The 55,519-nt window shown below is 65.6% G+C and carries 57 protein-coding genes and 1 pseudogene (1 of these 58 running past the window's edge); 48 read left to right on the top strand and 10 right to left on the bottom strand.

Features of this window, described 5'->3' with window-relative positions:
* The 3 genes from ccsB to BLQ28_RS25735 all read left to right on the top strand — a co-directional run.
* A protein-coding gene (gene ccsB / locus BLQ28_RS25745; protein WP_093246118.1) for a c-type cytochrome biogenesis protein CcsB crosses the window boundary here: on the top strand, positions 1-662 show its 3' portion. 655 nt of this gene lie to the left of the window's left edge; the window shows 662 of its 1,317 coding nt (coding positions 656-1,317); its start codon lies beyond the left edge, outside the window; the stop codon is at positions 660-662.
* Positions 663-785: 123 nt separating this feature from the next.
* Positions 786-1,802, top strand: a complete 1,017-nt coding sequence (gene msrP / locus BLQ28_RS25740) for a protein-methionine-sulfoxide reductase catalytic subunit MsrP (RefSeq protein WP_093246116.1) — start codon at positions 786-788, stop codon at positions 1,800-1,802.
* A 31-nt stretch (positions 1,803-1,833) separates the two neighbouring features.
* Positions 1,834-2,499 carry a protein-methionine-sulfoxide reductase heme-binding subunit MsrQ gene (locus BLQ28_RS25735; RefSeq protein WP_093246115.1) on the top strand — a complete coding sequence of 222 codons (666 nt, stop codon included), beginning with the start codon at positions 1,834-1,836 and terminating at the stop codon, positions 2,497-2,499.
* 19 nt (positions 2,500-2,518) lie between these two features.
* Here the strand turns inward: BLQ28_RS25735 and lysA are convergent, their stop codons facing one another.
* Together lysA and BLQ28_RS25725 are read right to left on the bottom strand one after the other, a co-directional pair.
* Complete coding sequence (gene lysA, locus BLQ28_RS25730; RefSeq protein ID WP_093246113.1) at positions 2,519-3,808, bottom strand: diaminopimelate decarboxylase; 1,290 nt, start codon at positions 3,806-3,808, stop codon at positions 2,519-2,521.
* On the bottom strand, positions 3,808-4,086 hold the full coding sequence (locus BLQ28_RS25725; RefSeq protein ID WP_093246112.1) for an LPS translocon maturation chaperone LptM: 279 nt from the start codon (positions 4,084-4,086) through the stop codon (positions 3,808-3,810). The genes lysA and BLQ28_RS25725 overlap by 1 nt, the downstream gene beginning before the upstream one ends.
* A gap of 12 nt (positions 4,087-4,098) precedes the next feature.
* On the opposite strand from BLQ28_RS25725, the gene cyaY reads away from it, so the two are divergent.
* On the top strand, positions 4,099-4,431 hold the full coding sequence (gene cyaY / locus BLQ28_RS25720; RefSeq protein WP_093246110.1) for an iron donor protein CyaY: 333 nt from the start codon (positions 4,099-4,101) through the stop codon (positions 4,429-4,431).
* Between the two features lie 9 nt (positions 4,432-4,440).
* On the opposite strand, the gene BLQ28_RS25715 is transcribed toward cyaY, so the two are convergent.
* Entirely contained in the window at positions 4,441-6,849 is a 2,409-nt protein-coding gene (locus tag BLQ28_RS25715; RefSeq protein WP_093246109.1) for a penicillin-binding protein 1A, read from the bottom strand.
* A gap of 239 nt (positions 6,850-7,088) precedes the next feature.
* On the opposite strand from BLQ28_RS25715, the gene BLQ28_RS25710 reads away from it, so the two are divergent.
* The 11 genes from BLQ28_RS25710 to BLQ28_RS25660 all read left to right on the top strand — a co-directional run bounded on the left by BLQ28_RS25710 (position 7,089) and on the right by BLQ28_RS25660 (position 17,801).
* On the top strand, positions 7,089-8,168 hold the full coding sequence (locus tag BLQ28_RS25710) for a pilus assembly protein PilM (RefSeq protein WP_093246107.1): 1,080 nt from the start codon (positions 7,089-7,091) through the stop codon (positions 8,166-8,168).
* Positions 8,165-8,785, top strand: coding sequence for a PilN domain-containing protein (locus tag BLQ28_RS25705; RefSeq protein WP_093246106.1), 621 nt, complete (start codon positions 8,165-8,167; stop codon positions 8,783-8,785). The genes BLQ28_RS25710 and BLQ28_RS25705 overlap by 4 nt, the downstream gene beginning before the upstream one ends.
* A 6-nt stretch (positions 8,786-8,791) precedes the next feature.
* Positions 8,792-9,469: a type IV pilus inner membrane component PilO gene (locus tag BLQ28_RS25700; protein ID WP_093246104.1), complete on the top strand. Its 678-nt coding sequence runs from the start codon at positions 8,792-8,794 to the stop codon at positions 9,467-9,469.
* Positions 9,466-10,005, top strand: coding sequence for a pilus assembly protein PilP (locus BLQ28_RS25695; RefSeq protein ID WP_093246103.1), 540 nt, complete (start codon positions 9,466-9,468; stop codon positions 10,003-10,005). The genes BLQ28_RS25700 and BLQ28_RS25695 overlap by 4 nt, the downstream gene beginning before the upstream one ends.
* Entirely contained in the window at positions 10,002-12,173 is a 2,172-nt protein-coding gene (gene pilQ, locus BLQ28_RS25690; protein ID WP_093246101.1) for a type IV pilus secretin PilQ, read from the top strand. Before BLQ28_RS25695 ends, pilQ begins: the two co-directional genes overlap by 4 nt.
* Before the next feature lie 23 nt (positions 12,174-12,196).
* A complete protein-coding gene (locus BLQ28_RS33385; RefSeq protein ID WP_093246100.1) occupies positions 12,197-12,745 on the top strand; it encodes a shikimate kinase in 549 nt (182 codons plus the stop codon).
* A 33-nt stretch (positions 12,746-12,778) separates the two neighbouring features.
* Positions 12,779-13,888, top strand: a complete 1,110-nt coding sequence (aroB, locus tag BLQ28_RS25680; RefSeq protein ID WP_176801226.1) for a 3-dehydroquinate synthase — start codon at positions 12,779-12,781, stop codon at positions 13,886-13,888.
* Between the two features lie 73 nt (positions 13,889-13,961).
* Positions 13,962-15,092 carry a deoxyguanosinetriphosphate triphosphohydrolase gene (locus BLQ28_RS25675; protein WP_093246098.1) on the top strand — a complete coding sequence of 377 codons (1,131 nt, stop codon included), beginning with the start codon at positions 13,962-13,964 and terminating at the stop codon, positions 15,090-15,092.
* Positions 15,089-16,345, top strand: a complete 1,257-nt coding sequence (locus BLQ28_RS25670; RefSeq protein WP_093246097.1) for an MFS transporter — start codon at positions 15,089-15,091, stop codon at positions 16,343-16,345. Before BLQ28_RS25675 ends, BLQ28_RS25670 begins: the two co-directional genes overlap by 4 nt.
* Positions 16,342-16,917: a DUF1415 domain-containing protein gene (locus BLQ28_RS25665; RefSeq protein ID WP_093246095.1), complete on the top strand. Its 576-nt coding sequence runs from the start codon at positions 16,342-16,344 to the stop codon at positions 16,915-16,917. The genes BLQ28_RS25670 and BLQ28_RS25665 overlap by 4 nt, the downstream gene beginning before the upstream one ends.
* A complete protein-coding gene (locus BLQ28_RS25660; protein ID WP_093246093.1) occupies positions 16,914-17,801 on the top strand; it encodes a class I SAM-dependent methyltransferase in 888 nt (295 codons plus the stop codon). Before BLQ28_RS25665 ends, BLQ28_RS25660 begins: the two co-directional genes overlap by 4 nt.
* A gap of 17 nt (positions 17,802-17,818) precedes the next feature.
* Here the strand turns inward: BLQ28_RS25660 and BLQ28_RS25655 are convergent, their stop codons facing one another.
* Positions 17,819-18,610 (bottom strand): DUF1266 domain-containing protein, encoded by a 792-nt coding sequence (locus BLQ28_RS25655; protein WP_176801225.1) that lies wholly within the window; start codon positions 18,608-18,610, stop codon positions 17,819-17,821.
* Here BLQ28_RS25655 and BLQ28_RS25650 point away from each other — a divergent pair.
* From BLQ28_RS25650 to BLQ28_RS25545, 22 genes are all read left to right on the top strand, one after another.
* Positions 18,609-19,307: a transposase gene (locus BLQ28_RS25650; RefSeq protein WP_093246090.1), complete on the top strand. Its 699-nt coding sequence runs from the start codon at positions 18,609-18,611 to the stop codon at positions 19,305-19,307. The two genes, BLQ28_RS25655 and BLQ28_RS25650, sit on opposite strands and share 2 nt — an antisense overlap.
* 181 nt (positions 19,308-19,488) lie before the next feature.
* Positions 19,489-24,237: a glutamate synthase-related protein gene (locus BLQ28_RS25645; RefSeq protein WP_093246089.1), complete on the top strand. Its 4,749-nt coding sequence runs from the start codon at positions 19,489-19,491 to the stop codon at positions 24,235-24,237.
* A gap of 35 nt (positions 24,238-24,272) precedes the next feature.
* Positions 24,273-25,751 (top strand): glutamate synthase subunit beta, encoded by a 1,479-nt coding sequence (locus tag BLQ28_RS25640; protein ID WP_093246087.1) that lies wholly within the window; start codon positions 24,273-24,275, stop codon positions 25,749-25,751.
* A 67-nt stretch (positions 25,752-25,818) separates the two neighbouring features.
* Complete coding sequence (locus tag BLQ28_RS25635; RefSeq protein WP_093246086.1) at positions 25,819-26,679, top strand: ABC transporter ATP-binding protein; 861 nt, start codon at positions 25,819-25,821, stop codon at positions 26,677-26,679.
* Positions 26,676-27,458, top strand: coding sequence for a lipid asymmetry maintenance ABC transporter permease subunit MlaE (mlaE, locus tag BLQ28_RS25630; protein ID WP_093246084.1), 783 nt, complete (start codon positions 26,676-26,678; stop codon positions 27,456-27,458). The genes BLQ28_RS25635 and mlaE overlap by 4 nt, the downstream gene beginning before the upstream one ends.
* A 37-nt stretch (positions 27,459-27,495) precedes the next feature.
* Entirely contained in the window at positions 27,496-27,984 is a 489-nt protein-coding gene (mlaD, locus tag BLQ28_RS25625) for an outer membrane lipid asymmetry maintenance protein MlaD (RefSeq protein WP_093246083.1), read from the top strand.
* 26 nt (positions 27,985-28,010) lie between these two features.
* Positions 28,011-28,727 carry an MlaA family lipoprotein gene (locus BLQ28_RS25620; protein ID WP_176801224.1) on the top strand — a complete coding sequence of 239 codons (717 nt, stop codon included), beginning with the start codon at positions 28,011-28,013 and terminating at the stop codon, positions 28,725-28,727.
* A 169-nt stretch (positions 28,728-28,896) separates the two neighbouring features.
* Complete coding sequence (locus BLQ28_RS25615) at positions 28,897-29,553, top strand: MlaC/ttg2D family ABC transporter substrate-binding protein (protein WP_093246080.1); 657 nt, start codon at positions 28,897-28,899, stop codon at positions 29,551-29,553.
* 13 nt (positions 29,554-29,566) lie between these two features.
* Positions 29,567-29,842 carry an STAS domain-containing protein gene (locus BLQ28_RS25610; protein ID WP_093246078.1) on the top strand — a complete coding sequence of 92 codons (276 nt, stop codon included), beginning with the start codon at positions 29,567-29,569 and terminating at the stop codon, positions 29,840-29,842.
* Positions 29,843-29,875: 33 nt separating this feature from the next.
* The gene (locus tag BLQ28_RS25605) at positions 29,876-30,823 is read left to right on the top strand and encodes an ABC transporter ATP-binding protein (RefSeq protein ID WP_093246077.1); all 948 of its coding nucleotides are present in this window, start codon (positions 29,876-29,878) and stop codon (positions 30,821-30,823) included.
* Positions 30,820-31,584, top strand: coding sequence for an ABC transporter permease (locus tag BLQ28_RS25600; protein ID WP_093246075.1), 765 nt, complete (start codon positions 30,820-30,822; stop codon positions 31,582-31,584). Before BLQ28_RS25605 ends, BLQ28_RS25600 begins: the two co-directional genes overlap by 4 nt.
* Positions 31,585-31,704: 120 nt before the next feature.
* Positions 31,705-31,947 carry a BolA family protein gene (locus tag BLQ28_RS25595; protein ID WP_007835251.1) on the top strand — a complete coding sequence of 81 codons (243 nt, stop codon included), beginning with the start codon at positions 31,705-31,707 and terminating at the stop codon, positions 31,945-31,947.
* A gap of 42 nt (positions 31,948-31,989) precedes the next feature.
* A complete protein-coding gene (gene murA, locus BLQ28_RS25590) occupies positions 31,990-33,279 on the top strand; it encodes a UDP-N-acetylglucosamine 1-carboxyvinyltransferase (RefSeq protein ID WP_093246073.1) in 1,290 nt (429 codons plus the stop codon).
* Positions 33,276-33,917 (top strand): ATP phosphoribosyltransferase, encoded by a 642-nt coding sequence (gene hisG, locus BLQ28_RS25585; protein ID WP_093246071.1) that lies wholly within the window; start codon positions 33,276-33,278, stop codon positions 33,915-33,917. The genes murA and hisG overlap by 4 nt, the downstream gene beginning before the upstream one ends.
* A 25-nt stretch (positions 33,918-33,942) precedes the next feature.
* Positions 33,943-35,265, top strand: coding sequence for a histidinol dehydrogenase (hisD, locus tag BLQ28_RS25580; protein WP_093246070.1), 1,323 nt, complete (start codon positions 33,943-33,945; stop codon positions 35,263-35,265).
* Between the two features lie 31 nt (positions 35,266-35,296).
* Complete coding sequence (locus BLQ28_RS25575) at positions 35,297-36,109, top strand: hypothetical protein (RefSeq protein WP_093246068.1); 813 nt, start codon at positions 35,297-35,299, stop codon at positions 36,107-36,109.
* Positions 36,110-36,121: 12 nt separating this feature from the next.
* Positions 36,122-36,493 (top strand): hypothetical protein, encoded by a 372-nt coding sequence (locus BLQ28_RS25570; protein WP_093246066.1) that lies wholly within the window; start codon positions 36,122-36,124, stop codon positions 36,491-36,493.
* Complete coding sequence (hisC, locus tag BLQ28_RS25565; protein ID WP_093246064.1) at positions 36,490-37,578, top strand: histidinol-phosphate transaminase; 1,089 nt, start codon at positions 36,490-36,492, stop codon at positions 37,576-37,578. Before BLQ28_RS25570 ends, hisC begins: the two co-directional genes overlap by 4 nt.
* Positions 37,575-38,192: an imidazoleglycerol-phosphate dehydratase HisB gene (gene hisB / locus BLQ28_RS25560; protein WP_093246062.1), complete on the top strand. Its 618-nt coding sequence runs from the start codon at positions 37,575-37,577 to the stop codon at positions 38,190-38,192. The genes hisC and hisB overlap by 4 nt, the downstream gene beginning before the upstream one ends.
* Before the next feature lie 19 nt (positions 38,193-38,211).
* Positions 38,212-38,868 (top strand): imidazole glycerol phosphate synthase subunit HisH, encoded by a 657-nt coding sequence (gene hisH, locus BLQ28_RS25555; protein ID WP_093246061.1) that lies wholly within the window; start codon positions 38,212-38,214, stop codon positions 38,866-38,868.
* A gap of 63 nt (positions 38,869-38,931) precedes the next feature.
* Entirely contained in the window at positions 38,932-39,675 is a 744-nt protein-coding gene (gene hisA / locus BLQ28_RS25550; protein WP_093246059.1) for a 1-(5-phosphoribosyl)-5-[(5-phosphoribosylamino)methylideneamino]imidazole-4-carboxamide isomerase, read from the top strand.
* Positions 39,676-39,707: 32 nt separating this feature from the next.
* Positions 39,708-40,889, top strand: a complete 1,182-nt coding sequence (locus BLQ28_RS25545; protein WP_093246057.1) for an AAA family ATPase — start codon at positions 39,708-39,710, stop codon at positions 40,887-40,889.
* A gap of 32 nt (positions 40,890-40,921) precedes the next feature.
* Here BLQ28_RS25545 and BLQ28_RS25540 read toward each other — a convergent pair whose 3' ends face one another.
* The gene (locus BLQ28_RS25540) at positions 40,922-41,851 is read right to left on the bottom strand and encodes an amino acid ABC transporter substrate-binding protein (protein ID WP_093246056.1); all 930 of its coding nucleotides are present in this window, start codon (positions 41,849-41,851) and stop codon (positions 40,922-40,924) included.
* Between the two features lie 8 nt (positions 41,852-41,859).
* On the bottom strand, positions 41,860-43,167 hold the full coding sequence (locus BLQ28_RS25535) for a dicarboxylate/amino acid:cation symporter (protein ID WP_093246054.1): 1,308 nt from the start codon (positions 43,165-43,167) through the stop codon (positions 41,860-41,862).
* 168 nt (positions 43,168-43,335) lie between these two features.
* Between BLQ28_RS25535 and BLQ28_RS25530 the strand changes: the two are divergent.
* The 9 genes and pseudogenes from BLQ28_RS25530 to tatC all read left to right on the top strand — a co-directional run bounded on the left by BLQ28_RS25530 (position 43,336) and on the right by tatC (position 48,188).
* Positions 43,336-44,169 (top strand): annotated as a pseudogene (locus tag BLQ28_RS25530) (D-hexose-6-phosphate mutarotase).
* 20 nt (positions 44,170-44,189) lie between these two features.
* Positions 44,190-44,969 carry an imidazole glycerol phosphate synthase subunit HisF gene (gene hisF / locus BLQ28_RS25525; protein WP_093246053.1) on the top strand — a complete coding sequence of 260 codons (780 nt, stop codon included), beginning with the start codon at positions 44,190-44,192 and terminating at the stop codon, positions 44,967-44,969.
* 37 nt (positions 44,970-45,006) lie between these two features.
* A complete protein-coding gene (hisI, locus tag BLQ28_RS25520) occupies positions 45,007-45,396 on the top strand; it encodes a phosphoribosyl-AMP cyclohydrolase (protein ID WP_013539725.1) in 390 nt (129 codons plus the stop codon).
* Positions 45,393-45,773, top strand: a complete 381-nt coding sequence (locus BLQ28_RS25515; protein ID WP_093246052.1) for a phosphoribosyl-ATP diphosphatase — start codon at positions 45,393-45,395, stop codon at positions 45,771-45,773. The genes hisI and BLQ28_RS25515 overlap by 4 nt, the downstream gene beginning before the upstream one ends.
* Positions 45,774-45,787: 14 nt before the next feature.
* Positions 45,788-46,177, top strand: a complete 390-nt coding sequence (locus BLQ28_RS25510; protein ID WP_093246051.1) for a DUF4870 family protein — start codon at positions 45,788-45,790, stop codon at positions 46,175-46,177.
* Complete coding sequence (locus BLQ28_RS25505) at positions 46,167-46,526, top strand: histidine triad nucleotide-binding protein (RefSeq protein ID WP_093246050.1); 360 nt, start codon at positions 46,167-46,169, stop codon at positions 46,524-46,526. The genes BLQ28_RS25510 and BLQ28_RS25505 overlap by 11 nt, the downstream gene beginning before the upstream one ends.
* A gap of 65 nt (positions 46,527-46,591) precedes the next feature.
* Positions 46,592-46,840, top strand: a complete 249-nt coding sequence (tatA, locus tag BLQ28_RS25500; RefSeq protein ID WP_093246048.1) for a Sec-independent protein translocase subunit TatA — start codon at positions 46,592-46,594, stop codon at positions 46,838-46,840.
* A 13-nt stretch (positions 46,841-46,853) separates the two neighbouring features.
* Entirely contained in the window at positions 46,854-47,312 is a 459-nt protein-coding gene (gene tatB / locus BLQ28_RS25495) for a Sec-independent protein translocase protein TatB (protein ID WP_093246047.1), read from the top strand.
* Between the two features lie 66 nt (positions 47,313-47,378).
* Positions 47,379-48,188: a twin-arginine translocase subunit TatC gene (gene tatC / locus BLQ28_RS25490; RefSeq protein WP_093246187.1), complete on the top strand. Its 810-nt coding sequence runs from the start codon at positions 47,379-47,381 to the stop codon at positions 48,186-48,188.
* A 207-nt stretch (positions 48,189-48,395) separates the two neighbouring features.
* On the opposite strand, the gene BLQ28_RS25485 is transcribed toward tatC, so the two are convergent.
* Entirely contained in the window at positions 48,396-49,556 is a 1,161-nt protein-coding gene (locus BLQ28_RS25485) for a trypsin-like peptidase domain-containing protein (protein ID WP_093246046.1), read from the bottom strand.
* Positions 49,557-49,682: 126 nt separating this feature from the next.
* On the opposite strand from BLQ28_RS25485, the gene BLQ28_RS25480 reads away from it, so the two are divergent.
* The gene (locus BLQ28_RS25480) at positions 49,683-50,456 is read left to right on the top strand and encodes a Nif3-like dinuclear metal center hexameric protein (protein WP_093246186.1); all 774 of its coding nucleotides are present in this window, start codon (positions 49,683-49,685) and stop codon (positions 50,454-50,456) included.
* A 62-nt stretch (positions 50,457-50,518) separates the two neighbouring features.
* Positions 50,519-51,565 (top strand): 4-hydroxythreonine-4-phosphate dehydrogenase PdxA, encoded by a 1,047-nt coding sequence (gene pdxA, locus BLQ28_RS25475; protein WP_093246184.1) that lies wholly within the window; start codon positions 50,519-50,521, stop codon positions 51,563-51,565.
* A gap of 118 nt (positions 51,566-51,683) precedes the next feature.
* Here the strand turns inward: pdxA and mscL are convergent, their stop codons facing one another.
* From mscL to BLQ28_RS25460, 3 genes are all read right to left on the bottom strand, one after another.
* Complete coding sequence (mscL, locus tag BLQ28_RS25470; protein ID WP_093246044.1) at positions 51,684-52,112, bottom strand: large conductance mechanosensitive channel protein MscL; 429 nt, start codon at positions 52,110-52,112, stop codon at positions 51,684-51,686.
* A gap of 59 nt (positions 52,113-52,171) precedes the next feature.
* Positions 52,172-54,661, bottom strand: a complete 2,490-nt coding sequence (locus tag BLQ28_RS25465; RefSeq protein ID WP_093246043.1) for a tetratricopeptide repeat protein — start codon at positions 54,659-54,661, stop codon at positions 52,172-52,174.
* A 157-nt stretch (positions 54,662-54,818) separates the two neighbouring features.
* A partial coding sequence (locus BLQ28_RS25460; protein ID WP_176801223.1) for a YadA-like family protein occupies positions 54,819-55,519 on the bottom strand: 701 nt, incomplete at its 5' end.

Raw genomic sequence — 55,519 nt, 5'->3', positions numbered from 1 at the left:
TCTGGTACACGATCGTGCGCGAGGCGCACGAGATCCAGCCGCTGGTGCCGGCGCTGCAGAGCTGGTGGATGAAGCTGCATGTGCCGGCCAACTTCATCGGCTATGGCACCTTCTCGCTCGCGGCGATGGTGGCCTTTGCCTACCTCATCAAGGAGCAGGCCAACGAAACGCGCTGGTACAAGCTCACGCCGATCTGGTTGCTGGGTGTGGCGCTGTGCTTCGTGCCGGTGGCCTTCCGCCAGCGCGTGCAAGAGGCTGGTGGCAGCTACTGGGTTGTCTATGCGGGCATTTCCGCGCTCATCGCGGCGGGCATTCTGCTCGGGCGCAAGCGCATCGCGGCTCGCCTGCCGGCCAACGAGGTGCTCGACGACGTGATGTACAAGTCGATCACGGTCGGCTTCGCCTTCTTCACGATCGCCACCGTGCTCGGCGCCCTGTGGGCCGCCGATGCCTGGGGCGGCTACTGGAGCTGGGACCCGAAGGAAACCTGGGCGCTGATCGTCTGGCTCAACTACGCGGCATGGCTGCACATGCGGCTCGTGAAGGGGCTGCGGGGCACCGTGGCGGCCTGGTGGGCACTGGGTGGGTTGGCGGTGACGACCTTCGCCTTCCTCGGCGTCAACATGTTCCTGAGCGGCCTGCACAGCTACGGTACCTTGTAGGCGCGGGCTCCGGGCTTTCGGCTTTTTGCGAAGAATTGAAACCGCGCGCTGCGATGGCGCGTAACCAAATCGGGGTGTGTCACGAACTACCCTGAGCACAACGATTCACGCGAAAGGCCTGTCATGTCGTTCCATTCCCGTCCGCAACGTCGTTCCCCGGACAGCGGCTTCATCCATCCGCTGTCGAGCGAGATCACATCGCGCGCCGTGTACGAGAGTCGCCGCGACCTGCTCAAGCTGATGGCCGGTGGCGCGGCGGGCGCTGCACTGGCGGGTTTTGCATCGCGCGAGGCGCACGCCCAGACGGCGCGGCCCAACAAGCTCGCGCCGTTGCCGGGCGCCAAGTCGGCCGTGCCGGGCGCGATGTCGATGGACAAGCTCAGCGACTACAAGGACGCGACGAGCTACAACAATTTCTACGAGTTCGGCACCGACAAGGCCGACCCGGCCAAGAACGCCGGTACGCTGAAGACGCGGCCATGGACCGTGGAAGTCGAAGGGCTGGTGAAGAAGCCGGGCAAGTACGGCATCGAAGACCTGCTCAAGCTCAGCGCGCAAGAAGAACGCATCTACCGCCTGCGCTGCGTCGAAGGCTGGTCGATGGTCATTCCGTGGGTGGGCTATTCGCTGGCCGAACTGATCAAGAAGGTCGAGCCGCAGGGCAATGCCAAGTTCATCGAGTTCGTGACGCTGGCTGACCCCAAGACGATGCCCTTCGTGGGCTCGCACGTGCTCGACTGGCCCTACACCGAAGGCCTGCGCATGGACGAGGCGATGCATCCGCTGACGCTGTTGGCCTTCGGCATGTACGGCGAGGTGCTGCCCAACCAGAACGGCGCGCCGGTGCGTCTCGTGGTGCCATGGAAGTACGGCTTCAAGTCGGCCAAGTCGATCGTCAAGATCCGCTTCGTCGAGAAGGAACCGAGCACGGCATGGAACAAGGCGGCGGCCAATGAATACGGCTTCTATTCGAACGTGAATCCGAACGTCGACCATCCGCGCTGGAGCCAGGCCACCGAGCGCCGCATCGGCGACGGCGGCGGCCTGTTCGCCAAGCGTCGCAAGACCGAGATGTTCAATGGCTACGAAGCCCAGGTCGGCCAGCTCTATGCGGGCATGGACCTGAAGAAGAACTACTGAGCCGGCCCCTTCGTCACACGGCCATCGCCCCATGAACAAGCTGCTCATGCACCCGGCGACCAAGCCGGTCATCTTCCTGCTGTGCCTGCTGCCGTTTGCGCGGCTGGGCTACGGCGCCTTCACGGACGGGCTCGGCGCCAATCCTGCCGAGTTCCTGATCCGTGCGACCGGCGACTGGACGCTGCGCTTCATCTGCATCGTGCTGGCGATGACGCCGCTGCGCGTCATCGGCAAGTGGAACGCGCTGGCACGCTATCGCCGCATGCTGGGGCTGTTCGCGTACTTCTACGTGGTGCTGCACCTGCTGTGCTACAGCTGGTTCGACATGGGCTTCGAGTGGGGCGACATCGCCAAGGACATCGCGAAGCGGCCGTTCATCCTGGTGGGCTTTTCGGCCTTCGTGCTGCTGACGCCGCTGGCCGCCACCTCGTTCAATCGCGCGATCAAGGCGATGGGCGCCAAGCGTTGGCAGATGCTGCACAAGCTGGTTTATGTGATCGCGGGGCTCGGGCTGCTGCACTTCTTCTGGATGCGCGCGGGCAAGAACAACTTTGCCGAGGTGTTCATCTACGTCGCGATCATCGCGGTACTGCTCGGCTGGCGCGTGTGGAATTTCGCGAGCAAGCGAAAGGCGAAGCAACCGGTGGGTGCGGCGCGTAGCGGCGAAAAGCCGCTGCGCAGCACCACGACCGGCTGAGCCTGTCCAGGCCGGCAGTTCAGCCGTCGACCTGCTCGTTGCGCAGCTGGTCTTCCATCGTCTCGCGACGGCGGATCAGCTTGGCGCTGGCACCGCTCACCAACACCTCGGCGGCACGGGCACGCGTGTTGTAGTTGCTGGCCATGCTCATGCAGTACGCGCCTGCCGACAGCACAGCCAGCAGGTCGCCGGCCATCACGTTGAGCGCGCGGTCGCGGCCGATCCAGTCGCCGCTTTCGCAGACCGGGCCGACCACGTCGTAGGCCGGTGCGTCGCCGGCACGGATGCGCAGCGGCACGATGTTGTGGAAGGCCTGGTACATCGCTGGACGCGGCAGGTCGTTCATGGCCGCATCGACGATGCAGAAATTCTTGTCTTCGCCGGGCTTGGTGTAGAGCACCTCGGTCACGCATACGCCTGCGTTGCCGACCAGCGAGCGGCCCGGCTCGATGACGAGCTTGCGCTGGCCGAAGCCGCGGGCATCGAGCCGCGCGAGCAACTGCTGCCAGAGCGCATCGGCCTTGGGCGGGGTTTCGCCGTTGTAGTCAATGCCCAGGCCGCCACCGAAGTCGAGATGGTGGATCGGCACGCCCGCGGCCTCGAGAGCTTCGACCACATCGAGCACGCGCTCGCAGGCGTCGAGATAGGGCGAGGCTTCCGTGATCTGCGAGCCGATGTGGCAGTCGATACCGACCACCTGGAGACCCGGCAGCCGTGCGGCGTGCAGATAGGCCTCGACCGCGCGGTCATGGGCGATGCCGAACTTGTTGCCCTTCAGGCCGGTGGAAATGTAGGGGTGCGTCTTCGGATCGACGTTGGGATTGATCCGGATGCTGATGGGCGCGCGGCGGCCTTCGGCCATCGCCACTTCGTTGAGCACGTCGAGTTCCGCTTCGCTCTCGACGTTGAAGCAGGCGATGTTGGCCGCGAGGGCTTGCCGCATTTCCGCGCGGGTCTTGCCCACGCCCGAGAAGATGATCTTCTGCGGATCGGCGCCCACGGCCAGCACGCGCGCCAGTTCGCCGCCCGACACGATGTCGAAGCCGCAGCCGGCTTCGGCGAACACGCGCAGTACGCCCAGCGACGAGTTGGCCTTCATCGCGTAGCAGATCAGGGTCTGGCGACCCTCGAAACCACGCTGGTAAGCCGCGAGTGCGTCCAGCATCCATTGCTTCGAGTAGACGAAGAGAGGAGTGCCATGCTCGCGGGCCAGCGCGTCGAGTGCGAGGCCTTCGATGTGAAGTGCGCCGTCGCGCTCTGCGATATGCGGGTGGCCTGGCAGGACGGTGGGAGATGCGTTGTTCGCCATCACTTGCGCGCTCCGTTGTCGGTGGTGGCCGCAGCGGGAGCGCTGCTGGCTGCGGCCGGTGCTGGAGCCGCTTCGGTCGAGGAGGGGGTTGAGTTCAACAAGCCGCCCGGTGTCAGGAGCTGCGGCAGGGTGGCGCGCTGAGCGGCCGCCGGATCGTTCGGCAGGTACAAGGCACCCTTCTGGCCGCAGGCGGCCAAAGTGGCTGCCCCGACGACGAGGCAGACCATGAACGCAGTGCGGGCGCGAGCGCTCACTAGAATTTGGCGGAGATTCAACATGACGAAATTGTAATGACCGACACCGAGTACATGGACCGCGCCGAAGCCGCACTTGCCGCCATCGAGCGGGGCTGCGATCGCATCAACGACGCGACCGACGCAGACATCGACAACCAGAGGGTGGGCGGGATGATCACGATTTCATTCCCGAATGGCAGCCAGCTGATCGTGAACCTGCAGAAACCCCTGCAGGAGATCTGGCTTGCCGCGCGCTCGGGCGGCTACCACTACAGGCACGACGGCCGGGCCTGGATCGACACCAAGACCGGCGAGGAGTTCTTTGGCAACCTGTCGCGCGAGGCGACCCTGCAGGCAGGACAGCCGCTGTCGTTCGCGGCTGCCTGATCGCCATCGTCAGTTCCTGAAGAGATCGAGGATGCGGTTGCGCTCCTCGGGCGGCGCGGGCGGGCTCACTGGTGCGCCGACGGAGGACTCGGCAGGCGCGGCAGGTGTCGATTCGACGCCCAGGCTCGCCACGCCGCGGCCCGGTGCATAGTCGTCGTAGTACCACTCGCCGCCCACATTCACGATGCCTGAAGGCGGCGTGGCAGACAGTTCCGTCACTGGCACGCCCTTGATGGCAGTCTCCATGTAGTTGATCCAGATCGGCAGGCTCAGGCCGCCGCCGGTTTCGCGGTCGCCCAGGTTGCGCGGTGTGTCATAGCCGATCCACGAGATGGCTGTCATCGTCGGCTGGAAGCCCGCGAACCAGGCGTCGAGCGAGTCGTTGGTGGTGCCGGTCTTGCCGTAGAGATCGGGCCGCTTGAGCATCGCCTGCGCCTTGGCGGCAGTGCCGGCGCGCGCCACGGAATTGAGCAGCGTGTCCATGATGAAGGCGTTGCGCTGGGGGATCACGCGGTTGGCGTCGTTCAGCAGCGGTGGCTGCTTGTCGACCAGCACCTTGTCCTTGTGGTCGGTGATGCGGGTCACGAGGTAAGGGCTGACGCGATAGCCGCCATTGGCGAATACCGAGTAGCCCACCGCCATCTGCATCGGCGTGACCGAGCCCGCACCGAGCGCCATCGGCAGGTAGGCCGGGTGCTTGTCCTTGTCGAAGCCGAAGTTGGTGATCCAGTCTTGCGCGTAGTGCGTGCCGATGGACTGCAGGATGCGGATCGACACCAGGTTCTTCGACTTCATCAGCGCGGTGCGCATCGACATCGGGCCGTCGTAGCCGCCGCCGTAGTTCTTCGGTTCCCAGGGTTGGCCGCCGGTGGTGCCGGCATCGAAGAAGAGCGGGCCGTCGTTGATGACGGTGGCGGGGGTGAAGCCCTTTTCGAGGGCCGCCGAGTAGATGAAGGGCTTGAAGCTCGAGCCCGGCTGGCGCCACGCCTGCGTGACGTGGTTGAACTTGTTCTTGCCGAAATCGAAGCCGCCGACCAAGGCCTTGATGGCGCCGTCGCGCGGGTCCATGGCAACGAAGGCGCCTTCGACTTCGGGCAACTGCGTGATTTCCCAGGTGTTCTTGGGCGTCTTCACCACGCGGATCACCGCGCCGCGGCGGATCTTGATGTTGGGTGGCGCCTTGTCGGACAGGCCGGACTGTGCGGGCTTGAGGCCTTCGCCGGTGATCTGCACCGGATCGCCGTTGCCACGCACGGCATCGATCTGCTTGGGCGTGGCCTTCAGCACCACCGCCGCCATCACATCGCCGTTGTCGGGGTGGTCGCTGAGCGCGTCGTCCACCGCTTCGTCGAGTTCCTTGGGGTCGTTGGGCAGGTCGACGAACTTCTCGGGGCCACGGTAGATCTGGCGGCGCTCGTAATCCATGATGCCCTTGCGCAGTGCCTTGTAGGCGGCAGCCTGGTCGGCCGCAACCAGCGAGGTGTAGACCTTGAGGCCGCGCGTGTAGGTGCTGTCGCCGTACTGTGCGTACATCAGCTGCCGCACGGTTTCGGCGACGTACTCGGCGTGCAGGCGGTTCGGATCGGCGGCATCGCGCAGGTGCAGCTCTTCCTTCTTGGCTTCGGCGGCCTGCTCGGCGGTGATGAAGCCGGCCTCTTGCATGCGGTCGATCACATAGAACTGGCGGCCGCGCGCGCGTTGCGGGTTGTTGACCGGGTTGTTGGCGCCCGGCGCCTTCGGCAGGCCGGCCAGCATGGCGGCTTGCGCGATCGTGAGTTCCTGCAGGGGCTTGCCGAAGTACGCTTCGGATGCCGCGGCAAAACCGTAGGCGCGGTTGCCCAGGTAGATCTGGTTCAGGTAGATCTCGAAGATCTGGTCCTTGCTGAGCAGGTGCTCCAGCTTGAAGGTCAGCAACACTTCGTAGATCTTGCGGGTCAGCGTCTTTTCCGAACTCAGGTAGACGTTGCGCGCCACCTGCATGGTGATCGTCGAGGCACCCTGGCTCTTCACGCGGTTCAGGTTGGCCAGGCCGGCGCGGACCATGCCCTTGTAGTCGACCCCACCGTGATCGTAGAAGCGGGCGTCTTCGGCTGCGAGCACCGCGTCTTTCACCACCTTGGGGATCGCTGCGATCGGCGTGAGGTTGCGGCGCTCTTCACCGAATTCGCCGATCAGCGTGCCCTCGGCCGAGAAGACCCGCAGCGGCAGTTTGGGCCGGTAGTCGGAAAGCTCGGTGATGTCCGGCAGGTTGGGGTAGGCCACCGCGAGCGCCACGGCGACCACGCAAAGGACAGACAACACACCGGCCGCGGCAATGCCGAACCCCCAGAAAAAGAAGCGCAGCAGCCATCTCAGCCAGGCTGGGCGTGTGGGAGGAGGGGTCTTGGCTGGCCCTTTGGGGCTTGAAGTTTCTTGCATGGAGGGCCGGAGAGTCACCGGACATTATAAAAAGCCGCCCTCTTCGCACGATCCGATCTTTGCTGCCGTTGCGACGCCCTAATCCAAAAGTTACAGAATGCGGCTTTGACGTCAGGTTTTGACAACGATTGGCAGTTTTGCCCCCCAGCGCTGCTTGGTCGGCGCTACGCCTGCTGCTAGCATGCAACCGAACGCAATTTTTTCCATTGGTTACAAATACAGGGGAAGAGGAACCTAGCTTGGCTGCTCTTGGATCATTGTTTCGTCGTCAGAATGCTCCCCTGCTGGGACTGGATGTCAGCTCGTCCAGCGTGAAGCTGGTCGAGCTCGGCCGCGAGGCCAGCGGCAAGCTGGTTCTGGAGCGCTGCGCCATCGAACCCCTGGAACGTGGCTGGATCACTGACGGCAACGTCGAGAAGTTCGACGAAGTCGCGGAAGCCGTCCGGCGCGTCATCCGCAAGAGCGGCACGCGCACGCGCAATGTCGCGCTGGCGCTGCCGCCATCGGCCGTCATCACCAAGAAGATCATTCTTCCGGGCGGAATGAGCGAGCAGGAACTCGAGATTCAGGTCGAGTCCGAAGCCAATCAGTACATTCCTTTCTCGCTGGACGAAGTCAGCCTTGACTTCTGCGTCACCGGGCCGAGCACCACGTCCGCCGGCGACGTCGAGGTCCTGATTGCCGCTTCCCGCAAGGAAAAGGTGCAGGACCGCGAAGGCCTGGCGGAGGCCGCCGGCCTGAAGGCCATGATCCTCGACGTCGAGTCCTATGCGTCCCGTCTTGCAACGGCCCGCCTGATTGAGCAATTGCCCGGCAAGGGCGTGGATTCGATCGTGGCGCTTTTTGAAGTCGGCGCTTTCACGACCAGCATGCAGGTGCTGCGCAACCAGGAAGTGCTGTACGACCGCGACCAGGCCTTCGGCGGCGCGCAACTGACCCAGTTGATCGTGCGCCAGTACGGTTTTTCGGCCGAAGAAGCCGAAGCCAAGAAGCGCAGCGGCGACCTGCCGGACGACTACGGTTCCGGCGTGCTCAAGCCCTTCGTGGAAAGCATTGCCCAGGAAATCGCGCGCGCACTGCAGTTCTTCTTCACCAGCACGCCGCACAACCGTGTGGACTACGTGCTGCTGGCCGGCGGCTCGTCGTCGCTGCCAGGACTGACCAATGCCGTGACGCGCCAGACCTCGTTCGCCTGCTCGCTCGTGAATCCTTTCGACGGCATGGACTTCGGCCCCAACATCCGCGAGAAGAAGGTCCGGCGCGAAGCGCCTTCCTATCTGACCTCGTGCGGCCTGGCCATGCGGAGGTTTCTGCAGTGATCCTGATCAATCTGCTTCCGCACCGCGAAGCTGCGCGCAAGCGCCGGCGAGAGGCTTTCTATGGAACGCTGGGCGCAGCGGCAGTCCTGGGCGTGCTGATCGCCGGTCTGGGCTACCTCTGGTTCGAGGCCCAGATTTCCTCGCAGCAATCCAAGAACAGCTTTCTCCAGGCCGAGATCAAGAAGCTCGAGGTCGAGATCAAGGAGATCTCGACGCTGCAGGAAGAAATCGCGGCACTGCGTGCACGCCAGCAGGCTGTCGAAGACCTGCAGGGCGACCGCAACCTGCCGGTGCATCTGCTCAATGAACTCGTGCGGCAATTGCCCGACGGCGTGTACCTGACCAGCATGAAGCAGGACAACCAGACCGTCACGCTGCAGGGCATGGCGCAATCGAACGAGCGCGTGTCGGAACTGCTGCGCAACCTGGGCAACAACAGTCCCTGGCTGGTGAAGCCGGAGCTCGTCGAAATCACGTCTACAACGGTCAGCCTGAGCCAGCGCGATCAACGTCGCGTGGCGAACTTCACGATGCGCATTGGCCTGAAACGCCCCACCGACGCCCAGAAGGACGCCGCCGACAAGGCGCTGGCCGCAACGGCGCAATCCAAGGGGTAACCGATCATGGCAAGCAATCGCCCCTCTCAAAAAATCGATGTCGCCGCTCTGCTGCAGAGCTTCGGCGAGCAGTTCCGTGGCTTGAATCCGAACGACCCGTCCGTCTGGCCGGCGGTGCCGCGCTATGCACTGTGCCTGGCGGTCACGGCCCTGGTGCTGGTCGCCCTGTGGTTTGTCTGGCTGACCAACTCGAACGACGAGCTCGAAGGCGAGCGTTCCAAGGAAGTCACGCTCAAGGAAGACTACAAGAAGAAGGTGGCGCAGGCTGCCAACCTCGAGTTGCTCAAGAAGCAGCGCGAGCAGGTGCAGCAGTACGTGACCGTGCTCGAAAAGCAATTGCCCAGCAAGGCTGAAATGGATGCCCTGCTTTCTGACATCAACCAGGCGGGGCTTGGCCGCAGCCTGCAGTTCGAGCTGTTCCGTCCGGGACAGGTGTCGGTGAAGGACTATTACGCCGAGCTTCCGATCGCCGTGCGCGTCACGGGCCGGTATCACGACATGGGTGCCTTCGCGGCCGATGTCGCGGGGCTCTCGCGCATCGTGACACTCAACAACATGACCGTCACGCCGCAAAAGGACAAGGACGTGCTGACGATGGACGCCACCGCGCGCACCTTCCGCTATCTCGATGAAGACGAGCGGGCCGCCCAGAAACGCGCCGCGGCGCCGAAGGCGAAGAAATGAAGGCCGTCGCCAAAGTCCTGTGGCTGACGCTGGCCACGCTGGGCCTGAGCGCCTGCGACTCCGACCAGGAAGACCTGCAGCGCTGGATGGCCGAGCAACGCGCCCAGGTGAAGCCCTCGGTGCCGCCGATCACGGAGCCCAAGAAGTTCACGCCGCAGGTCTACACCGAGGCCTCGTCCTTCGAGCCCTTCAACATGCTGAAGCTGACGCAGGCGCTGCGCCGCGAATCGAATCAGCCCAGCACGTCGGAGCTGATCGCTCCGGAGCTGGCGCGCCGCAAGGAAGCGCTCGAGGCGTTCCCGCTCGACTCGATGGCCATGGTGGGCAGCATGAACCGCAACGGCCAGCCGGTGGCGCTGGTCCGTGTCGACAAGCTGCTCTACAAGGTGCGCGTCGGCGAATACCTGGGACTCAACTACGGGCGCATTACCCGTATCAACGAAACCGAAGTCGCCTTGCGTGAAATCGTGCAAGACGCCGCCGGTGAATGGATCGAACGCGTGGCAACGCTGCAGCTGCAAGAGAGTGCGAAATGAACCAAAAAAAATCAACGATGGCACAGTGGCTGCGCGCTGCGGGGCTGGGTCTGCTGGCGTTCGGTGCGTTGGCCGTGGCCCATGCACAGAACGCGATCGAAGCCGTGACCAGTTCGACGCAGTCTGGCGCCGAGGTGATCCGGATCGACCTCGCACAACCGCTTGCCGCCGTGCCGGCAGGTTTTGTCGTGCAGAACCCGGCGCGTATCGCCCTTGATTTCCCGGGCGTCACGAACGCGATCGGGCGTTCGGCGATTGAAGTGAACCAGGGCAATCTGCGTTCGGTCAACGTCGTCCAGGCGGGCGAGCGCAGCCGGGTGGTGCTGAACCTGAAGCAGTCCACCGCGTACAAGGCCGAAATCCAGGGCAAGTCGCTGCTGGTCATTCTTGAACCGGCGGCTGGCACTGCACTGTTGACGTCCGCTGCCACCACTTTTGCGGAGAACCGCAACCGCGACACGCTGCCTTTGCGGGATGTCGATTTCCGTCTGGGGGCTGACAGCACTGGCCGCGTCATCGTGGACCTGCCGAACAACCAGGTCGGCGTCGACGTCAAGCAGCAAGGCAAGAACCTCGTGGTGGAGTTCACCAAGTCGACTCTGCCCGAAGGCCTGCGCCGCCGGCTCGATGTGGCCGACTTCGGCACCCCGGTCCAGTTGATCACCTCGCAACAGTCTGGCGACCGCGTGCGCATGACGATCGAGGCCAAGGGCGACTGGGAACACAGCGCCTACCAGAGCGAAAACCAGTTCGTGGTGGAAGTCCGTGCCCGCAAGGTCGATCCGACCAAGCTGACGCAGGGCGTCGGCTACAACGGCGAGAAGCTCTCGCTCAATTTCCAGAACATCGAGATCCGCTCGCTGCTGCAGGTGATCGCCGATTTCACGAACTTCAACATCGTGACATCGGATTCGGTGACTGGCGCACTGACGCTGCGGCTGAAGGACGTGCCCTGGGATCAGGCGCTCGACATCATCATGCAGGCGAAGAACCTGGGCATGCGCAAGAACGGCAGTGTGTTGTGGATCGCGCCTAAGGACGAAATCAACGCCAAGGAAAAGCTCGAGTTCGAGGCCAAGGCCACCATTGAGAATCTGGAGCCGCTGCGGACCCAGTCGTTCCAGCTCAACTACACCAAGGCGATTGCCATTGCGCAGGGCCTGACTGGCACGGGTGCATCATCTGGCGGTGGTGGTGGCGGAGGTACGACCACCCGAATTCTGAGCCCTCGCGGCAGCGTGATCGCCGAGTCGCGTACCAACCAGCTGTTCGTGTCCGACATCCCGTCGCGCCTGGCGCAAATAACCGAACTGATCCAGAAGCTGGACATCCCAGTGCGCCAAGTGTTGATCGAGGCCCGGATCGTCGAAGCCTCCGACACCTTCGGCAAGTCACTCGGCGTGAAGCTGGGGGGCGGTGTGATCAATCGGAACAACTCGCTGGGAACGTGGCCTTCGGTCACTGGCGGTGGCACGACTTCCACACAGACCTCGACCGGTGGTACCTCGACATCGACGTCGACCACGACCAGCCCGACCGTCAGCTTCGGCTCGCCGACCAGCAGCAACTTCATCAATCTGCCCGCTGGCGACGCAGGCGGCACGGGTAATGCGGCTGGCTCGTTCGCGCTGTCGCTGTTCAACTCCAGCTTCTCGCGGATGCTGAATCTCGAAATCTCCGCGCTGGAAGCCGATGGCAAGGGCAAGCTGGTGTCCAGCCCCCGCGTCATCACGGCCGACCAGACCAAGGCGCTGATCGAGCAGGGCGAGGAAATCCCTTACCAGCAGGCAACGTCCAGCGGTGCCACCTCCATCTCGTTCCGCAAGGCAGTGCTGAAGCTCGAGGTCACGCCGCAGATCACACCGGAAGGCAACATCATCCTGACCCTGGACGTGAGCAAGGACGCCCGCGGCGTCAACACCTCGGCGGGCCCGGCCATCAACACCAAGCACGTGCAGACCGAGGTGCTGGTCGAGAACGGTGGCACGGTCGTCATCGGTGGTATCTTCGAGCTCACCGAAACCAATGACGAATCGCGCATACCGGTGCTGGGTGAAGTGCCCTACGTGGGAGCACTGTTCCGTAAGCGCGAACGCGTTGCCAACAAGACCGAAATGCTCGTCTTTATCACCCCGAAGATGATTACCGACCGCAACGCCGCGCGCTGACGCGCGGGCGTAGCAGCCACCGCGTGGCGGTCGCACTCGTCGGTTTGCCCGGCGCCGGAAAATCCGCAGTGGGCCGGCGCCTGGGCACTCGGCTGGATCTTCCATTCATCGACACCGATCACGTGATCGAGCAGCGCATCGGCTGCTCGATCCGCGATTATTTCGAGCGCGAAGGTGAAACGGCCTTCCGGGATCTCGAGCAATCCGTGATCGCCGACCTCGCGGCAAATGCCCAGGGCGTGCTGGCCACCGGCGGCGGCGCCGTATTGCGGGAGGCCAACCGCAGCCAGCTGCGCGAGCACTTCCATGTGATCTACCTGCGCTCCTCGCCCGAAGACCTGTTCCGGCGCCTGCGCCATGACGTCAAGCGGCCTTTGCTGCAGGTTGCAGACCCGCTGGGGCGGCTGCGCGAGCTGCACGACGCACGCGATCCGTTCTACCGGGAAACGGCCCATGACGTGGTCGACACCGGCCGTCCCTCGATCGCCATGCTGGTGAACATCATCGTGATGCAGCTCGAACTGGCCGGCATCGTCGAGCCCGGCGCCCACCCGGAAGAGCCCTCCGCCTGAACTGTCCGGGCGGCAGCGCCTAAACTCGCGGCCATGTCCTTGCCCGTACTTTCCGCCTCGCCAGAACGCGTCGACATCCAGCTCGGCGACCGCAGCTACCCGATCCTGATCGGCACCGGCCTGCTGGACGACCCGCAGAGCTTTGCCGCCACGCCCGCGGCCGCTTCCGCACTGATCGTCAGCAACACCACGGTGGCGCCGCTCTATGCCAAGGCCCTGCGCAGCGCCCTGGCGGGCCGATTTCGCACCGTGCACCTGCTCGAATTGCCCGACGGCGAGGTGCACAAGAACCTGCAGACACTGAACCTGATCTTCGATGCCCTGCTCGGCCATGGCAGCGACCGCAAGACCGTGCTCTTCGCCCTGGGCGGCGGCGTGGTGGGCGACATGACCGGCTTTGCCGCCGCGAGCTACATGCGCGGCGTGCCTTTCGTGCAGGTGCCGACCACGCTGCTGGCGCAAGTCGATTCCTCGGTGGGCGGCAAGACGGCCATCAACCATCCGTTGGGCAAGAACATGATCGGCGCGTTCTACCAGCCACAGCTGGTGCTCTGCGACCTGAACACCCTGCAGACCCTGCCGCCGCGCGAGCTCAGTGCCGGCCTGGCCGAGGTCATCAAGTACGGCCCGATCTACGACATGGCCTTCTTCGACTGGATCGAAGCCAACGTCGACGCGCTGACGACGCGCGACCCCGCCGCCCTGGCCCATGCCGTCAAGCGCAGCTGCGAGATCAAGGCGCTGGTGGTCGGGCAGGACGAACGCGAGACGGGCTTGCGCGCCATCCTCAATTTCGGCCACACCTTCGGCCATGCCATCGAATCGGGCCTCGGCTATGGCGAATGGCTGCATGGCGAAGCAGTCGGTTGCGGCATGGTCATGGCGGCGCACCTGTCGCAACGGCTTGGTGGCGTCGACGCCGCTTTTGTCGAGCGCCTCACGCGCCTGATCGAGCGTGCAGGCCTGCCCATCGTCGGACCGGCACTTGGCGCGGAGCGCTACCTGGAGCTGATGCGCGTCGACAAGAAATCGGAAGCCGGCGAGATCCGCTTCGTGGTGATCGACAAGCCCGGCTCGGCCGTGGTTCGCAGCGCACCCGATGCGCTTGTGCGCGAAGTGCTCGCGCAGTGCTGCGCGGGATGAGCGCCGCGCCGGTCTGCCCCAGGCAAGCTCGCTCCTGCTTGGCGGGAAGGCGCGCAGCGCCAAGGGTGCACCAATGAGCCTGGCGGTCTATGCCTGCCACCCCGCGCAGTCGCGCGGGAGGCGCCATGCCGAACCGCCCGCGCCCACGCGCGATGCCTTCCAGCGCGACCGCGATCGCATCGTTCATTCCACCGCCTTCCGCCGGCTGGTCTACAAGACCCAGGTTTTCCTGAACCACGAGGGCGACCTGTTCCGCACGCGGCTGACGCATTCGCTCGAAGTCGCCCAACTGGGCCGTTCGATCGCACGCGCCTTGCGCATCAACGAAGACCTGGTCGAGGCCATCGCGCTGGCGCATGACCTGGGCCACACGCCATTCGGCCATGCCGGGCAGGACGCGCTCAACGCCTGCATGACCGGGCACGGCGGCTTCGAGCACAACCTGCAGAGCCTGCGCGTGGTCGATGCGCTCGAGCACCGCTATCCGCAGTACGACGGCCTGAATCTCAGTTTCGAGACCCGCGAGGGCATTCTCAAGCACTGCTCGCGCGCCAACGCCGAGCGCATCGAGGCGACTGAGCCGCAAGGCGTGGCGCGTCGCTTTCTGGACCGCACGCAGCCGGCGCTCGAAGCGCAGCTGTGCAACCTGGCCGACGCCATTGCCTACAACGCCCACGACATCGACGACGGCGTGCGCTCGGGCCTCATCAGCGTCGAGCAACTGGCCGAGGTGGAACTGTTCGAGCGCTACCGCCGCGAAGCGCTGGCCGAGCATCCGCAGTTGCAGGACCGGCGCGTGCTCTACGAAACCATCCGGCGCATGCTGAGTGCACAGGTCTACGACGTGATCGACGCGACGCGCGCGGCGCTCGAAACGCTTGCGCCGGTCGACGCCGATGCGGTGCGCAAGGCCCCGCCTGTCGTCGCTTTCAGCGCGACCATGCAGGCTCAGTCGGACGAGCTCAAGCGTTTCCTGTTCCGCAATCTCTACCGGCATCCGCAGGTCACCCAGACCACCGACCAGGCGCAGCAGGTGGTGCGCGAACTGTTCGAGGCCTACCTGGAACGCGGTGACGAGATGCCGGCCTCCTATGGCGACCGCCATGACCGGCACCGTGCAGTGGCCGACTACATCGCCGGCATGACCGATCGCTTTGCCATGCGCGAGCACGAGCGGCTCACCGGCCGCCGGGGGATCGCATGAGCACAGCCACCAAGGCAAGCGTGCCCGCTGCCGTTTTCGCGGTGCTGCTGGGTGGGGTCAGCGGTGCCCTGCACCTCGGCAAGTTGCCACCCGCCGTGCCGGCGTTGCAGGCTTCGCTCGGCATCAGCCTCGTGGAGGCCGGTTTCCTGCTGTCGCTGGTGCAGGTGGCCAGCATGACCCTGGGGCTGATCGCCGGTCTTGCCGCCGACACCATCGGATTGCGTCGCAGCATGCTGACCGGGCTGGTGGTGTTGACGGTTGCCAGCCTGCTGGGCGGCGCGGTTGGCGCGGGGCTTGTGGGCGGTGCCCATGCAGTGCAGTGGCTGCTGGTTCTTCGTGCCGTCGAGGGCATCGGCTTTCTGCTGTCGGTCATGCCGGGGCCGGGCCTGATCCGTGCGCTCACGCCGCCGGGCGCGGACAAGGCCGCGCTGGGGCTGTGGGGTGCCTACATGCCGCTCGGCGTCGCGCTTGCGCTGCTGCTCGGGCCGGCTTTGATCGCGTGGGGCGGGTGGGCCGACTGGTGGTGGCTGTTGTCGATGGTCTCGGCCGTGGCAGCAATCTGGGTCTGGATGGCCGTGCCTGCGGACCGCCTTCGCCCGGCCGCAGCGGGCAGTGTTTCCACGGGCTGGGCGCCGCGCCTGCGCGCCACCGTCGGCGCTCGTGCGCCCTGGCTGATCGCATTGACATTCGCCGTGTACTCGGCGCAGTGGATGGCGGTGATCGGCTTCCTGCCGGCCATCTATGCTGGCGCGGGCGTGCCGGCCGGGTGGAACGCCGTGCTCACGGCGCTCGCGGCCGCCATGAACATCGTCGGCAACATCGCCGGTGGGCGTTGGCTGCAGCGCGGCATAGCGCCCGAGCGCCTTTTGCAATGGGGCTTCCTGGCGATGGCGCTGGGGGGCGTGGCGGCATTCGCGCAAGTGGGGCAGGGCGCCGATGCGATGGGCCTGCCGCCGGCGCTTCGCTACATCGCGGTCTGTGTCTTCTCCCTGGGCGGCGGCATGGTGCCGGCAACGCTGTTCCTGCTCGGCGTGCGGCTGGCGCCCAGTCCGAACACCGTGTCCACGACGGTCGGGCTGATGCAGCAGGCGTCCTCGCTCGGCCAGTTCCTGGCGCCGCCGGCGGTCGCATGGGTGGCGAACCGTGTCGGCGGCTGGCACTGGACCTGGACCGCGACGCTGGCCTGCTCGCTGGCCGGCATGCTGCTCGCGCGGCGGCTGGGACGGATTCACCCTGCGGCGGAGGCGGCATGAGCGGTCCGACGACAATCACTGCCGCTCAGGCCGAAGCCGACACGCGGCGCTGGCTCGAGCGCGCGGTGATCGGCCTCAACCTGTGCCCGTTCGCAAAGGCGGTGCACGTGAAGGCGCAGATCCATTACGCCACCTACTTGCCCACCGAGGAGGCCGACCTGATGGATGCGCTCCTTTCCGAAGCCCGCGAGCTCGCAGCCCTCGACGCCTCCGTGCGCGACACCACCCTTTTGATGGCACCCAACACCTTGGCGGATTTTCTGGACTTCAACGATTTCACGGCGCGCGCCGAGCGCCGCCTGGCACGCGCGGGCTTCGATGGCATGCTCCAGCTGGCGAGCTTTCATCCGCAGTTCCAGTTCGGCGGCACAGAGCCCGACGACATCGGCAACGCCACCAACCGTGCGCCTTACCCGACGCTGCACCTGCTGCGCGAAGACAGCGTGAGCCGTGCGGTCGAGGCCTTTCCCGAGGCAGAGGCGATCTTCGAGCGCAACATCGACACGCTCGAGGCGCTGGGCGCGGCGGGCTGGGCCGCGCTCGACGTGGGTGCCGGGAGTGCAAAGCCATGAATGCCACCAAAGCCGCAGCGCACCCCGTGAAAACCAACAAGGCCGTCAAGGCCGACGCGGAGCTGGCCGAAGTCCTGCGTCCGGGTCAATCCATCGAGCTGCTGAAAGAGCTGCACATCCTCACGCGCGAGGGTCGGCTCAACCAGGATTCGCGGCGCAAGCTCAAACAGGTCTATCACCTGTTCCAGTTCATCGAGCAATTGCTGCGTGAGCTGCCGGAAGAGGGCGCCGGCGCCACGCTGGCCGACCATGGCGCGGGCAAGTCGTACCTGGGCTTCATCATCTACGACCTGTTCTTCCGGGCACGCCAGGGCGGTCACGTCTACGGCATCGAGACGCGTGGCGAACTGGTCGAGAAATCCCGGGCGCTTGCACAGCGGCTGGGTTTCAGGCGCATGTCGTTCCTGAACCTGACGGTCGCCGAATCGGCCCAAGCCCGCGAACTGCCTGCGCAGATCGATGTGGTGACTGCGCTGCACGCCTGCGACACCGCCACTGACGACGCCATCGCCTTCGGTCTGGCCAAGAAGGCGCGCTGCATGGTGCTGGTGCCCTGCTGCCAGGCCGAAGTGGCCGCCTGCCTGCGCGAGACCAAGGCACTGGCACTGTCGCGCACGCCGCTGGCCGAGCTGTGGCGACATCCGCTGCACACACGCGAGATCGGCAGTCAGCTTACCAACGTGCTGCGCTGCCTGTACCTGGAAGCCAACGGCTACAGCGTGACGGTCACCGAACTGGTCGGCTGGGAGCACAGCATGAAGAACGAACTGATCCTGGCGCGCTACACCGGCCAGCGCAAGGCGAGTGCGGCGACGCGGCTTGGCGAGCTGCTGTCGCAGTTCGGGCTCGATACGCTCGGCGACACGCGCTTCCGGCTCGGCTGAGCCGGCTTCTCCTGGTGTTACGCGGGGCGGGGCGCTGCGCCGCGTGACGCCAGCAGCTCTTCCAGTGCGTCGCGAGGTGGCCAGGCCACCACCTTCCAAGGGCTGAGTTCGTCTTCGAGCAGCTTTTCCGACACCGAGCCAAGGAGCTTGCGTCCGAGGACGTTGCTGCCGGGCGCATTCCGCTCGCCTGCCAGGAAGCTCTGCGCGTAGTTGGGCCAGCTGTCAAAGTGCTCGACCGCCAGCACCACGGCGGGCTCCAGCCAGTCGAGCGCCGCGCTGGCGCTGATGTAGCCCACGGCGGCGGCGGCCGTTGACAGATGGGCTGCGCGGCCGATCCAGAGCGCCAGGTCGTCGTTGGAGGGTTGGGAAGGAAGGCTGTCGACGATTTCCGTTACCACTGATTCCGCTTCGTTCGCATTCGTGACCGAGAAGTCGCGCGCCAGCAACTTCTTCCAGGCCTCGACTTCATCGGGTGCGATGTCGACGCACAACAGGTGCACCGCGCTGCGCTGTGCTTCGCGCGCTTCTTTCAAGTCGGGTCCGAAGGTCTGGCGATACACGGCGGCCAGCGCGACCGTGAAGTTCTCGTAGCGCGAAGAAGCGGCGAGGCGTGCCTTCAGCGCGGCATTGCCCTCTTGCAGCGAGGCCTGGCGGGCCGCCTCTTCCTCGGCGAGTTCGGCCTTTCCCTCCGCGATGCCCTCCTTGACCGAATCGAGCATTTCCTTGAAGAACTTGAACATCGATGGCTCCCCCGTCACGTTGGTGAATGGCCGCTTAGGATACAAGCCCTGCGCCACAACCCATCCCATGGCCCGTCTCCCCCGTCTCACGCTGGCCGACATGCCGCACCACGTGATCCAGCGCGGTAACAACCGCCAGCCGATCTTTGTCGATCGTGCGGACCACGAAAAGCTGCTCGGCCTGATGGCCGAGAACGCCACGCGTTTCGGCATCGCGCTGCATGCCTATGTGCTGATGGACAACCACTTCCACCTGCTGGCCACGCCGAACAACACCACCGGCCTGCCGCAGTTCATGCAGTCGGTGGGGCGCAGCTACGTGCGCTACTTCAATGACCGCCACGGCCGCAGCGGCACCTTGTGGGAAGGGCGCTACCGATCGACCCTGATCCAGACCGATCGCTACCTGCTGACCTGCATGGCCTACATCGACCTCAACCCGGTGCGGGCGGGCATGGTGGCCGATGCGCGTGACTTTCCCTGGTCCAGCCACGGCCACTACGCCGGATTGCGGCATGACCGGCTGCTCACGCCCCATCCGCTGTATTGGGAATTGGGCAACACGCCCTTCGCACGCGAGGCGGCCTACGTCGACTTGGTGCGCAGCGGGGTGCGCACGGCGGACCAGACCGCGCTGACCGAAGCCACTTTGCGGGGCTGGGCGGCGGGGGACGGCGATTTTCTCGACTCGCTGCAAAAGGCCACGGACCGCCGCGTGATCAAAGCGAAGGCTGGTCGGCCGCCTTCGAAACCGTCTCCTGAGTAATCAAATGGCCTGGAGCCGTTGCAGCAGCTGGATTTTTTGCTCCTGTTTTTAATATGTCCCTAATTTAATTCTGACTAGAAAACTCAAGATTTAATAAGAATCTGACCCCTATTAAAGTGTTTGGCATTCTTTGTGCATCGCAATATGCTCCCTTTCCCTGCGAAAACTGAAGGAGCGCGCCATGACGACGGCTGCCGAGATCGAACATCTCCAAAAAAACGGTCTGTATTCCGGTGCTGATGAGCACGATGCCTGCGGCGTCGGCTTCGTGGCCCACATCAAGGGCGAGAAAAGCCACGCCATCGTGCTGCAGGGCTTGAAGATTCTTGAAAACCTCGACCATCGCGGCGCAGTGGGCGCTGACAAGCTGATGGGCGACGGCGCCGGCATCCTGATCCAGCTGCCCGACCACCTGTATCGCGAAGAAATGGCCAAGCAGGGCGTCACGCTGCCCCCGCCCGGCGAATACGGCGTCGGCATGATCTTCCTGCCGAAGGAGCACGCCTCGCGCGAAGCCTGCGAACAAGAGATGGAACGCGCCATCAAGGCCGAAGGCCAGGTGCTGCTCGGTTGGCGCGACGTGCCGGTCAACCGCGACATGCCCATGTCGCCCACCGTGCGCGCCAAGGAGCCGCTGCTGCGCCAGGTCTTCATCGGCCGCGGCAACGACGTGATCGTGCAGGACGCCCTCGAGCGCAAGCTGTATGTGATCCGCAAGACCGCCAGCGCCAACATCCAGCGCCTGAAGCTCAAGCACAGCAAGGAATACTACGTTCCGAGCATGTCGAGCCGCACCGTGGTCTACAAGGGCCTGCTGCTCGCCGACCAGGTCGGTACCTACTACCTCGACCTGCAGGACAAGCGCTGCGTCTCGGCCCTGGGCCTCGTGCATCAGCGCTTCTCGACCAACACCTTCCCCGAATGGCCGCTGGCCCACCCGTACCGCTACGTCGCCCACAACGGCGAAATCAACACGGTCAAGGGCAACTACAACTGGATGAAGGCGCGCGAAGGCGTGATGTCGTCGCCCGTGCTCGGCGCCGACCTGCAGAAGCTCTACCCGATCAGCTTCGCCAACCAGTCCGACACTGCCACCTTCGACAACTGCCTCGAGCTGCTGACGATGGCCGGCTACCCGATCAGCCAGGCCGTGATGATGATGATCCCGGAGCCCTGGGAACAGCACGCCACCATGGACCCGCGCCGCCGCGCGTTCTACGAGTACCACGCCGCGATGCTCGAGCCGTGGGACGGCCCCGCCTCCATCGTGTTCACCGACGGCCGCCAGATCGGCGCCACGCTCGACCGCAACGGCCTGCGCCCCTCGCGCTACTGCGTGACCGACGACGACCTGGTCATCATGGCTTCCGAATCGGGCGTGCTGCCCGTGCCCGAGCAGAAGATCGTTCGCAAGTGGCGCCTGCAGCCCGGCAAGATGTTCCTGATCGATCTGGAGCAGGGCCGCATGATCGACGACGAGGAGGTCAAGGCCACCCTCGCCAACAGCAAGCCCTACAAGCAGTGGATCGAAAACCTGCGCATCAAGCTCGACAGCGTGAAGGCCGAACCGGTCTCCGCGCCGCTCAGCCAGGTCGCGCTGCTCGACCGCCAACAGGCCTTCGGCTACACCCAGGAAGACATCAAGTTCCTGATGAGCCCGATGGCGCAGGCTGGTGAAGAAGGCATCGGCTCCATGGGCAACGACAGCCCGCTGGCCGTGCTCTCGAACAAGAACAAGCCGCTCTACAACTACTTCAAGCAGCTGTTCGCGCAGGTGACGAACCCGCCGATCGACCCGATCCGCGAAGCGATCGTGATGTCGCTGGTGTCCTTCATCGGCCCCAAGCCCAACCTGCTGGACATCAACCAGGTCAACCCGCCGATGCGGCTCGAAGTGAGCCAGCCGATCCTCGACTTCGCCGACATGGCGAAGCTACGCGACATCGGCAAGTACACGCAGGGCAAGTTCAAGAGCTATGTGCTCGACATCACCTACCCGCTCGCCTGGGGCGACGAAGGCGTCGAGGCCAAGCTGGCCTCGCTGTGCGCCGAAGCGGTGGACGCCATCAAGGGCGGCCACAACATCCTGATCGTGAGCGACCGCGGCGTGAGCCCGACGCAAGTGGCGATTCCGGCGGTGCTCGCACTGTCGGCCGTCCATCAGTACCTGGTCCGTGAAGGCCTGCGCACCACCGCCGGCCTCGTCGTTGAGACCGGTTCGGCGCGCGAAGTGCATCACTTCGGCGTGCTCGCCGGCTACGGCGCGGAAGCCGTGCACCCGTACCTCGCGATGGAAACGCTGGCGGCCATGCACGCCGACCTGCCGGGCGACCTGAGCGCCGACAAGGCGGTCTACAACTACGTGAAGGCCATCGGCAAGGGTCTGTCGAAGATCATGTCGAAGATGGGTGTCAGCACCTACATGAGCTACTGCGGCGCGCAGCTGTTCGAAGCCATCGGCCTGAACAGCGAGACCGTCAACAAGTACTTCACCGGCACCGCCAGCCGCGTCGAGGGCATCGGCGTCTTCGAGATCGCCGAAGAAGGCATCCGCATGCACAAGGCCGCCTTCGGCGACGACCCGGTGCTCGCCAACATGCTCGACGCCGGCGGCGAATACGCCTGGCGCACGCGTGGCGAAGAGCACATGTGGACGCCCGACGCCATCGCCAAGCTGCAGCACAGCACGCGTGCCAACAACTGGAACACGTACAAGGAATACGCGCAGCTCATCAACGACCAGAACCGTCGCCACCTCACGCTGCGCGGCCTGTTCGAGTTCAAGATCGATCCGGCCAAGGCCATTCCGGTGGACGAGGTCGAAGCGGCCGCCGAAATCGTCAAGCGCTTCGCCACCGGCGCGATGTCGCTCGGCTCGATCAGCACTGAGGCGCACGCCACGCTTGCCATTGCCATGAACCGCATCGGCGGCAAGAGCAACACGGGCGAAGGCGGTGAAGACCCGGCGCGCTACCGCAACGAACTCAAGGGCATCCCGATCAAGCAGGGCGATACGCTCAAGAGCGTGATCGGCGCGGCCAACGTCGAAGTCGACCTGCCCCTCGCCGATGGCGACTCGCTGCGTTCGCGCATCAAGCAAGTTGCGTCGGGCCGCTTCGGCGTCACCGCCGAGTACCTGCACTCGGCCGACCAGATCCAGATCAAGATGGCGCAAGGTGCCAAGCCGGGCGAGGGCGGCCAGCTCCCGGGCGGCAAGGTCACCGAGTACATCGGCAAGCAGCGCTACGCCGTGCCGGGCGTGGGCCTGATCTCGCCGCCGCCGCACCACGACATCTACTCGATCGAAGACCTCGCGCAGCTCATCCACGACCTGAAGAACACCGCGCCGCACGCGAGCATCAGCGTGAAGCTGGTGAGCGAGATCGGCGTCGGCACCATCGCGGCGGGCGTGGCCAAGTGCAAGAGTGACCACGTCGTGATCGCCGGCCATGACGGCGGCACGGGCGCATCGCCCTGGTCGTCGATCAAGCATGCGGGCAGCCCGTGGGAAATCGGCCTGGCCGAAACACAGCAGACGCTGGTGCTCAACCGCCTGCGCAGCCGCATCCGCGTGCAGGCCGACGGCCAGATGAAGACCGGCCGCGACGTCGCCATCGGCGCGCTGCTGGGCGCCGACGAATTCGGCTTCGCCACCGCGCCGCTGGTGGTCGAGGGCTGCATCATGATGCGCAAGTGCCACCTGAACACCTGCCCGGTGGGCGTGGCCACGCAAGACCCGATCCTGCGCAAGAAGTTCTCGGGCAAGCCCGAGCACGTCGTCAACTACTTCTTCTTCGTTGCCGAAGAAGTGCGCCAGATCATGGCCCAGTTGGGCATCCGCAAGTTCGACGACCTGATCGGCCGCGCCGACCTGCTCGACATGCGCAAGGGCATCGAGCACTGGAAGGCTTCGGGCCTGGACTTCAGCCGCCTGTTCGCGCTGCCGAACGTGCCGGCCGAGGTGCCGCGCTTCCACGTCGAGAACCAGGACCATGGCCTCGAACGTGCACTCGACGTCAAGCTCATCGAGAAGTCGCGTCCCGCCATCGAAAAGGGCGAGAAGGTGCAGTTCATCGAAGTGGCACGCAACGTCAACCGCTCGGTGGGCGCGATGCTCTCCGGTGCTCTGACCAAGGTGCATCCGCAGGGCCTGCCCGACGATTCGATCCGCATCCAGCTCGAAGGCACGGGTGGCCAGTCGTTTGGCGCGTTCCTGGCACGCGGCATCACGCTGTACCTGATCGGCGACGCCAACGACTACACCGGCAAGGGCCTCTCGGGCGGCCGCGTGGTGGTGCGACCCAGCCTCGACTTCCGCGGTGAGGCCGTGCGCAACACCATCGTCGGCAACACCGCGCTGTATGGCGCGACCACCGGCGAGGCCTACCTCTGCGGCGTGGCCGGCGAACGTTTCGCGGTGCGCCTGTCGGGCGCCACGGCGGTCATCGAAGGCACCGGCGACCACGGCTGCGAATACATGACTGGCGGCACGGTGGCCGTGCTCGGCAAGACGGGCCGCAACTTCGCGGCCGGCATGAGCGGCGGCGTGGCTTTCGTCTACGACGAAGACGGCCAGTTCGCCTCGCGCTGCAACCTCTCGATGGTCTCGCTCGACAAGGTGCTGACCTCGGCCGAGCAAACGGCGAGCGTGCATCGCAAGATCTGGCATGGCGGCGAGACCGACGAAGCCCAGCTCAAGAAGCTGCTCGAAGAGCACCACCGCTGGACCGGCAGCAAGCGCGCACGCGAGCTGCTCGACACCTGGGCCGTGTCGCGCACGAAGTTCGTCAAGGTGTTCCCGAACGAATACAAGCGCGCGCTTGCCGAGTTGCACGACCGCAAGGTCGAGCTGACCAGCAGCGGCAACAACGCGCACGTGGGCCTGGAGCCGCACGCACTGGCCGCACCCGCTGCCACGGCCGCCGTCTGAGCGCGGCACAGCTACGAAGAACAGAGGACATCACGATGGGAAAGATCACCGGCTTCATGGAGCATGAGCGCATCGAAGAGGGCTACAAGCCTGTCGACGAGCGCGTCAAGCACTACAAGGAATTCGTCGTCGGCCTGAATACCGAGCAGGCCAAGGTACAGGGCGCGCGCTGCATGGACTGCGGCACGCCGTTCTGCAACAGCGGCTGCCCGGTCAACAACATCATTCCGGACTTCAACGACCTCGTGTACCGCAACGACTGGCAGAACGCCTTCGCGGTGCTCGACTCGACCAACAACTTCCCCGAGTTCACCGGCCGCATCTGCCCCGCGCCCTGCGAGGCAGCCTGCGTGCTCAATGTGAACGACGACGCGGTTGGCATCAAGTCGCTGGAGCACGCGATCATCGACCGCGCCTGGGACGAAGGCTGGGTCGCGCCGCGCGTGGCCAAGCACAAGACCGGCAAGAAGGTCGCCGTGGTCGGGGCGGGCCCCGCCGGCATGGCCGCTGCGCAGCAGCTGGCGCGCGTCGGCCATGACGTGACGCTGTTCGAGAAGAACGACCGCATCGGCGGCCTGCTGCGCTACGGCATTCCCGACTTCAAGATGGAGAAGACCCACATCGATCGCCGCGTCGAGCAGATGAAGGCCGAGGGCGTGATCTTCCGCACCGGCGTCATGGTCGGCGCTGCGAAAGATCCGCTGGGCAAGGGCTCCAAGGTCACCAACCTGGCCAAGGAAACCATCACGCCCGAACAGCTGCAGAAAGAGTTCGACGCCGTGCTGCTCACCGGCGGTGCCGAGCAGTCGCGTGACCTGCCGGTGCCCGGCCGCGATCTCGACGGCATTCACTTCGCAATGGAGTTCCTGCCGCAGCAGAACCGCGTCAACGCAGGCGACAAGGTCAAGGGCCAGTTGCGCGCCGACGGCAAGCACGTGATCGTCATCGGCGGTGGCGACACCGGCTCCGACTGCGTGGGCACCAGCAACCGCCATGGCGCGGTCAGCGTCACGCAGTTCGAACTGATGCCGCAGCCGCCCGAGGAAGAAAATCGACCGCTGACCTGGCCCTACTGGCCGATCAAGCTGCGTACGAGCTCCAGCCATGAAGAGGGTTGCGAGCGTGAGTTCGCCATCTCCACCAAGGAATTCATCGGCGAGAAGGGCAAGGTCACGGGCCTGAAGACCGTTCGCGTCGAATGGAAGGACGGCAAGATGCAGGAAGTGGCCGGCAGCGAGCAAGTGCTCAAGGCCGACCTCGTGCTGCTCGCCATGGGCTTCATCAGCCCCGTGGCCACCGTGCTCGATGCCTTCGGTGTCGAGAAGGATGCACGCGGCAACGCCCGGGCCACGGTCGACTTCATCGGCGGCTATGCCACGAACGTGCCCAAGGTGTTTGCCGCCGGCGACATTCGCCGCGGCCAGTCGCTGGTTGTGTGGGCCATTCGCGAAGGCCGTCAAGCCGCGCGTTCGGTGGATGAATTTCTGATGGGTTTCAGCGACTTACCTCGCTGATTTTTGTTTCAATTTCGCGGCCGCGCTCGCGGCCCCGTTATCATCCGCTGGAAAACCGCGCGCCGGGATGCTTGAAAAAGCGCCCGGCTTTTTTATTGAGATGGACCCAGCCACCACGCCACATCCCTTCGTAGAGTTTCGAGACGTCACGTTCGGCTACGGCGCGCGCGCGATCCTCGATGGCGTTTCGTTCAGCGTGCCGCGCGGCAAGGTGACGGCGCTGATGGGAGCCTCGGGCGGCGGCAAGACCACGGTCTTGCGATTGATCGGCGGACAGCAACGCGCGCAGCGCGGCGAGGTCCTGTTCGACGGTCAGGATGTCGTCAGGTTCGACGCCAAGGCGCTCTATGCGGCGCGGCGCCGCATGGGCATGCTGTTCCAGTTCGGCGCGCTGTTCACCGACATGAGCGTGTTCGACAACGTGGCGTTCCCACTGCGCGAGCACACGCAACTGTCCGAAGCGCTGGTACGCGACATCGTGCTCATGAAGCTCGATGCGGTCGGCCTGCGCGGCGCGCGCGACCTGATGCCCAGCGAAGTGTCGGGCGGCATGGCGCGTCGCGTGGCGCTGGCGCGTGCGATTGCGCTCGACCCCGATCTCGTGATGTACGACGAACCCTTCGCGGGCCTCGATCCGATTTCGCTCGGCACGGCCGCGCGGTTGATCCGTCAGCTCAACGACACGCTGGGGCTGACCAGCATCATCGTGTCGCACGACCTCGAAGAAACATTCCGCATCGCCGACCACGTGATCATCCTGGCCAACGGCGGCATCGCCGCGCAGGGCACGCCCGACGACGTGCGCCAGAGCAACGACCCGCTGGTGCACCAGTTTGTGAATGCCTTGCCCGACGGGCCTGTGCGGTTCCATTACCCGGGCGTCAGCATCGAAGACGATTTCGGCAACGTCGAAGGAGGGCGCTCATGAGCTGGTGGAAGCCCGCCGATATCGGCTTTGCTGTGCGCAGCCATCTGGCGAATCTTGGCTACGGCGCCAAGCTCTTCATGCGGCTCGTCGGCCCGGGCGCGCAGATCATGCGTCGCTTCGGACTCGTGCGCGACCAGATCCATTTTCTTGGCAACTACTCGCTCGCGATCATCGGCGTGTCGGGGCTGTTCGTCGGCTTCGTGCTGGGCCTGCAGATGTACTACGCACTGCAGCGCTACGGGTCGTCCGAGGCGCTGGGGTTGCTGGTCACCCTGAGTCTCGTGCGCGAACTCGGGCCCGTGGTGGCCGCCTTGTTGTTCACTGGGCGCGCGGGCACTTCGCTCACCGCCGAGATCGGTCTCATGAAGGCCGACGAGCAATTGAGCGCCATGGAAATGATGGCGGTCGATCCGGTGCAACGCATCCTTGCGCCGCGCTTCTGGGCGGGCGTCATCACGATGCCGCTGCTGGCAGCGGTGTTCAGCGCGGTCGGCATCATGGGCGGCTACGTGGTGGGCGTGCTGATGCTGGGCGTGGACCCGGGCGCGTTCTGGGGCCAGATGCAGGGCGGCGTCGATGTGTGGCGCGACGTGGGCAACGGCGTCATCAAGAGCATCGTCTTCGGCTTCACCGTGACCTTCATCGCATTGCTGCAGGGCTACGAAGCGCAGCCCACGCCTGAAGGCGTGTCGCGCGCAACCACGCGGACCGTGGTCAGTGCATCTTTGGCGGTGCTGGGTCTGGACTTCCTCCTGACCGCCATGATGTTCAGTATCTAAAGGGGCCTGGCCTCCATCGTTCTAGAGAGTGCAAACCATGCAACGTTCCAACAATGACATCTGGGTCGGCCTGTTCGTGCTGATCGGCGGGGCCGCATTGCTGTTCCTCGCGCTGCAGTCGGCCAACCTGCTGAGCCTGAACTTCCAGAAGACCTACGCGGTCACTGCGCGCTTCGACAACATTGGCGGCCTCAAGCCGCAGACCGCGGTCAAGAGCGCGGGCGTGGTGGTCGGCCGTGTGGAATCAATCTCCTTCGACGACAAGACCTTTCAGGCCAGCGTGACGCTGGCATTGCAAAACCGCTACAGTTTTCCCAAGGACAGTTCGCTCAAGATCCTGACCAGTGGCTTGCTTGGAGAGCAGTACATCGGAATCGAGGCGGGCGCCGAAGAGAAGAACTTGCAAGCCGGCGACACCATCACCGCGACCCAGTCGGCCGTGGTGCTGGAAAACCTGATCAGCCAGTTCCTGTACAGCAAGGCAGCCGAGGGAAATACGGCGCCTGGATCAGCCAATAAAAAATGAAAACACGATCGAATCTGTCATTTGCTATGAAAAATATAGCTCCATACGCCCGTTGGACGGGCGCTGTAGCCGCCTTTGCGCTCTTGGCCGGCTGCGCCACGGGCCCCAATGCCAATCCGGCCGACCCGTTCGAGCCCATGAACCGTGGCGTTTCGCGCTTCAATGAAACCGTCGACGACGCGGTGCTGGTCCCCGTGGCCACCGCTTACCAGCGGGCCTTGCCCTCGATGGTGCGTTCGGGCGTGAACAACTTCTTCAACAACATCGGCGACGTCTGGAGCCTGGCGAACAACGTGGCCCAGCTCAAGCTGCAGGGCAGTGCCGAGACCTTCATGCGCCTCAACGTCAACACCTTCTTCGGACTCGGCGGCCTGCTCGACGTCGCAAGCGATGCAGGCATCTCGCGCCACGAAGAAGATTTCGGCCAGACGCTCGGCTATTGGGGCGTGGGCCCTGGTCCTTACGTGGTGCTGCCGCTGCTGGGCCCGTCGACCCTGCGCGATACCGTGGCGAAGCCGCTGGACTACTACGGCGATCCGCTGGCCCACATGGAAGACGTCCGCTGGCGCAATTCGCTGACCGCCCTGCGAGTGGTCGACACGCGCTCGCAGTACCTGCGTGCGGGCCGACTGCTCGGCGACGCGGCGCTCGACAAGTATTCGTTCACGCGCGATGCGTTCCTGCAGCGCCGCCGCAGCCAGGTCTACGACGGCAATCCTCCGGACGACGGCGCCGGAAAATAAACAGGAGCGCGCCGAAGGCTAGCCATGAAGCCGCTTGCATCCGGTTGCAAGGCTTCACCTGCGAGACAGGAACCCGGTCGGCCCCGCGCCGCTCGAATCCGTTTCTGTCTCAGTACTTCGCTTCCTGCGTGTACTTCGTAGATTTTCAAACTTGATTGAGGGACTCACCATGAACAACAAGACCTTGCAACGACGCGATCTCGGCCGCCTGGTGCTGGCCGGTGCCTTGCTGTTCGGCGCCGCCGTCGCCTTCGTGCAGCCCGCGCACGCGGCCGACGAAGCGCCCGATGCGCTCGTCAAGCGCCTGTCGACCGACGTGCTGGACACGATCAAGGCCGACTCGTCCATCAAGGCGGGCGACGTCAACAAGATCATGCTGCTGGTCGACAGCAAGATCATGCCCAACGTCAACTTCCAGCGCATGACGGCTTCCGCCGTCGGCCCGGCCTGGCGCCAGGCCACGCCCGAGCAGCAAAAGCGGCTGCAGGAAGAGTTCAAGACGCTGCTCGTGCGCACCTACGCTGGCGCGCTCGACCAGGTGACCGACCAGACCGTCACGATCCGTCCCTTCCGCGGTTCGCCCACCGACACCGACGTGCTGGTGCGCACCGAAGTCAAGGGCCGTGGCGACCCGGTGCAGCTCGACTACCGCCTCGAGAAGACGCCCGGCCAGGGCGCCGGCTGGAAGGTCTACAACCTGAATGTGCTGGGCGTATGGCTGGTCGACACCTACCGCACCCAGTTTGCGCAGGAAATCAACAAGAGCGGCATCGACGGCCTGATCGCCGCGCTGGCTGTGCGCAACAAGGGCAACAGCAAGGGCTGACGGGGCAAACGCCATGCTGGTCCTGCCCACCAAGCTCACCCACGACGAGGCCCCCGCCTGCATGCGCATGCTGCAGCAGGGGCTGAAAGGCCAGACCGACTCGTCGTCGACCGTGGTCGATGCCACAGCGTTGGCGCAGTTCGATTCGTCGGCACTGGCAGTGCTGCTTGAATGCCGGCGCGAGTCGAGCGCGCTGGGTCGGGGGTTCGCGGTCAAGGGCCTCTCGCCGCGGCTGCGAGAACTGGCGACCCTTTATGGGATCGCGGGCCTTTTGCCCGCCGCGCCCTGAAAAAGTAACAGCCCCGTAAAATCACGGGCTCCCATGCCCGCGATCTCATTCCAATCGGTCTCCAAGACCTATCCCCCCTCCAAGCAGCAGCGGGCCCAAGGCAAACAGGGGCTGCGCGCGGTCGACGAGGTCAGCTTCCAGATCGAGCCGGGCGAGTTCTTCGGCCTGCTCGGCCCCAACGGCGCAGGCAAGACCACCCTGATCAGCATGCTCGCGGGGCTGGCGCGCCCCACGTCCGGTGCCATCAGCGTGCACGGCTTCGACGTCCAGCGCGACTACGCCGAGGCGCGGCGCCAACTGGGCATCGTGCCGCAGGAGCTGGTGTTCGATCCCTTCTTCAATGTGCGCGAGTCACTGCGCATCCAGTCGGGCTACTTCGGCATCAAGAACAACGACGACTGGATCGACGAGCTGCTGCACAGCCTGGGCCTGGCCGACAAGGCCACAGCCAACATGCGGCAGCTTTCCGGCGGCATGAAGCGTCGCGTGCTGGTGGCGCAGGCGCTCGTGCACAAGCCGCCGGTGATCGTGCTCGACGAGCCCACGGCCGGTGTCGACGTCGAGCTGCGCCAGACGCTCTGGCAGTTCGTCGCCAAGCTCAACAAGCAGGGCAGTACCGTGCTGCTGACCACCCACTATCTAGAAGAAGCCGAGGCGCTGTGCAGCCGCATCGCGATGCTCAAGCTGGGCCGCGTGATCGCGCTGGACCGCACCAGCGAGCTGCTGAAGTCGGCCGCCAGCAACGTGCTGCGCTTCAAGACCGACGCCATGCTGCCCTGGGCCATCGCCCAGCACGCGCGCATCACCGGGCGCATCGTGCAGCTCCCGGCGCAGAACGCGCATGAAGTCGAACAACTGCTGGCCGCGATCCGCGAAGCCGGTGTCGCGGTGGAAGATGTGGAAATGCGCAAGGCCGACCTGGAAGACGTGTTCATCGACCTGATGGCGGGCGAACAGACGCCGCTGGAGGTCGCGCGATGATGGCGGTCACTGGCTGGCGCGCGCTGCTCTACAAAGAGACATTGCGCTTCTGGAAGGTCGGCTTCCAGACCGTGGGCGCACCAGTGCTCACCGCGCTGCTGTACCTCATGGTCTTCGGCCATGTGCTCGAAGGCCGCGTCACGGTCTACGGCACCGTCGGCTACACGGCCTTCCTGGTGCCGGGCCTCGTGATGATGAGCGTGCTGCAGAACGCCTTTGCCAACAGCTCGTCGTCGATCATCCAGAGCAAGATCATGGGCAACCTGGTCTTCGTGCTGCTCACGCCGCTGTCGCACTGGGGCTGGTTCTTCGCCTACGTGGGCTCGTCGATCATTCGCGGGCTGGCCGTGGGGCTGGGCGTGTTCGCCGTCACCGTCTTCTTCGCGGTGCCGAGCTTTGTGGCGCCGGTCTGTATCCTGGTGTTCGCGTTGCTGGGCTCGGCCATGCTCGGCACCCTGGGCCTGATCGCCGGCCTCTGGGCCGAGAAGTTCGACCAGATGGCCGTGTTCCAGAACTTCCTGATCATGCCCATGACCTTCCTGTCGGGCGTGTTCTATTCGATCGGCTCGCTGCCCCCGTTCTGGCAGAAGGTGAGCCACCTGAACCCGTTCTTCTACATGATCGACGGCTTCCGCTACGGTTTCTTCGGCGTGAGCGACGCCTCGCCCTGGCTCAGCCTGGGCATCGTCGGCATCGCCTGGCTGGCGGTGAGCGCCATCGCCGTTCACTTGCTGCGCATCGGCTACAAAATCCGAGGCTGAGTCATGGCTCTTCCCCAGTCTTCGCGCACTTCGTGTCGCTTTGCCAACCTCCTTCCGGGGGCAACAGCAGCGGCCCGGCAAAGCCGTTTTCGCGGCGTTTCCCGATAAATACCCATCCCCATGACCGCCGAACAACTCCAGGCCCTGATCCAGTCCCACCTCCCTTGCGAGCACATCACGCTCGAAGGCGACGGCCGACATTGGTACGCCACCATCGTCTCGGCCGAATTCGAGGGCAAGCGCGCCATCCAGCGCCACCAGCGGGTCTACGCCACCCTCGGTGCGAAAATGCACACCGACGAGGTGCATGCGCTTTCGATGAAGACCTACACGCCGGCCGAATGGGCGGCAGTGGAAAAATGACTTTCCGGCCCCTGCGGGCCCCCTGATTTCGCTGGAACTTCGATGGACAAACTTCTGATTCGCGGCGGGCGCCAGCTTCGCGGCGAAGTACTCATTTCCGGCGCCAAGAACGCCGCGCTGCCCGAGCTGTGCGCGGCGCTGCTGACCGACGAACCCGTGACGCTGCACAACGTGCCGCGCCTGCAGGACGTGTCGACCATGTTGAAGCTGGTGCGCAACATGGGCGTGACCGCCGAGCGCGACGACAACGGCACGGTGAGCCTGAATGCCGGCGACCTGACCAACCCCGAGGCGCCCTACGAACTGGTGAAGACCATGCGCGCCTCCGTGCTGGCCCTCGGCCCGCTGCTGGCGCGCTTCGGCCATGCCAAGGTGTCGCTGCCCGGTGGCTGCGCCATCGGCTCGCGGCCGGTCGACCAGCACATCAAGGGCCTGCAGGCGATGGGCGCCGAGATCGTGGTGGAGCACGGCTACATGGTCGCGCGCCTGCCCGAGGGCCGCACCCGCCTGAAGGGCGCGCGCATCCTGACCGACATGGTCACCGTCACCGGCACCGAGAACTTCCTGATGGCCGCCGCGCTGGCCGAGGGCGAGACGCTGCTCGAAAACGCCGCGCAGGAGCCCGAGATCGTCGACCTGGCCGAGATGCTGATCCGCATGGGCGCCAAGATCCAGGGCCACGGCACCAGCCACATCCGCGTGCAGGGTGTCGAAAAGCTGCATGGCTGCACGCATGCCGTGGTGGCCGACCGCATTGAGGCCGGCACCTTCCTGTGCGCCGTTGCGGCCACGGGTGGCGAGGCCTTCCTGCGCCACGCCCGCGGCGACCACCTCGACGCGGTGATCGACAAGCTGCGCGACGCAGGCTGCCAGGTCGCCACCGAACCCGATGGCGTGCGCATCAGCTCGAAAGGCCCGGCCTACGAGCACCTCAAGGCGCAGAGCTTCAGCACCACCGAATACCCGGGCTTCCCGACCGACATGCAGGCCCAGTTCATGGCCCTGAACGTGATCGCGCGCGGCGCCTCGATGGTCACCGAGACCATCTTCGAGAACCGCTTCATGCACGTGAACGAGATGGTGCGCCTGGGCGCCAACATCCACGTCGAAGGCAAGGTCGCGATGGTCGAGGGCGTGCAGCAGCTCTCGGGCGCCACCGTGATGGCCACCGACCTGCGCGCCTCCGCCAGCCTCGTCATCGCCGGCCTCGTGGCCGAAGGCGAGACGCTGGTCGACCGCATCTATCACCTCGACCGGGGCTACGACCGCATGGAATCGAAACTGCGCGGCCTCGGTGCCGACATTGAACGCGTGACGGGAGCCGCCGCATGATCACCCTGGCGCTTTCCAAAGGCCGCATCTTCGAAGAGACGATGCCCCTGCTGGCCGCCGCCGGCATCGAGGTCACCGAAGACCCCGAGAAGTCGCGCAAGCTCATTCTCGAGACCACCCGGCCCGACGTGCGCGTGGTGCTGGTGCGTGCGTCCGACGTGCCCACCTACGTGCAGTACGGCGGTGCCGATCTCGGCGTGACCGGCCTCGACGTGCTGCTCGAAAACGGCAACCAGGGCATGTACCAGCCACTCGACCTGCGCATCGCAGCCTGCCGCCTGAGCGTGGCCGTGCGCGCCGACTACGACTACGCCTCGGCCGTGCGCCAGGGCTCGCGCCTGCGCGTGGCGACCAAGTACGTCGGCCTGTCGCGCGACTTCTTTGCCAGCAAGGGCGTGCACGTCGACCTGATCAAGCTCTACGGCAGCATGGAGCTGGCACCGCTCACGGGCCTTGCCGACGCCATCGTCGACCTGGTCTCGACCGGCAACACCCTCAAGGCCAATCACCTGGTCGAGGTCGAGCGCATCATGGACATCAGCGCCCGCCTCGTGGTCAACCAGGCCGCGCTCAAGCTCAAGCGCGAGCCCATCCGCCGCATCATCGACGCGTTTGCGTCGGCCATTCCTTCCGCCTGACTTCCTCCTCTTCCATCCGAACCTCATGACTCTGAAAGCAGCCCCCGCCCGTCTGTCCACGACTTCAGCCAGCTTCGACGCTGAATTCAAGGCGCGGCTGCATTGGTCTGCGGATGCGGACGCTGCGATCGAGAAGGTGGTGGCCGACATCCTGGCCGACGTGCAGAAGCGCGGCGACGAGGCGGTGCTGGAGTACACGAACCGTTTCGACAAGCTCGGCGCCGCCACGTTGCCCGGGCTCGAACTCACGCAGGCCGAACTGAAGGCCGCATTCGAGTCGCTGCCCGCCGCGCAGCGCGATGCGCTCGAAGCCGCCGCGCGCCGCGTGCGCAGTTATCACGAAGCCCAGAAGAAGGCCAGCGGCGAAAGCTGGAGCTACCGCGACGCCGACGGCACGCTGCTCGGCCAGAAGGTCACACCGCTCGACCGCGTCGGCATCTACGTGCCGGGCGGCAAGGCGGCCTATCCGTCGAGCGTGCTGATGAACGCCATTCCCGCGCACGTCGCGGGCGTCGGCGAAATCATCATGGTCGTACCGACGCCGAAGGGCGAGAAGAATCAACTGGTGCTCGCCGCAGCCTATGTGGCCGGCGTGACGCGCGGTTTCACCATTGGTGGCGCGCAAGCTGTGGCCGCGCTCGCCTACGGCACCGCCACCATCCCCGCGGTCGACAAGATCACCGGCCCCGGCAACGCCTATGTGGCCGCCGCCAAGCGCCGCGTGTTCGGCACCGTGGGCATCGACATGATCGCGGGCCCGAGCGAGATCCTCGTGCTGGCCGACGGCACCACGCCGCCCGAGTGGGTGGCGATGGACCTCTTCAGCCAGGCCGAGCACGACGAGCTGGCGCAGAGCATCCTGCTGTGCCCCGACGCCGCCTACATCGACCGCGTGCAGGCCGAGATCGATCGCCTGCTGCCCGCCATGCCGCGCGCGGAAATCATCGCCGCCTCGCTCAACGGCCGCGGCGCGCTGATCCACACGAAGAACATGGAAGAGGCCTGCGAGATCAGCAACCGCATCGCCCCCGAGCACCTTGAAGTGAGCAGCAGCGAGCCGAACCGCTGGGAGCCGTTGCTGCGCCACGCCGGCGCGATCTTCCTCGGCGCCTTCACCAGCGAGAGCCTGGGCGACTACTGCGCCGGCCCCAACCACGTGCTGCCGACCAGCGGCACGGCGCGCTTTTCGAGCCCGTTGGGCGTGTACGACTTTCAGAAGCGCTCCAGCCTCATCGAAGTCAGCGAGGCCGGTGCCCAGGTGCTCGGCCCCATCGCCGTCACGCTGGCCGAGGGCGAGGGCCTGCAGGCGCACGCGGAAGCTGCCCGCATGCGCCTGCGTAAGATCTGAGGCTCCATAACTCGCTTCGGGAGGAGCAAAGATGATTCATCGTTTCTATCGCTCGCGCCTTTTCAAGTTCGCCACGGGTCTTGTCGCGGGCGCGGCCCTGCTGGCCGCCTGCAGCCAGCAACCGCTGGCATTGCGCGACACGGCAAGCACCTCCACGACCAGCGCAGCAGCACCCGCGCCGCAACTCGGCACGCAATGGGGCGAGGGCCTCGAATCGAAGACCCGCACGGTCGCGATCAAGCGCCTCTCCGAAACGCCGGATGACGTGGCCTCGCTGGGCTACAACGAAGCGAGTGCGGTGCGCCGCACGGTCGGCAACGATCCCGAGCGGCGCCTGAACCTGCAACTGGCGCAGGGCGACATCGAATGGTCGGTGCTCGAGGAAAACGGCCGCCCGCTGCCGCTGCAGCGCGCACGCCGTGCAGAGGACATGTTCCGGCTGGCCGGTGTCGAAGGCTCGCGCTACACGCTGCGCTTTCGCAACCTCAGCGACCGCAGCTACGAGGTGATCGCCACGGTCGACGGCCTCGACGTGCTGAACGGCAAGCCCGGCAGCCTGCGCAACGGCGGCTACGTGCTGCGCGGGCAGGAGTCGCTCACCATCGAGGGCTTCCGCAAGAGCCAGAACGAGGTCGCCGCTTTCCGCTTTGCAGCGCCGGGCCGTGCCTATGCAGCCAACACCGAGGCAGGCGACGTGCGCAACATCGGCGTGATCGGCGCCGCGGTGTTCGAGCTCGAAGAGCCCAATGTGCCGCGCCGCGCCCGTCGCGATACGATGTCTTCGCAGCCGAACGCCTTCCCGGCCGACGGCTCGTACGCGCCGCCGCCGCGCTACCGCAAGTAGCCGTCGAAGCCCATGAAGCGCACCGCCGTCCTGCTGCTGCCGCGCCTGTCGGTGCTGTTGCTCGCACTGGCGGCCGGTGCCGGCGCACAGGCCATGAGCATCCGTGAACTGCGCACGCTCGAAGCCACCGAGAAGGAGGGCAAGGCCTACGCCAGCTACTACCTCGTCGGCGTGCTCGAAGGTCTGCGCGAAGGCGTCGAATCGTCGCAGCGCAATGGCCAGAAGCCCTTGTTCTGCGTCGAGGGCCGCCGCCTCGAACCCTCCATGGCCCGCTCGCTCTACCAGACCGAGCTGAGCCGCAACGCCGACAGTTATGAAGCCGACATGCCCGTGCAACTGGTCATGTCCGGCGCCCTCCGCAACAGCTACCGCTGCACCCGATGACCGCTCCTGATACCGCCCGCTCCCTTCAACGCATCCGCGCCGACGTGCAGTCCATGCATGCCTATGCGGTGCAGGACGCGCGCGGCTTCATCAAGCTCGACGCGATGGAAAACCCCTTCGGCCTGCCGCCAGCGCTGCAGGCCGAACTGGGCGCGCGGCTCGGCGCGCTGGCACTGAACCGTTACCCGGGCGACCGTGGCGCCGACTTGCAGCGCGCACTGGCCGCGCATGCGCAGATGCCCGAAGGCTTCAGCCTGATGCTGGGCAACGGCTCCGATGAATTGATCTCGCTGCTGGCCATTGCCTGCGACCTGCCCGGCGCCACCGTGCTGGCGCCGGTGCCCGGTTTCGTGATGTACGCCATGAGCGCGCAGCTGCAGGGCCTGCGCTTCCTCGGCGTGCCGCTCACGGCCGACTTCGAGCTCGACGAGGCCGCCATGCTGGCCGCCATCGCGCGCGAGAAGCCCGCCATCGTCTACCTGGCCTACCCGAACAACCCGACCGCCAACCTCTGGGACGACGCCGCCATCGAGAAGATCGTGCAGGCCCAGGGCGCGCAAGGCGGCCTGGTGGTGATCGACGAGGCCTACCAGCCCTTCGCTGCCCGCAGCTACATCGACCGGCTCGCCGGGCACGGCCACGTGCTGCTGATGCGCACGCTCAGCAAGTTCGGCCTGGCCGGCATCCGGCTGGGCTACCTCATGGGGCCGGCCGCGCTGATCGCCGAGATCGACAAGGTGCGCCCGCCCTACAACATCAGCGTGCTCAACTGCGAGTGCGCTTTGTTCGCGCTGGAGCATGCCGAAGTGTTCGAGGCCCAGGCTGCGCAGATCCGCGAGGAGCGCGAGCGCCTGATGACGGGCCTTGGCCGGCTGCCGGGCGTCAAGACCTGGCCCAGCGACGCCAACATGGTGCTTTTGCGCGTGCCCGATGCCGCCAAGACCTTCGAAGGCATGAAGGCACACGGGGTTCTGGTGAAGAACGTTTCTAAAATGCACGAACTGCTGGCAAATTGCCTGCGCCTCACCGTCGGAACGGCCGACGAGAATGCGCGGATGCTCGCGGCACTCGAAGCCTCACTATGACCACCCCCACCACTCCGGGCAACGCCGATCGCACAGCGACGGTCACCCGCAACACCGCCGAGACGAAGATCACCGTCAGCGTCAACCTCGACGGCACCGGCAAGGCCAAGCTTTCCACCGGCATCGGCTTCTTCGACCACATGCTCGACCAGATCGCCCGCCATGGCCTGATCGACCTCGACATCGACTGCCAGGGCGACCTGCACATCGACGGCCACCACACGGTGGAAGACGTCGGCATCACCCTCGGCCAGGCCGTGGCCCAGGCCATCGGCGACAAGAAGGGCATTCGCCGCTACGGCCATGCCTATGTGCCGCTCGACGAAGCACTGAGCCGCGTGGTCATCGACTTCTCGGGCCGCCCCGGCCTCGTGATGCACGTGCCCTTCACCAGCGGCATGATCGGCACCTTCGACAGCCAGCTCACCTACGAGTTCTTCCAGGGCTTCGTCAACCACGCCTTCGTCACGCTGCACATCGACAACCTCAAGGGCGTGAACGCGCATCACCAGTGCGAGACCGTGTTCAAGGCTTTTGCCCGTGCCATGCGCGGCGCGCTGGAACTCGATCCGCGTTCCGTCGGCGTCATTCCTTCGACCAAGGGTTCGCTCTGAAACTCTCCAGCGAACAGCCATGAAATCTGCAGACAACACCGTCGCTGTCGTCGACTACGGCATGGGCAACCTGCACTCCGTCTCGCAGGCCGTGCGGCATGCGGCCGATCAGGTCGGCGTGCAGGTCTTCGTCACCTCCGACCCGGACGTGGTGCGCAAGGCCACCCGCGTGGTGCTGCCGGGGCAGGGCGCCATGCCCGACTGCATGCGCGAGCTGCGCGACTCCGGCCTGCAGGAGTCGGTGCTCGAGGCGGCGGCCAGCAAGCCGCTGTTCGGCGTGTGCGTCGGCATGCAGATGCTGCTGTCGCACAGCGACGAAGGGCCGACCGACGGCCTGGGCCTCATTCCGGGCGATGTCCTCAAGTTCGAGCTGGCCGGGCGCCTGCAGTCCGACGGCAGCCGCTTCAAGGTGCCGCAGATGGGCTGGAACCAGGTGCGCCAGGCCCAGCCGCACGCGGTGTGGGCGGGCATTCCCGACCAGAGCTATTTCTACTTCGTGCACAGCTTCTACGCCCGGCCGACCGACGCCCGGCACAGCGTGGGCGAGGCGGACTACGGTGCCCGCTTTACCGCGGCCATCGCACGCGATAACATTTTTGCAACCCAGTTCCACCCGGAGAAGAGTGCGGACCAAGGGTTGCAGCTCTATCGAAATTTCCTCCACTGGAATCCCTGATCATCCATTTCCGACCGGGCCGAACCTTTTGCAGCCCGGATTTCGCATACTCGCGCCACTTCCATGCTCCTCATTCCCGCCATTGATCTCAAAGACGGCCATTGCGTTCGCCTCAAACAGGGCGACATGGACCAGTCCACCATCTTCAGCGAAGACCCCGCCGCCATGGCCCGCAAGTGGGTCGATGCCGGCGCACGGCGGCTGCACCTGGTCGATCTGAATGGCGCCTTCGCCGGCAAGCCGCAGAACCACGCGGCCATCAAGGCGATCCTGAAAGAAGTCGGCGACGACATCCCGGTGCAGCTCGGCGGCGGCATCCGCGACCTCGACACCATCGAGCGCTACATCGACGACGGCCTGCGCTACGTGATCATCGGCACCGCCGCGGTCAAGAACCCGGGCTTCCTGAAGGACGCCTGCAGCGCCTTCGGCGGCCACATCATCGTGGGCCTCGACGCCAAGGACGGCAAGGTCGCCACCGATGGCTGGAGCAAGCTCACGGGCCACGAGGTGGCCGACCTGGGCAAGAAGTTCGAGGACTACGGCGTCGAGTCGATCATCTACACCGACATCGGCCGCGACGGCATGCTCTCGGGCATCAACATCGAAGCCACCGTCAAGCTCGCGCAGGCACTGACCATTCCGGTGATCGCCTCGGGCGGCCTCTCGAACATGGCCGACATCGACCAGCTCTGCGCGGTCGAATCCGATGGCGTCGAGGGCGTGATCTGCGGACGCGCCATCTACTCGGGCGACCTCGATTTCGCCGCCGCCCAGGCGCGCGCGGACGAGCTGGCCGGCGCCTGACGCCTTCTTCCAGCCCGTACTTCCTGTAGCGCGTGCTCTCCGCGCTCGCCATCGCCAACTACCGTTCGCTGCGACAGCTGACGGTGCCGCTCGGCCGGCTCACGGTCGTGACGGGCGCCAACGGCAGCGGCAAGTCGAGCGTGTACCGCGCGATGCGGCTGCTGGCCGACATCGCCAACGGCGGCGTGATCCGTTCGCTGGTGCGCGAGGGCGGGCTTTCTTCCACGCTCTGGGCGGGGCCAGAGCGCTTCTCGGCGGCAATGCGGCGGGGCGAGTTGCCGGTGCAAGGTACGAGACGCAACGAGCCCGTTGCTCTAAAGCTCGGGTTTGCCGGCAGCGAATCCGACGAGTTCGGCTACGCCATCGATATTGGTCTACCCCCGCCGTCGCCGCCGATGCCGCCAACGGCCTTCTCGCACGATCCTGAAATCAAGCACGAAGCCATCTGGAGCGGTCCATTGCTTCGGCCCGCGGCGCAACTGGTCGATCGCAAAGGCGCCGCGTTGCGCCTGCGCGAGGGCAAGAGCTGGCAGGCCGTCGGCCGCCCCATCCCCGCCTTCGCCAGCATGATGACCGAGTACGCCGACCCGCACGCGGCCCCCGAGATGCTCACGCTGCGCGAGCAGATGCGCTCGTGGCGCTTCTACGATCACTTCCGCTCCGACGCCGACGCGCCCGCGCGCCAGCCGCAACTGGGCACCTACACGCCGGTGCTCGCCAACGACGGCGCCGACCTGGCCGCGGCCTTGCAGACCATCCGCGAGATCGGCGACGACGAGGCGCTCGACCGTGCCGTCGACGATGCCTTCCCCGGCGCCCGCATCGAGATCCGTGTGGCCGAGGACCGCTTCGAGACCCTGATGCACCAGCACGGCCTGCTGCGCCCGCTGACCGCTGCCGAGCTGTCGGACGGCACGCTGCGCTACCTGCTTTGGATCGCCGCGCTGCTCACGCCTCGGCCGCCGTCGCTGTTGGTGCTCAACGAGCCCGAAACCAGCCTGCACCCCGACCTGCTGCCCGCGCTCGGGCGCCTCATCGCCCAGGCGGCACGCGGGTCGCAGGTGATCGTGGTGTCGCACGCCGCCCGGCTGATCGCGGCGCTCGAAGACAGCGAAGACCTGCAATCGGTGGTGCTCGAAAAGCAGTTCGGCGAAACCCGCATCGCGAACCTCGACATGAGCGAGATTCCGCGCTGGGAGTGGCCGGCGCGCTAGGGCGGCGTCGGCCTGTTCGACGTTATCCGGCCCTATTCGGCCTTCACCTTCATCGTCTGGATGATCGTCTCGAGCTGCGCGCTCATCGGCAGGTTGAGGCTCTCGCCCGAAGGCAGCTTGCGCAGGAACCAGCGCTTGTACTGCCGGTCGATCTCACCGTCTTCTGCCAGCACCTGGAAGGTGTCGATGACGAGCTTGTTCAGTTGCGCGTCGCCCTTGCGGTACATGATCCCGTAGGGGTCATAGGAGAGGAAGTCGCCGACCACCTCGTAGTCGGCCTTGGCGGTATCTTGCGCGATCAGGCCGTAGAGCAGTACGTCGTCGGTGGCGAAGGCATCGGCCTGGCCGCTCTTCACGAGGCCGAATGATTCGGCGTGGTCGCGCGCCACCTGCAGCTGGATGCCGAGCTTGAATTTCTCGGACAGGTCGCGCAGCGTTTTTTCGTTGGTGGTGCCGGCCGTCACGGCCACCTTCTTGCCGGCCAGATCGCGGAAGGACTTGATCGGCGAGCCCTTCTTGACCAGCACCTTGGTGCCCGAGACGAACATCGTCGGCGAGAAGCTCACGCGCTTCTGGCGTTCGAGGTTGTTGGTGGTCGAGCCGCATTCCAGGTCGACCTTGCCGCTCGCAACCGCATCGATGCGGGAGTCGGAAGTCACGGGCTCCCACTTGATCGTGAGGCTCTTGTTCACCGCGTCCTCGATGGCCGTCACCAGTGAGCGGCAGAGCTCGATCGAATAGCCGATGGGCTCCTTGCGCGCATTGAGGTACGAGAAGGGCACCGACGACTCGCGGTAGCCGATGGTGATGGCGCCGGTTTCGCGCGCCTTGGCCAGGGTGCCGGTCAGTGCGGCGAGGCCCTGGTCTTGCGCCTGCGCCGCCGTCCCCGCGGCAAGGGCCGTGGCCGCCAGCAGCAGAGTGGCCAGGAAACGCGGCAGCGACAACGGGCCTTGGCGCTTCATGGCGTGGCTCATGCGTGGGCCGGGTGGGCGAGGGTGGCTTCGCTTTCCGCGTCCAGCGCCCGGGCGTTGACCTCGGCATCGCTCTCGGAGAGCAGCTCGCCCTCCCACTTGGCGACCACCGCGGTGGCAATGGAGTTGCCCACCGCGTTGGTGGCCGAGCGGCCCATGTCGAGGAAGGTGTCGACGCCCAGGATCAGCAGCAGGCCGGCCTCGGGGATGTCGAAGTGGTTCAGCGTGGCGGCGATCACCACCAGCGAGGCGCGTGGCACGCCGGCCATGCCCTTCGAGGTGAGCATCAGGATCAGCAGCATGGTGACCTGCGTGCTGATCGGCATGTGGATGTTGTAGGCCTGCGCGATGAACAGCACGGCGAAGGTGCAGTACATCATCGAGCCGTCGAGGTTGAACGAGTACCCCATCGGCATCACGAAGCTCGAGATCTTGCGCTTGACGCCGAAGCGGTCGAGCGCCTGCAGGATCTTGGGGTAGGCGGCCTCGGAGCTTGCAGTGGCAAAGGACAGCAGGAAGGCCTCCTTGATGAGCACCAGCAGCTTGAACACGCGCGGCCCGAGGAACACGAAGCCCGCCAGCACCAGCACGCCCCACAGCACGAAGAGGCCCAGGTAGAAGTCGCCCATGAACACGGCGAACTTGATCAGGATGCCCAGGCCATTCACCGCCACGGTGGCGGCCATGGCGGCCATCACGGCCAGCGGCGCGAGCTTCATCACGTAGCCCGTGATCTTGAGCATGGCGTGCGAGAGTTCTTCGATGGCCGCCACCAGCGTCTTGGCCTTGTCGCCGAGCGAGGCGAGGGCGACGCCGAAGAACATCGAGAACACCACGATCTGCAGGATCTCGTTGTTGGCCAGCGCCTCGATGAAGGAGCGCGGCACCGCGTGATAGACGAAATCCCGGAAGGTGAACTTCGAGGTGGCCAGGTTGGTCGAGGCCCCGATGTCCGGCAGCGGCAGCCCGAGGTTTTCGCCGGGCTTGAGCAGGTTGGCCATGACCAGGCCGATGATCAGCGAGATCAGCGATGCGGTGATGAACCAGCCCAGCGACTTGCCGAACACGCGGCCCACCGACTTGGCATCGCCCATGTGCGCGATGCCCACCACCAGCGTGGAAAACACCAGCGGCCCGATCAGCATCTTGATGAGGCGCAGGAACACGTCCGAGATGATGGAGACGTAGTCTGCGATTTCCTTGACGGAGCTCTTGTTCGGAAAGCTCGTGAAGATCATGTAGCCGATGAAGATGCCAAGCACCATGGCAATCAGGATCCAGGCGGCCATCGGCAGCTTTTTCTTCATGCGTATCCCCTTTTGTTGTGTCGGAGTGATTTTCTCGTATGCACGGGACCGACTTGCACGTTTGTCTCCTGATGCAAGCAGTCACAGGGTATCCAAGAAGGCCCCGTGCACGCAATGGCCTGATGCCAAATCCATGCCATGAAGCGCCCGCTGCCTACAATTCCTCACATGGAAATCAGCTCGATCGAGTTTCGCGGCCAGCCCGCATTGCGTGCCACAGGTGCCGACGGAAGCCACCTCACAGTGGCTCTGCACGGTGCGCAAGTGTTGTCCTGGACCACGGCCGACACAGTGGAAAGGCTCTATTTGAGCCCGCGCGCCGTGTTCGATGGGCAGGCCGCCATCCGCGGCGGCGTGCCCATTTGCTGCCCTCAGTTCAACCAGCGCGGCATGTTGCCCAAGCATGGGTTCATGCGCAATTTGCCTTGGGTGCAAGAGGCCGCGGGCACGTCCGATACGCTGCGACTGATGTTGCGCGACAGCGAAGCCACCCGAAAGATCTGGCCGCACGCTTTTGAGGCACGGCTCGACGTCACGCTGTCCGCAGGCCAGCTGCGCACGGCGCTCACCCTGACCAACATCGACCGCGCGCCCTGGACCTTCGCCGCGGCGCTGCACACCTATCTGCGTGTCGACGACATCGCCACGGTTCGCCTCTAAGGCCTGCAGGGTGCCAACCGATGGGATTCGCTGCGGGACGACCGCCATGTGGAAACCGCGTCGGCGCTGCACTTCGATGCCGAATTCGACAGCGTCTATGGCGCGCCGGCCACGCCGCTGCGGCTGGTGCAGCCCGGCGGTACCCTCGAGATCGCACAAAGCACGAGCTGCAGCGAAACCGTGGTCTGGAACCCGGGCGCGCTGCTCGGTGCGAAACTCGCCGACATGCCCGAAGACGGCTATCGCCACATGCTGTGCGTCGAAGCGGCGCGCATCGACGAGCCGGTGCTGCTGGCACCCGGCGCCCAATGGCAGGGCTGGCAACAGCTTCGCGTTCTCTGACTTCTTACCGGTTCATTCCCATGCTTGCCAAACGCATCATTCCCTGCCTCGACGTCACCGGTGGTCGTGTCGTCAAGGGTGTCAACTTCCTTGAGCTGCGCGATGCCGGCGACCCGGTGGAAATCGCCGCGCGCTACAACGCGCAAGGCGCCGACGAGCTCACCTTTCTCGACATCACCGCCACCAGCGATGGCCGCGACCTGATCCTGCCGATCATCGAGGCGGTGGCTTCGCAGGTCTTCATTCCGCTGACCGTGGGCGGCGGCGTGCGCACCGTGGCGGACGTGCGGCGCCTGCTCAATGCGGGGGCCGACAAGACCAGCTTCAACTCGGCCGCAATCGCCGACCCGCGGGTGATCAACGACGCCTCGCAGAAGTACGGTGCGCAATGCATCGTGGTGGCCATCGATGCCAAGCGCCGCAGCCCCGAAGATGCGGCCACGCGCGGCGCGGGGTGGGACGTGTACAGCCATGGTGGCCGCAAGAACACCGGCCTCGATGCCGTCGAATGGGCCACCGAGATGGTTCGCCGGGGCGCGGGCGAGATCCTGCTGACCAGCATGGACCGCGACGGCACCAAGAGCGGCTTCGACCTGGCGCTGACCCGCGCGGTGAGCGACGCGGTCGACGTGCCGGTGATTGCATCGGGCGGGGTCGGCAACCTCGACGACCTGGCCGACGGCATCCAGATCGGCGGCGCCGATGCGGTGCTGGCCGCCAGCATCTTTCACTACGGCGAATACACGGTCGGGCAAGCCAAGGCCCGCATGGCCGAGCGCGGTATCCCTGTGCGCAGCTGAGCTTCAAGGGTCTTTTTCTATCCCCGACAATATGCCGATGAATTGGCTCGATGAAGTGAAATGGGACGCGAACGGGCTGGTGCCCGTGATCGCGCAGGAACAAGGCAGCAACGACGTGCTGATGTTCGCCTGGATGAACCGCGAGGCGCTCGAAAAGACCGCCGAGCTGGGCCGTGCGGTGTATTTCAGCCGCTCGCGCAACAAGCTGTGGTTCAAGGGCGAGGAATCGGGCCACGTGCAGACCGTGCACGAGATCCGCCTCGATTGCGACAATGACGTGGTGCTGCTCAAGGTCACCCAGCTGGGCCACGAGCCCGGCATCGCCTGCCACACCGGCCGCCACAGCTGCTTTTTCAGCAAGTACGAAAAGGGCCAGTGGACCGTGGTCGAGCCGGTCTTGAAAGACCCGGAGTCGATCTACAAATGACGGCCGCCGTGAACACCTCCGACGCCCTCGCACGCCTGGCCGCGGTCATCGAGACCCGGTTGCCCGCGCGCGGCGGCGACCCCGAGAAGAGCTACGTCGCGCGCCTGCTGCACAAGGGCCCCGATGCCTTCCTCAAGAAGATCGGCGAGGAAGCCACCGAGGTCGTGATGGCCGCGAAAGACGCCGACCACGGCGGCGACCGCTCGAAAATAGTGAACGAAGTGGCCGACCTGTGGTTCCACACCATGGTGGCGCTCGCGCACTACGGCTTCTCGCCGGCCGATGTCGTCGCGGAGCTCGAGCGCCGCGAAGGCACCAGCGGCATCGAGGAAAAGGCCTTGCGCAAGGTGCACGCCCGCGAGGCTGGCAACGACTGAAAGGACGACATCCCATGGCCAACGACATCGTGAACGTGGAACCCGACGACTCCCTCAAGACCTGGGGCTGGGTGAGCTACATCCTGCACCTGATCGTGGCCATCGGCGCGGTGCTGCCCGGGGCGCAGGCCTCGGTGCTGCTGCTCCTGGTGGCGCTGGTCATCGACTTCGTGAAGCGCGAGGACGCGGCCGGCACCTGGCAGGCCTCGCACTTCAGCTGGCGCATCCGCTCGGTGCTGTGGGCCGGCCTGGCCTACCTTCTGACCGCATGGCTCTGGCTGCTGCTCTTCGTGCCCGGCTGGATCGCCTGGAGCCTGATTTCGCTGTGGTTCCTCTACCGGATCGTGAAAGGCATGATCCGCATGAACGACGGCCGCCCCATGGAACCCAAAGATGTCATCTGATCCGAACTGCGTTTTCTGCAAAATCATCGAGGGCAAGATCCCCTCGCGCAAGGTCTACGAAGACGACGACCTGTTCGGCTTTCACGACATCGCCCCCTGGGCGCCGGTGCATTTCATGCTGGTGCCCAAGAAGCACATCGCCTCGATGGCCCAGCTGACACCCGACGACGCGGCGCTGATGGGCAAGATCATGACCCTGGCGCCCAAGCTGGCGCTGGAGCAGGGCTGCCGGCCGTATCCCGACGGCGGCTACCGGGTCGTCGTCAACACGGGTGCCGAGGGCGGACAGGAGGTTCACCATCTCCATGTCCATGTCATGGGCGGTCCCCGGCCGTGGCTTCGCGGCTGAGCGGCATTAAGCCAAACTGTCACATTCCGCCCGACTAAAATCGGACACATTCTTAGGAGTCTTCCATGGGTTCTTTTTCTATCTGGCACTGGCTGATCGTGCTGCTCGTCGTGGTCATGATCTTCGGCACCAAGAAGCTGCGGAACATGGGTTCGGACCTTGGTGGCGCCGTCAAGGGCTTCAAGGACGGCATGAAGGACGGTGCCTCGTCCGATGCCCCCGCCGCCTCGTCGGCCCCCGCCCAGCAAGTGACCGGCCAGCCGGCCAACGGCGACAAGTCGGCGATCGACGTCGAAGCGCGTCAGAAGTCCTGAGCGCGGACCGCACGTGCTCGACCTCGGCATTGAGAAGCTGGCGCTGATCGGCGTCGTGGCGCTGATCGTCATCGGTCCGGAGAAGCTGCCGCGCGTGGCGCGCACCGTCGGCACCTTGCTCGGCAAGGCCCAGCGCTACGTGAACGACGTCAAGGCCGAAGTCAATCGTTCGATGGAGCTCGACGAGCTGCGCAAGATGAAGACCACGGTCGAGGATGCCGCGCGCGACGTCGAGCACAGCATCCACGCCGGTGCGAGCGAATTCGAGAAGCAGTTTTCCGGCTCGGGCGAAACGCTTTCGGCGCTGGCCGAGCCCGAGCCTTCGGTGCCCGAATACAGGCACCCCCGCAAGAACTGGCGCCTGAAGCAGGGCGCCACGCCGCAGTGGTACAAGGCGCGCAACGGCGTGCGCACCAAGGCGCTGTCGGGTGCGGCGCGGGTTGCCCGTTTCCGCCCCCACAAGATCAACTAGCGCACCCCCACCACCGCGTTGTTCGTGCGCCGCACGCCGGCCGACGTCACGCTTTCTTCTTTTCCAATGGCCGATTCCGACAACAAGAACAAAGACAAAGAAGACGAGCTGGCGGGCACCGAACAGCCGTTCGTGGCGCACCTGGTCGAGCTTCGCGACCGCCTGCTGTATTGCGTCTATGGCCTCGTGGTCGCGGGCATCCTGCTGGCCATCTGGCCCGGCCCGGGCGGGCTGATCGACCTGATCGCCATGCCGATCAAGGCCCACATGCCGCACGACGCGAAGCTGATCGCGATCGGCGTGTTCTCGCCCTTTTTCGTGCCGCTCAAGGTATTGATGATGGCGGCCGTGCTGCTGGCATTGCCCTGGCTCATGTACCAGGCGTGGATGTTCGTGGCGCCGGGCCTCTACAGCCACGAAAAGAAGTTCGCGCTGCCGCTGATCTTCTTCGGCAGCCTGCTGGCGTATGCGGGCATCGCCTTCGTGCAGCTCTTCGTGCTGGACAAGATGTTCAGCTTCATCCAGCGTTTTGCGCCCGCCGCCGTGCAGGCGACGCCGGACATCTCCTCGTACGTCGAGGCCATCCTCTCGCTCTACATTGCCTTTGGTGTCGCCTTCCAGGTGCCCATCGTGGTGATGCTGCTGGTGCGTTTCGAGATGGTGACCATCGAGAAGCTGAAGTCCTTCCGCGGCTACTTCATCGTGGTGGCCTTCGTGGTGGCTGCGGTGCTCACGCCGCCCGACGTGGTGTCGCAGCTTGCGCTGGCGGTGCCGATGTGCCTGCTGTACGAGGTGGGCATCATCGGTGCCCGCTACTTCGCGAGCACGGGCAAGAAGCCCGAAGACGAAGAAAGCGCCGATTCGGCTTCCAGCTGAATCAGAGGGCAGGGCGCGTAACGGGGCACATCACATGCCCCGTCTGCTTGCCGCCCTGGCCCTGAAGTAGTTCCAGCCCCGGCCCCCAAAGCTATTCCAGAAACACCGAGGAACCGGCTTTGCCGGGCCTCAGGTGTTGCCTCCGGTAGGGGGAAGGAGACGCGACACGAAGTGCGTGAAGCCTGGGGGCGAGCCCGTTCTTCGAGCCTATTCCTGCTGGTTGGGAACTTGGCGAACCGGGCTCTTGGGCCGCAGGCCCGGTGTCACATCCAGTTCCATCTTGTCGCTGCCGCGCTGAAGCGCGAACCGCGAGGTGCTGCCGGGCTTCAGGCCTGCCACCGCGGTCAGCAGGGCCTGCACGTTGTCAGTCTTCTTCTCGCCCACCGAGGTGATCACGTCGCCCGGGCGAATGCCGGCCTTGGCGGCGGGGCCGTTCTGCAGCACGCCGGTGATGATGACGCCCGCGTCCGCCTTCACGCCGAAGGTCTCGGCCAGTTCGGGCGACAGCTCGTTCGGCTCGACACCGATCCAGCCGCGGCGCACCTGGCCTTCCTTGACGATCCCTTCGAGCACGATCTTGGCCATCGACACCGGAATGGCAAAGCCGATGCCCATGCTGCCGCCCGAGCGCGAATAGATCGCCGTGTTGATGCCCTGCAGGTTGCCGTTGACGTCGATCAGCGCACCGCCCGAGTTGCCGGGGTTGATGGCCGCATCGGTCTGGATGAAGTTCTCGAAGTTGTTGATGCCCAGCTGGTTGCGGCCCAGCGCCGAGACGATGCCGCTGGTCACGGTCTGGCCCACGCCGAAGGGGTTGCCGATGGCCAGCACCTGGTCGCCCACCTGCAGTTCGTCGGAGTTGCCCAGGACGATCACAGGCAGCTTGTCGAGCTCGATCTTGAGCACGGCCAGGTCAGTGTCGGGGTCGGTGCCGATCACCTTGCCGCGCGCGTGGCGGCTGTCGTTCAGCGTGACCTCGATCTCGTCGGCGCCCTCGACCACGTGGTTGTTGGTGAGGATGTAGCCGTCGGGGCTCACGATCACGCCGCTGCCCAGGCCCACTTGCGGCTGGTCGTCCTGGTCACCGAAGAAGAAGCGGAACCACGGGTCGTTGCTGCGTGGATGGCGCTGCGCGGCCTTGCTTGTGTTGATGCTCACGACCGCTGGCGAGGCCTTCTTGGCCGGCACGCTCAGGCTGCCGGGCGTCGGAATGGCCGGGTTGCCGGTGGGCGCCTCGACGATCGACACCACGCCGCCCAGCGAGGTCGCGCGCTTGTTGAGCCATTCGGGCTTGAGCGTCGCGACGACGAAGTAGGCCGCCAGCAGGACGGTCACGGCTTGGGCAAAGAGCAGCCAGGTGCGTTTCATGAAACTTGAATGAAAAAGGCAGTGGAAAGCGCCATCCGGCGCGGTACTGCATGCGATTGTCCCTCAATGACGCGGCCTGGAAACGCCACCGCCCGGCCGGGATTGGGGCCGCGCGACAATGTCGCGATGAGCACCACCCGACATGAACTGCTGCACGCATTCGACCTGCTGTTGGCCCCCGGGCGTTTCAAGGACTACGGCCCCAACGGCCTGCAGGTCGAGGGGCGCACCGTGGTGCGCAAGATCGTCTCGGGCGTGACCGCCAGCCGCGCGCTGATCGAGGCCGCGATCCGTGCGGAAGCCGACGCCATCTTCGTGCACCACGGCCTGTTCTGGCGCGGCCAGGACGGCTGCGTCACCGGCTGGATGAAGCAGCGCCTGAGCCTGCTGCTGGGGAATGACGTCAATCTGTTTGCCTACCACCTGCCGCTGGATGCGCACCCCGAGCTGGGCAACAACGCGCAACTCGGCCTGCAACTGGGGCTCGTGGCCGATGCAGGTTCGGCCGGGCGCTTCGGCGAGCAGGAGCTGGGTTTTCTCGGCGCGCGCAACAACGGCGAGAGCTTCGCCAGCGCCAAGACGCTCGCTGCGCATGTGGAAGGCGTGTTGAACCGGCCCGTAACGCTTGTAGATACGGCGAATCGCGCTATTAAAAAGATAGCTTGGTGCACGGGCGGCGCCCAAGGCTACTTCGAAGCGGCCATTGCAGCAGGCGCCGATGCCTTCATCACCGGCGAGATCTCGGAGCCCCAGGCCCATTACGCGCGCGAGATGGGCGTCGCCTTTCTCGCCTGCGGCCACCATGCGACCGAGCGTTACGGCGCGCCGGCGGTGGCCGGGCACGTGGCGGCACAGCTTGGCCTGGCGCACGAATTCATCGACATCGACAACCCGGCATGAGCGCCACACAGCCTTCCCATGCCAGCGCGTACCGCAGCCATGCGGCGCACGAGGGCCATCCAGTGAGCGAAGCCATCGCCATCACGCTGGGCGATCCCGCGGGCATCGGCCCGGAGATCATCGTCAAGGCGTTTCGCGATGCGCCTGATGCGACGCATGGCACTTTCGTCGCGGGTGATGTCGGCACCTTGCGTCGGGCATCGCAAGCCTTGGCCTCGCCGGGGCAACTGGCGTGGCCGGTGCTGGAGATCGAATCCGTCGCCGAGGCGGCGACGGTACCGCCCGGCTGCATCCCGGTCTTGCAGGTGATCGCTCCGCCCACTCATATCGAATTGGGGCACATCAGCGCCGAGGCCGGGCGCGTGGCGGGCGAATGCGTGGTCTGGGCCGCGCGGGCCGCGCTGCGCGGTGAAATCGCGGCCATCGTGACCGCGCCGCTGCACAAGGAGGCGCTGTCGGCCGCCGGCTTTCCGTACCCGGGCCACACCGAGTTGCTGCAGGCCGAAGCAGCCGCGCACCTGGGACGCAGCGTGGCCGACGTGCCTGTGCGCATGATGCTGGCCAACGACGAGTTGCGCACCGTGCTCGTCAGCATCCACATGTCGCTGCGCCATGCCATCGAGGCGGTGCGCTTCGAAGGCGTGCTCGAGACGCTGCGCATCACGCACCGTGCGTTGAGCCATGCGCTGGGCCGCGCGCCGCGCATCGGCGTCGCGGGCCTGAACCCGCATGCGGGCGAGGGCGGCCTCTTCGGGTCGGAAGAGCGCGAGATCATCCTGCCGGCCATCGAGGCCGCGCGCGCCGAAGGCATCGACGCCAACGGCCCGCATGCGCCCGACACGGTGTTCATGCGCGCGCGCGCCAAGGCCGGCGTGCCGTCCAGCGGCGAGTTCGATGTGGTGATCGCGATGTACCACGACCAGGGTTTGATCCCGGTCAAGTACCTTGGCGTGGAGAAGGGCGTGAACGTGACGCTGGGGCTTCCGCTGGTGCGGACCAGCCCCGATCACGGCACCGCGTTCGATATCGCGGGCACCGGCCTTGCCGATGCGTCGAGCCTCGTCGAGGCACTGCGCATGGCGCGCAAGCTTTCAGCCAGCAGTTCTTGAGGTAACGCGGAACCGGCGCATGGCCGGTCGGTTGATTCCCCTCGTCGAGGCGAAGGGAGTGAGAGGGCAACGCGACACGAAGTGCGCGTCACCCGGCTCACCCAAAGATCGGCAACAGTTATCGCTTGAGGCTGTCGCGGATTTCGCGCAGAAGCGTGATGTCTTCCGGCGTGGCGGCCGGTGCGGCGGGCGCCTCGGCTTCGGTCTTCCTCAGCCTGTTGATCTGCTTGACCATCATGAAGATGATGAAGGCGAGGATCACGAAGTTGACCGCGATGGTGATGAAGTTGCCATAGGCCAGCACCGGAACGCCAGCCTTCTTGAGGTCTGCCAGCGTGTTGGCCACGCCGGCCGGTGCAGTGCCCAGCACCACGTAGAGGTTCGAGAAGTCGAGCTTGCCGAACACCACGCCGACCAGCGGCATGATGATGTCGGCCACGAGCGAGTCGACGATCTTGCCGAACGCGGCACCGATGATCACACCGACCGCGAGGTCGATGACATTGCCCTTGACGGCAAATTCCTTGAATTCACTGAGGATGCTCATGATTCAAAAGGCTGCTGGAGCTCTGCTGTTGAAGGAGTGCCGAGTATGCCCGCGATTGCTCACTTCTCCTGAGGACGCAGCGCAACGCTGACGTGATCCGCCGGCAGCCCTTCACGACTGCGCGTGGCAATTTGCCTGTAGCCGTCCTCGAGATGACGCACGAAGCGCGGCGTGTCGAAGTAGCCGCTGCGTGCATCCTTGGCCGCGACGAGCCGTGCGCGCAGTGCGGCCAGTTCGTCGGGATGCGTGGCGTAGTGGATGGCCTTGTGCACATATTCGTCGTGGTTCGTGGCCACCAGTTCCGGCAGCCCGATGGCGCCCAGCAGGCTGCCCGCCATGCGCGACACCATCGTCGTGCCCGTGAGCGCCAGCAGCGGCACGCCCGACCACAGCACGTCGTTCGCGGTGGCGCCGCTGCTGTAGGGGAAGGTGTCGATGAACAGGTCGGCCAGGCCGATGCGCGCCAGATGCTGGTCGACCGGCATGCGCGGCGACACGATCAGCCGCTCGGCCGCGAGGCCGGCCTTCTCCCAGTGCGCGCGCAGGTTGTGCTCGAAGCCGTTGGGCCCTTGCGCCAGCCACAGCACCGAGTTCGGGATGCCCTGCACGATGCGTACCCACGCCTCGAAGGTCTCGGGCTGGATCTTGAAGGACTGCGAGAAGTTGCACAGCACGAAGGCGTCTTCGGGCAGGCCGTGCTCGGCGCGCGTGGGCTTGTGCGGGTTGGTGGGACGCTTGGTGTCGATCACCTGGAAGGTCTCGGGCAGGCGCAGCAGCTTTTCGGAGTAGCAGTCTTCCGTGCCCGGTGGCGAGAGGTAGTTGTCGGACACCAGGTAGTCGTAGTTCGGCGTACCGCTGGTGCCCATGTAGCCCAGCCACATGAGCTGCGCGGGCGCCGCGTGGTAGGCCAGCACCTGCGGCTTGGCGCCGCGCGTGTCGCCCGAGAGGTCCACCAGGATGTCGATCTCGTCTTCGCGGATGCGCTCGGCCATCTGCTGGATCGACTGGCCCTGCAGGTCGACGAAATGCTCGACGGACGCCGCGATGCGTGCCCGCGCGGGATGGCCGTCGTCCGGGCCATAGGAGTAGATGAAGACTTCGAAGTCCTGGCGGTCGTGCTGGCCGTAGAGCTCGGCCGTCAGGTGCGCGACCGGGTGGTTGCGGAAGTCGAACGAGTAGTAGCCCACGCGGATGCGCGGCGAGGTGCGGCGGGCGCCCGCGCCGGCAAAAGGCCTGATGGCCGCGTTGCGGTCGGCCAGCAGGGCGGAGCGCTGCGTCCAGTTCATGAGGCGGCGCGCGTCGTCGTAGTTCGACATCAGGATGAACGACGACACCGTGTGGTCGTTGCCCGGGTTGTCGAGCAGCGCCGCGATCCGCTCGCGCAGCGCGGGCACGCCGTTCCAGTCGGCGATGTGCGCCTTCTCGCCCAGCATCCACACCATGGCCGGCATGAAGTCCGGGTCGTCGCGCAGGCACTGCTCGAACTCGGCGATGGCGGCCTCGGACTGGCCGGCCATCACGTAGGTCACGCCCAGGTTGCAGCGTGCGAGTACCTGGCGCGGATGCACTTCGAGTGCCTTCTTCAGCACTTCGATGGCTGTGTCGAAATGGCCCAGCCGGAAATTGACCGTGCCCAGGTTGTTCAGCAGCAGTTCGTGCTCGGGCAGGCTTTCGAGCGCGAGCTTGTAGAGCTCGGCCGATTCGGCGAAACGCATCGACACGCCCTCGAGCGCACCGCACACGCCGTACAGCGCGGCCACGCCCTCGGGGTCGGCCAGCGCCTTGTGGCGCTCCTCGGCCGGCCAGTTGCGCATGGCGCGCTGCATGGGTTCGATCGCTTCTTCGGTGCGGCCGCAGGCCTGCAGCGCGCGCGAGAGCATGAATGCGGCCTCGCAATCCTGCGGATCGGCGGCGGCATGCGCGTACGAGTCGAGCGCGGCGGCCCAGTCCTTCTGGTGCGCGCGGATCTTGCCGATGTTCTTGTGCGCGGCGGCGTAGTTCGGATCGAGCCCCAGCGCCTGGCGGAACTGCACGATGGCTTCGTCGAAGCGGTCCTGCTCCATGTCGATCGCCCCGGCGTTGTTCCATGCCGCGGGCGCTTGCGGCGCGAGCCGCGTGGCTTCGGCCGCGGCCTCGCGCGCCTGGCGGAACTTCTTCTGCTGGCGGTAGACCGCCGACAGGTTCACGTAGGCCTCGGGGTAGTTCGGCAGCGCCTTGATGGCGCGGCGAAGGTCTTGCTGCGCCTCGGCCGCCAGGCCCATGTGCATGAAGATCGTCGCGCGGGTGTTGAAGTAGAAGGGGTGCTGCGACTGGGCGATGGCGCGGTTCACGTAGTTCAGCGCCAGCTTCGGGCGGCCTTGCCGGTACAGTGCCTCGCCCGTCAGGTGCAGCGCATCGGCGTGCTCCGGAAAGCGCGACAGCAGTGCCTCGTAGACCTGCAGGGCTTCGGCGAAACGACCTACCCGGTGCAGCGTCAGTCCCTGTTCCAGAAGACTGCCGGCGTCTTCGGCCGGTGTGGAAGGAGCGGGGGCGAGAGAAGGTAAGTTCATGAAGCCGTGTGATGGACGGGTCAGAGGAGAGCGGCCGCTTGGATGCCGGCCTCCGCACAAGTGAAAAAGCCGGTCACCCAGTATAGGGTCCGGCCTTTCGTTTTCATCCGCTGGCATTCCCGCGGCGCGTGGGCGCCACGGGAGTGCCACAGCCGGATTACCAGGACCAGGAGGCGCCGATACCGCCGCCGACCTTGCCGCTGCTGCCGCTGCCGAGGTTCACCTTGATCTGCGCACCTTCGCCGATGCGGAAGCTGGCGGCCGCGGCGATGGCCGAGCGGCCGTCGTAGGAGCCCACGCCCACCCCGATGCCGAAGCTCTTGCCCGCTTCGAGCGCCGGCACCGAGGCCGCGGCCAGCGCGATGGCCGCGCCGGTGCTGCTGGTCTTGCGCATGTCCTGCACTTCGTTGCGGACCTGGTTCAACTGCGACATGTTCGCGGCGTCCGTCGGCAGCACGCCAGGAGCCACGTTCTGCACGCGGCCGTTGGCAACCACGCCGTTGCCCGCCGTGATGGTGCCGCCCGCCGTCACGTTGCCTGTGACGTTGACCGTGCCCGCGTTCAGCGTCGTGACGTTGCCGGTCACGGCGTTGATCGTGGTGATGTTGCCGGTCTGCGTGTTCAGCACCGTGATGTTGCCGTTGGCGGCCGTGATCGTCTGGAAGTTGCCGGTGGTGGCATTCACCGTGCTGGCGTTCACCGTGTTCGCGTTCACCGTCGTCGCGCTGACCGTGTTGGCGGTCAGTGCGTTGATGGTGGCGCTGGCGGCCGACAGGTTGGTGGTGCTGACGTTGGTCGCGCTCAGCGTGTTGATCGTGCCGCGGCTCGCCGTCAGATTGGTGGTGCTGACGTTGGTGG

It is taken from the genome of Variovorax sp. EL159 (assembly GCF_900100965.1).
Taxonomy (GTDB): Bacteria; Pseudomonadota; Gammaproteobacteria; order Burkholderiales; family Burkholderiaceae_C; genus Variovorax.
Note: the sequence above shows the minus strand (reverse complement) of the source record. Positions and strands in the feature narration are given on the sequence as shown.

Coding starts and splice junctions, on each gene's coding strand:
- hisD (WP_093246070.1), top strand. CDS start 33,943: ATGACTCTGAAAGCAGCCCCCGCCCGTCTGTCCACGACTTCAGCCAGC.
- BLQ28_RS25645 (WP_093246089.1), top strand. CDS start 19,489: ATGACGACGGCTGCCGAGATCGAACATCTCCAAAAAAACGGTCTGTAT.
- murA (WP_093246073.1), top strand. CDS start 31,990: ATGGACAAACTTCTGATTCGCGGCGGGCGCCAGCTTCGCGGCGAAGTA.
- BLQ28_RS25540 (WP_093246056.1), bottom strand. CDS start 41,851: ATGAAGCGCCAAGGCCCGTTGTCGCTGCCGCGTTTCCTGGCCACTCTG.
- hisI (WP_013539725.1), top strand. CDS start 45,007: ATGAATTGGCTCGATGAAGTGAAATGGGACGCGAACGGGCTGGTGCCC.
- BLQ28_RS25650 (WP_093246090.1), top strand. CDS start 18,609: ATGGCCCGTCTCCCCCGTCTCACGCTGGCCGACATGCCGCACCACGTG.
- BLQ28_RS25465 (WP_093246043.1), bottom strand. CDS start 54,661: ATGAACTTACCTTCTCTCGCCCCCGCTCCTTCCACACCGGCCGAAGAC.
- tatA (WP_093246048.1), top strand. CDS start 46,592: ATGGGTTCTTTTTCTATCTGGCACTGGCTGATCGTGCTGCTCGTCGTG.
- BLQ28_RS25615 (WP_093246080.1), top strand. CDS start 28,897: ATGAACAACAAGACCTTGCAACGACGCGATCTCGGCCGCCTGGTGCTG.
- BLQ28_RS25655 (WP_176801225.1), bottom strand. CDS start 18,610: ATGGGATGGGTTGTGGCGCAGGGCTTGTATCCTAAGCGGCCATTCACC.
- pilQ (WP_093246101.1), top strand. CDS start 10,002: ATGAACCAAAAAAAATCAACGATGGCACAGTGGCTGCGCGCTGCGGGG.
- BLQ28_RS25505 (WP_093246050.1), top strand. CDS start 46,167: ATGTCATCTGATCCGAACTGCGTTTTCTGCAAAATCATCGAGGGCAAG.
- msrP (WP_093246116.1), top strand. CDS start 786: ATGTCGTTCCATTCCCGTCCGCAACGTCGTTCCCCGGACAGCGGCTTC.
- BLQ28_RS25605 (WP_093246077.1), top strand. CDS start 29,876: ATGCCCGCGATCTCATTCCAATCGGTCTCCAAGACCTATCCCCCCTCC.
- BLQ28_RS25600 (WP_093246075.1), top strand. CDS start 30,820: ATGATGGCGGTCACTGGCTGGCGCGCGCTGCTCTACAAAGAGACATTG.
- BLQ28_RS25515 (WP_093246052.1), top strand. CDS start 45,393: ATGACGGCCGCCGTGAACACCTCCGACGCCCTCGCACGCCTGGCCGCG.
- BLQ28_RS25700 (WP_093246104.1), top strand. CDS start 8,792: ATGGCAAGCAATCGCCCCTCTCAAAAAATCGATGTCGCCGCTCTGCTG.
- BLQ28_RS25575 (WP_093246068.1), top strand. CDS start 35,297: ATGATTCATCGTTTCTATCGCTCGCGCCTTTTCAAGTTCGCCACGGGT.
- mlaE (WP_093246084.1), top strand. CDS start 26,676: ATGAGCTGGTGGAAGCCCGCCGATATCGGCTTTGCTGTGCGCAGCCAT.
- hisF (WP_093246053.1), top strand. CDS start 44,190: ATGCTTGCCAAACGCATCATTCCCTGCCTCGACGTCACCGGTGGTCGT.
- BLQ28_RS25535 (WP_093246054.1), bottom strand. CDS start 43,167: ATGAAGAAAAAGCTGCCGATGGCCGCCTGGATCCTGATTGCCATGGTG.
- BLQ28_RS25675 (WP_093246098.1), top strand. CDS start 13,962: ATGAGCCTGGCGGTCTATGCCTGCCACCCCGCGCAGTCGCGCGGGAGG.
- BLQ28_RS25595 (WP_007835251.1), top strand. CDS start 31,705: ATGACCGCCGAACAACTCCAGGCCCTGATCCAGTCCCACCTCCCTTGC.
- BLQ28_RS25670 (WP_093246097.1), top strand. CDS start 15,089: ATGAGCACAGCCACCAAGGCAAGCGTGCCCGCTGCCGTTTTCGCGGTG.
- mlaD (WP_093246083.1), top strand. CDS start 27,496: ATGCAACGTTCCAACAATGACATCTGGGTCGGCCTGTTCGTGCTGATC.
- mscL (WP_093246044.1), bottom strand. CDS start 52,112: ATGAGCATCCTCAGTGAATTCAAGGAATTTGCCGTCAAGGGCAATGTC.
- BLQ28_RS25725 (WP_093246112.1), bottom strand. CDS start 4,086: ATGTTGAATCTCCGCCAAATTCTAGTGAGCGCTCGCGCCCGCACTGCG.
- hisH (WP_093246061.1), top strand. CDS start 38,212: ATGAAATCTGCAGACAACACCGTCGCTGTCGTCGACTACGGCATGGGC.
- cyaY (WP_093246110.1), top strand. CDS start 4,099: ATGACCGACACCGAGTACATGGACCGCGCCGAAGCCGCACTTGCCGCC.
- BLQ28_RS25570 (WP_093246066.1), top strand. CDS start 36,122: ATGAAGCGCACCGCCGTCCTGCTGCTGCCGCGCCTGTCGGTGCTGTTG.
- BLQ28_RS25510 (WP_093246051.1), top strand. CDS start 45,788: ATGGCCAACGACATCGTGAACGTGGAACCCGACGACTCCCTCAAGACC.
- hisA (WP_093246059.1), top strand. CDS start 38,932: ATGCTCCTCATTCCCGCCATTGATCTCAAAGACGGCCATTGCGTTCGC.
- BLQ28_RS25635 (WP_093246086.1), top strand. CDS start 25,819: ATGCTTGAAAAAGCGCCCGGCTTTTTTATTGAGATGGACCCAGCCACC.
- BLQ28_RS25660 (WP_093246093.1), top strand. CDS start 16,914: ATGAATGCCACCAAAGCCGCAGCGCACCCCGTGAAAACCAACAAGGCC.
- BLQ28_RS25695 (WP_093246103.1), top strand. CDS start 9,466: ATGAAGGCCGTCGCCAAAGTCCTGTGGCTGACGCTGGCCACGCTGGGC.
- aroB (WP_176801226.1), top strand. CDS start 12,779: ATGTCCTTGCCCGTACTTTCCGCCTCGCCAGAACGCGTCGACATCCAG.
- lysA (WP_093246113.1), bottom strand. CDS start 3,808: ATGGCGAACAACGCATCTCCCACCGTCCTGCCAGGCCACCCGCATATC.
- hisB (WP_093246062.1), top strand. CDS start 37,575: ATGACCACCCCCACCACTCCGGGCAACGCCGATCGCACAGCGACGGTC.
- BLQ28_RS25480 (WP_093246186.1), top strand. CDS start 49,683: ATGAGCACCACCCGACATGAACTGCTGCACGCATTCGACCTGCTGTTG.
- BLQ28_RS25715 (WP_093246109.1), bottom strand. CDS start 6,849: ATGCAAGAAACTTCAAGCCCCAAAGGGCCAGCCAAGACCCCTCCTCCC.
- tatC (WP_093246187.1), top strand. CDS start 47,379: ATGGCCGATTCCGACAACAAGAACAAAGACAAAGAAGACGAGCTGGCG.
- hisC (WP_093246064.1), top strand. CDS start 36,490: ATGACCGCTCCTGATACCGCCCGCTCCCTTCAACGCATCCGCGCCGAC.
- BLQ28_RS25485 (WP_093246046.1), bottom strand. CDS start 49,556: ATGAAACGCACCTGGCTGCTCTTTGCCCAAGCCGTGACCGTCCTGCTG.
- BLQ28_RS25610 (WP_093246078.1), top strand. CDS start 29,567: ATGCTGGTCCTGCCCACCAAGCTCACCCACGACGAGGCCCCCGCCTGC.
- BLQ28_RS25735 (WP_093246115.1), top strand. CDS start 1,834: ATGAACAAGCTGCTCATGCACCCGGCGACCAAGCCGGTCATCTTCCTG.
- BLQ28_RS25665 (WP_093246095.1), top strand. CDS start 16,342: ATGAGCGGTCCGACGACAATCACTGCCGCTCAGGCCGAAGCCGACACG.
- BLQ28_RS25640 (WP_093246087.1), top strand. CDS start 24,273: ATGGGAAAGATCACCGGCTTCATGGAGCATGAGCGCATCGAAGAGGGC.
- hisG (WP_093246071.1), top strand. CDS start 33,276: ATGATCACCCTGGCGCTTTCCAAAGGCCGCATCTTCGAAGAGACGATG.
- BLQ28_RS25620 (WP_176801224.1), top strand. CDS start 28,011: ATGAAAAATATAGCTCCATACGCCCGTTGGACGGGCGCTGTAGCCGCC.